Origin of the sequence: Rathayibacter sp. AY1D1 (assembly GCF_002932635.1) — a bacterium.
GTDB lineage: Bacteria > Actinomycetota > Actinomycetes > Actinomycetales > Microbacteriaceae > Rathayibacter.
Map to the genome: position 1 here is coordinate 1 of NZ_PSVY01000018.1, position 56,506 is coordinate 56,506.

The window sequence follows — 56,506 nt, forward strand, 5'->3', positions numbered from 1 at the left end:
CGTCCCGCCTGTCCCGCCCGCTCCGCCGGTCCTGCCCGCCGCCTCCGAGACCCCCGAGGAGGCGGTGCTGACGGCGCTCAAGCGCTGGCGCGAGGACGCCATCGCCCGCGAGGCACCCGGGATCGGCCAGCTGACCGAGACCCACCTTCGGCTCGTCGCCCGATCGCGCAAGAGCGAGGCGGACGAGCTCAGGGCGACCTTCGCGCCCGTCGTGCGCCAGTTCGCCGACGACATCGCAGCCGTGGTGGCCCGCACGCTCGCGAGCCGCACCGAGGAGGCGCCCTCCGCTGGACCGGTCGACTCCCCGGCACCGGCGTCGCCCCCGGCGACGGAGCCGTCGGCGCCCGTCCCGCTCGCGACCACCGCCCCGCCCCGTCGCCCGCCATCGACCCCGCCTCGTTCGCGCCCTACGCCTACGGCGGCTCCGAGGGCGTGCCGACTCCGCTGCGCGTCACTCCCGGGCCGGAAGGGTCCCTCCGCGCCGTCTGGTCGGACGCCGATGCGAGAGCGACCGCGGTGTTCCGCGTCGTCTCGGCCGACGAGCACGCCCCCTACTCACCGGACGACGGTCACCTCGTCGCGGCGACGGTCGAGACCGACGCCCTGGACGAGCGGCCGTTCACCACCGCGGTGCGGCACTACCAGGTGTGGCGGAACGTCGGTCGCGATGTGCGCGACGCCGTCCTCGCGCAGCCTTCGCTGCACGCCTTCGGCGCCGTGGTCGCACCGGTCGTCGATGTCGACGTGCAGGAGGACGAGGGTCGCGTGATCGGCCGCTGGAGGGCTCACGGCGGCACTACGCGCGTGCAGGTGTTCCGGGTGCCCCGATCCCGCGGCGCTCTGACCGTGGGCGATCCGAGCTTCAGGATTCTCGTCGACGAGGCGAACCTCGGCGGCTTCGTCGACAGAAACGCCGTGCGCGGGGAGAAGTACCTCTACCAGGTCTTCGCGGAGGCGGTGATCGACGGGGTCCCGCGCCTCTCCGCCCCCACGGCGGTGCCGATCGACATCCCCAACGTCCACGAGCCCGTCCTCGATCTCGCCTTCGAGCTGCACGACGACGCCGACGCTCCGTTCTTCGACCTGTCGTGGACGGTCCCGCCGGGGGGCGACGTCGTCATCTACCGCACGACGGCGCCGCCGAGCGCCGGGATCGAGCGCGAGATCGTGCCGGAGACGGTCCTCCCGCAGGCCAACCTCTCGACCGAGAGCCGGCTGGCGCATCCGATCACGACGGACGGCACCCGGGCCTCGATGCGCGACGTGCCGTGGCCGCGCGGCTGGACGCGGGCGTACTTCACGATCGTCGTGCTCATGGACGGCCAGGCGTTCGTCGGTCGGACCGTGCGAGGGGTCCGTGTGCCGCCGGTGGCGCAGCTCCGGATCGTCGAGCGCGTCCAGAACCAGAGGATCACCTTCGAGTGGCCCGACGGCGCGGACGTCGTGATGGCCTACCGCTCGCCCGTCGGCCTTGACTCCGCACTCGCCGTCCAGGGAGAGCCGAGGGAGATCTCGAAGTCGGAGTACTTCGATCGCGGATCGCTGGAGTACCGCACCGGCGGGCTCGATCCGCTCGGCTGCGAGCTCCACCTCGTGGCCGTGGCCTTCGACGGGGGCAAGCGCGTGCTCAGCACGGCGCGGAGCGTCGTCTATCCGGGCCTGCTCCGTCTGTCGTACCGCTGCGTGGTGAAGCGGACTCTCATGGGCCGCTACTCCGCGACGGTCACCCTCACCTCCGAGCGGGCTCTCGAGAGCTCGCCGCCGTTCGTGCTGGTGCACAATCCCGAGCGGTTCCCCCTGACCGTCGGCGACGGGACGCCACTGGCCGTCGTGCCCGACGTCGACGACGTCGTCGCACCGACCCGTCGTTTCGTGCCCGCGGCGATGGCCCCCGGCTCCGAGCAGCCCGGCTGGCGCACCGATCCCGCGGCGTGGCAGCAGGACGTGCCGCACCCGACCGGCTACCTCCGCCTGTTCGTCGACCTCCCGAGCGCGGTCCTGCGACGCGTGGCTCTGCTCGACCCGCCCATCGAGACCCTGCGGGTGCAGAGCCTCAAGGAGAAGGTCGGCGGCTTCCAGAACAGGGCGCGCGGTGGCTGAGCAGGGCGGGGCCGGCGGTCCGCGGTGGAGCCAGGCGACGTACACGCTCGACCAGGGCTGGCGGGTCCAGCTGCAGGCGGGCGAGCCGACGCAGGCCGAGATCGGCTTCGTCACAGCCTCCGCCGTCACGAGCTTCGGATCGCACGTCAGGCTCTCGGACTTCCCTGCGGCGGCGGAGCTCGAGGCCCGGCCGCTGCGCCTGATGCACCTCGCGTCGGTCGACGGCTCTGCGGTCTACCTCCAGTCCTCGGAGGCGGGAGCCGACAGCACGGGGCGCCCCGACAACGTCTACAACCACGTCGTGTTCGACAGGCGGCCGCACGAGCCGGAGCCTCCGCTGCGGCCCGTCGAGCTCTGGCGGTCGCCGGACCTCCTGACGCCCTTCTCGCACCTCGAGGTCGCTGCCGCGCGACTGCGGGCGGCGGGGATGCCGCAGCGCGGCGCGGTCGTCACCCTCGACTCCGTCGTCTCGTTCGTGTGCGACCCGAGCACCTGGCGCGCCGGCGTCCTCTCGGTCCTGATGGACGCCTCCGTCGCCGCGCTGCGCGGAGGGCCCCCGGTGGTGCTCATCGCGGACTCGCAGGACACCGGAGCGCTGTGGCTGGGGTCGGTTCAGCGTCTCATGGCGCCCTCGACGGCCCGCACCCTCTCCTGGTCCCTCTACGAGCGCGCAAGCAGTCTCGGAGCGGCGTGGGCGAGGGGCGTGCACATCGCCGTCGTACCGCGGATCGACGTCGGCGAGCGCTCGGCGTTCGCGGGCGCCGTCGTGATCGACGAGGCCGAGATACCGGCGGTCGGCCAGGCGGGCGGTGAACCCCATGTCACGGCGGCGGGCAGCGAGGTCGCTGCCTCGAACTGGTCGGGAGCAGCGCAGATGGTCCTCGTCGACGACGAGGTCGCGCGCCGAGTGCTCGTCGTCCTCGACGAAGCGGTGCTGCGGGTGGGCGACCGGGGTCTCGCGCCGGAGTGGCCGCTGGCCATGGCGGTCGTGCTCCTCGGCGACGAGACGATGGATGCGCGCGACGAGGCCTCGCGGGTGCTGCTGGACGCCTCGCCCGACGGCATCCGCCAAGACCTCGACCTCTACGAGAGGACCGTCGCGGTCGTCTCCTCGTCGATCGGCTCGACCACATGGGGCGTCTGGCGGGAGCTGGACGCTCGCGACACGAGGTCGTCTCTCCTGATCCGGGAGCTCATGGGGTCGGCCTACCTCGAGCGCTGCGTGTCGGACGCGGAGTGGCTGCTGAGGGACGAGGGCGTCCCGCTGCCCGACCAGGCGCTCCTCGACGCCGATCGGGAGCGGCTGACGGCGCTCGCCGAGGCCGCGATCGCCGACCTCGCCCGGCCGGTGGATCCGCGTGAGCCGGTGACGTCGGCCGTGCACGCCCTGCGACTGCTCGACGTCGTCGTCCGAGCGGGCCTGCTCGGCGCTGACGTCGGCCGGACGGGACCGGCGACGGCGACCCTCCTGCGCACGGTCGCCGAGCTCCTCGTGGGCGAGCGCGGGATCGCCGTCGCTGCCCGGGCGGGCGTGATGAGCCTCCCCCTGCGCGAACGGCTGATCGTCGAGCTCGAGGCCGTGCCGGTCCAGCGGGAGCCCGTTCCCGGGGGCGCCGCTCCTGAGGAGGTCCTGCGGTGGCTGGCCGGCGACGGACAGCTTCTGCCGTCGATCAGGGAGCGGATGAGCGGGCCCCTCACGGCTCTTCCGCCGGTGCAGCTGTCCCTCGCGATGCTGCTCCTGCGCGAGGGCGTGCCGGTCTCTGGGCTGACGGCGACCGTCGCTTACTCGCTCCTGTCCGAGCACGCGGTCTGGGAGCAGATCCCGGCCGTCGACCGCCGCGCACTCGTCCGGGCGGCCGCGCTCCCGGGCGCGGTGCTGCCCACCGAGTTCGCTGCGCTCGAGGAGGAGTTCGGCGGGCAGTTCCCCGAGGAGTTCGTCGCCGCCGCCCTCGCCTCGGCGCCGATGGGTGATGCGCTCAGCGGGCTGGCCAGGCGGGTGCAGGTTTCGCGACCGGGGCTGCCCTCGGCGCGGTTCGCGCTCGTCCGCCTCGCGATGTCGCAGTCGGCGACGGGGGAGCTCGTGCCCGCCCAGCACGTCCTCGAGCTGAGGGACGCGGTCGTCGCCATGCGCGCCGCCGCCGCGCCGGCCCCGGTGGCGGTCGACGTCGGTCCGCGCTACCTGGCCGCCGTCGTGTCCGTGCTCGGCGAGGTGCCCTTCAGCCGGGAGTGGCGGCCGTCTCTCGAGCGGGTGCTCCGCACCGAGGCGGCGTCAGGCGACGCACGGCGAGCCGCGGCCGCCGCCACGACGCTCTCCTTCCTCGCCGCTGAGGATCCGGCGGACCATCTGGACGCCGAAATCGCCCTCATCCGCACGTTCAGCGACGCCTCGGAGGGTGCGGAGGAGCGCCTGCGGACGCGACTCGAGAGCGGGGCGCAGGCGCCCAGGCACGCTCTCGGACTCGCGAGGCTCGCCTTCGTGACGTCGGACGACTTCCCCGACCCGTCGTTCGTCGACCCCCGAGCGCATGCCCTCGCGGCGCTGACCGTGTCCGACGGGGCCGGCCGCACGATCCGACTGCTCGATCGGCCGCTCCGCGAGCTGGCCGCCCAGGGCGACCTCGATCCGGGGGCGGTGACCGCCGTCCTCGTCGACCAGCTCAGGGCGGTCGTCACCGTCCGCGGCGCGGTGGGCGGCGACAAGCTCCTGACCGCGATCGAGCGCTCCGCCAAGGTCTGGCAGCGCGAACTGAAGGGTCCGCGTCCCCGCGGATCGTTCCGCGACGGACTCGCCTCCTTCCTGACCGACCGAAAGGAACGCTGATGCCCAGCTACATGATCACGGGCGGAGCCGTCGTCACTCTGAGCGACAGGCCCCTCACCGTGCGCCTCCAGATGCAGGCGGGGTCGGCGCGTCTGGACGCGGTCGTCGCGGGCGGGCCGCTGACGACCGCCGTCCGTCCGAGGCCGGACCTGCTCATCGTGCCGAGGGTGACAGAGCGCACGATGATCCGCCTCGTGCCGATCGGCAGCGAGCTCTTCCCCGCCGGTGCGGTCGCCAATGTGAGCGTCGGGATCGACGACGCGCGGTCCTCCGACCCGGAGAGGGCGGTCGTGCCTCCCCTCGACCTCGCCGGCCTCGCCGAGCGCGAGGTTGTCATCCTCGAGCCGGGCGGCGACGGGGTGCAGGTGCGCGGCGCCGGGATCTCCGAGCGCCGGTACCGGCTGAGCGGAGTCGCGGCGGAGGCGCAGGTCGCGACCGTCGGGATCCTGGGGGCGCAGGAGGTGTCGCCCACGAGCGCCCTGCACGTGGTGGTCGCGCTCGACGGCTCGGCGTCCTTCCGCCGTTTCGCCGAGGACGCGACCGCCGCCGATCCGTCCACGGCGGAGGCGGTCGTCGCCGTCCTCGACGGTGTCGCCTCCGTGCTCTCGACCGAGAGGAGGCGCGGAGCGGCGGTGGTCGGCGCGTCCGTCGCCTTCCGTGCCGTCCCGCCCGACGAGCCGGCCGAGCGCGCGGTGATCTCGGCACTCCGGGAGGCGCCGCGCTCGAGCGGAGTGCGGTCGGGTGCCCCAGCGCTGAGCGGCTTCGCGGAAGGGAACACGGTCACCTACGTCGTCACCGACGCGGTCCCCGCCGACATCGGCGCCTTCGAGGCCGCCGACGAGATCGACGGCGAGGCCCGACACCTCGTGGTCATCGGATCGCGGTCGGCCTGGCAGCTGCAGACACCGCCGTCGACGCCGCACACCTTCATCGAGACCGATCCCGCGGGCCGGAGCCTGGCCGAGGCGTTCCGGAGCGATGCGGAACTGCTCCGCCGCCTGGTGCGCTCCCTGCTCGCCGGCTGCTTCGCTCCCGGCACGGAGCCCTACGCGAGGGTCGGCCGATGACGAAGTGCCCAAGCTGCTTCTCGCTGATCGGCGACGCCTCCTTCGCCTGGATCTGCACGACGGGCCGCTGCGCCCAGACGCTCGATCCCGACGCCACCCGCTACGCGCACGAGGACGTCATGACGGGGACGCGCTATGCGCTCGTCCGCCCGGCGGACGCCCGCAACTGGAGCCCGCCCACCGGGCTCGAGTGCCCCGAGTGCCGCGAGCCCCTCTCTGACGCCTGCCCGAGCTGCCACTGCCCCCTGCCGAGTGGGTACCGCAGCGGGCACGCGACCTGCATCGCGATGAACGGAGCGCGCGCCACCGGCAAGAGCCTCTACATCGCCGTGGTCGTCAAGCAGCTCGCAGAGATGGCGCAGCGGCTCGGAACTGTGCTCCAGGCCGCGAACGACGAGACGCGCCGCACCTACTCGCGGGTGTACGAGGCCCCCCTCTTCGAGGAGCGGGGCCTGATGGCTCCGACCCCTCGGTCGCAGAGCGCCGACTCGTACCAGAGGACGCCCCTCATCTACAGCCTTGGAACGATCCGCGGGGTGCGGCGCTTCATCGTCCTGCGGGACGTCGCGGGCGAGGAGATGGAGGAGCCGCCCGCGCGCGCGGGCCATCTGGCGTTCCTGGCCAACGCGGACGGCATCTTCTTCATGTTCGACCCGCTGGCGGTCCCGTCGGTGCGCGACAAACTCGTCGACGTGATCCCCGCTCAGCGCGGGTCCGGCGTGAATCCGCTCACCGTTTTGAACAACCTGATCACCCTGACGGGCGGCCGGCTCAGCCGTCTCGCCGTGGTCCTCTCGAAGTTCGACGCCGTCCAGCGCCTGAGCGAGGTCGAGGACGTGGCCTGGTCGTCGGTGATGTCCAACGCGGGATCCGCGATGCTGCGCGAGCCCGACCACGCCGCCCCGTCCTACGACACGGTCGACGGCGGCCTGCTCCACGAAGAGGTGAAGAGCCTGCTCTACGCGATGAACGCGGGGCCGATCGTGCTGACGCTCGAGAACCCGCACGAGGGCAGCCCGATCGATCACCGCTTCTTCGCCGTCTCCGCTCTCGGCGAGTCGCCGGACGGGCAGCAACTGAACGCGAGGGGCATCGCGCCTTTCCGCTGCCTCGACCCGCTCAAGTGGACCCTCGCCCGCACCGGCGTGCTCGCCTGAGCCGCCGACCTCCGCCGCACCCGACCATCTCGACAAGGAGAACACCATGACCATCAGCCTCAGCAAGGGACAGCGCGTCTCCCTCCTCAAACGGGAGGGCGGAACGCTGACTCGGGCCCACATGGGTCTCGGCTGGGACGCCAAGACCGTCCGCGGCTTCTTCGGCCGCGAGAAGGAGCAGGAGATCGACCTCGACGCCTCCTGCCTGATCTACGACGCCTCCGGGCGGTTGATCGACCAGGTCTGGTTCCAGCAGCTCGTCAGCGCGGACGGCGCGATCCGCCACACGGGCGACAACCGCACGGGGGCCGGGGACGGCGACGACGAGAGCATCGTCGTCGACCTCCTCGCTGTGAATCCAGCGGCCCAGACGCTCGTCTTCGTCGTCAACAGCTACTCGGGCGAGAACTTCAGCCAGATCGACAACGCCTTCTGCCGGATCGTCGACGCCTCGAACGGAGTCGAGATCGCCCGCTACGCACTCTCCGGCTCCGGCAGCCACACCGCCCAGATCATGGCGAAGCTCGTCCGCGACGGCGCTGGCTGGACGATGCAGGCGATCGGCGAGCGTGCCCAGGGTCGCACGATCCGCGATCTGCTGCCGGCCGTCGCCCGGATCCTCTGACCTCACCTCCACCACCGCTCCACCACTGCACGACTCAACGAAGGAGAACCACACTCATGGCCATCAGCCTCAGCAAGGGCGGGACCATCTCGCTCACCAAGGAAGCAGGACCTCGCGGACTCACCGCGATCACCGTCGGCCTCGGGTGGGACCCGGCGCCGCAGGGCTTCGGCGGCACCACCGACCTCGACGCATCGGCGCTCCTCCTGGACGCCTCCGGTCGCGTCGTGCAGGACTCGGACTTCGTCTTCTACGGGAACCTGGTGCACTCGAGCGGAGCAGTGAGCCACCTGGGCGACAACCTCACCGGCGAGGGCGAGGGCGACGACGAGCAGATCGTCATCGACCTCCTCGGCGTCCCCGCCGGAGTCGAGTCGGTGACCTTCCTCGTGAGCATCTACGACGCCGAGAAGAAGGGTCAGACCTTCTCGTCGATCGCCAGCTCCTTCATCCGGGTCGTGAACAACGACGGCGGCACCGAGCTCGCGCGCTTCGACCTGGGCGAGGGCGCCGGGTCGACCAGCACCCTCGTCTTCGGCGAGGTCTACCGGGACGGTGCCGAGTGGAAGTTCCGTGCGCTCGGCGACACCTACGACGGAGGTTTCGAGGGCACGCTGCGCCGGTTCGGCGTCAACGTCTGACGTTCCTTTCCGCGGTCACCGGCTCTCCGGTGGCCGCGGACACTCGGCGGCCGTCGATCTGCGATCCGCCTCAGTACGACGAGATGGGAAGAACATGCTCAAGACCTTCGGATGGTCCTACGCCGTCACCCTCGGGGGAATCGCGCTCGGGTTCCTCTACGGCGGAGTGGAGGGCATGGTCCTCGTCCTCATCCTCTGTGTTCTCGAGGTGTCGCTGTCGTTCGACAACGCTGTCGTGAACGCCGGGATCCTCGACCGGATGACTGCCTTCTGGCAGCGGATCTTCCTCACCATCGGAGTGCTCATCGCCGTCTTCGGCATGCGCCTGGTCTTCCCCTTCGTGGTCGTCGCGGCGACGGCGGGGCTCGGCCCCGTGCAGGCGGTCTCTCTGGCGATGGAGCAGGGCGACCCGGAGGAGCCGGGCAGCTACGGCTACATCCTGCACGAGGCCCACCCGGCGATCGCCGCGTTCGGCGGCATGTTCCTGCTCATGCTTTTCCTGAACTTTGTCTTCGACCCGCGCGAGCGCCTCTGGATCCGATGGGTCGAAGGACCCCTCCAGAAGCTCGGCAGGGTCCAGAACATCCACGTCGTCGTCGCGCTCGCCGTCCTGGTGTCGGTGGCGGAGTTCCTCGCGCCCGATCCCGCTGTGGTCCTCGTGTCCGGAGCGATCGGAACAGGCGCCTTCCTGCTCGTGAACGCCCTCGGCAAGGTCTTCGAGGAGCAGGTCGACGACATGCCGGAGCCGGGGACGACGAGCGCGACGGCGAAGGTGGCCGGAAAGGCGGCCTTCTTCCTGTTCCTCTATCTCGAGGTACTCGACGCGAGCTTCTCGTTCGACGGCGTGATCGGGGCCTTCGCGATCACCTCCGACCCGATCCTGATCGCGATCGGACTCGGCGTCGGCGCGATGTACATCCGCTCGCTCACGATCCATTTCGTGCACCGGGGGACTCTGCGCGAATTCGTCTTTCTCGAGCACGGCGCACTCTGGGCGGTGGGCGCGCTCGCCGTCATCATGCTGCTGACGGTCTCGATCGAGATCCCCGAACTCGTCACGGGCCTCATCGGCGTCGTCTTCATCAGTGCAGGATGGCTGAGCAGCATCGTGGTCAACCGTCGTGTCGCAGCCACGGAGGCCCACTCCGCAGAGGTGCGAGAGGCGGTCTGAACCCATGTACCTGCAGCACTTCGATTCGCTCTCCTCCGACCAGCTCGACCAGCTGTTCGAAGTCCGGCCCGGCCCGATCCCGCTCGACTCCGTCACGGGAGAGCTCGGCCAGGCCCTCGGGGCGACGCTCTACCTGCCCGGTGACCGCCCCTGCCTGGTCGACGACGTCCTGTCACGGCGCCGCAACGGTGCGCAGTGTCTGGTCATGGACCTCGAGGACGCCGTCCGACCCGAGTGCCGACCGGAGGCGGAGGCGGCGGTCATCGCCGCGCTCGCCCGCCTCTCGGCCGAGGCAGCCGACGAGCCGGGGTCCGAGCGTGCCCTTCCCGCGGTGTTCGTGCGTGTCGCCGACGCCGACGGGATGCTCCGTATCGCACAGGCGCTCGGCCGCGCCGGATGCGCCGACTTGACGGGTTTCGTGCTGCCGAAGTTCGAGGCGGGTGAGAGCGGCGAGGCCGCGTTCGCCGCCGTCGCCGGAGCCGAGGAGGCCGCCGAGAAGCGCTTCTTCGTGATGCCGGTGATCGAGGCCGTATCGGTCGCTCACCGCGAGACGCGATCCGCTCAGCTGCTGGCGATCCGGCGACTGCTGGACGAGCACCGGGAGTCGGTCCTCTGCGTGCGCATCGGAGCGACCGATCTCGCGTCGGCCTTCGGGTTGCGCCGAGACGGCGAGTCGACGATCTACGACGTCCGAGTCGTCGCCGACGCCATCGGCGACATCGTCAACGTGTTCGCCAGGGAGCGGCCGTGGGCTTACCCGGTGTCGGGCGCTGTGTGGGAGCACTTCAGCAAGCGCAGCCGTCTGCAGAAGCCGCGGCTGCGGGAGTCGCCGTTCCTCGAGCGCGACGCCCCCCAGTACCGGCGCGCGCTGCTCGACAAGTGCCTCGACGGCCTCATCAATGAGATCGAGCTCGACAAGATCAACGGCCTCTCGGGCAAGACGGTGATCCACCCGTCGCACGTCTCCGTGGTCCACGCGCTGAGCGCCGTGAGGCACGAGGAGTTCTGCGACGCCGTCGCCGTCTCGGCTGCGAGAGATCGCGGAGGCGTGCTCCGCAGCGCGGCGGAAAACAAGATGAACGAGGTGCGGCCGCACACCGCCTGGGCCGACCGGGTGCTGCTGAGGGCCGCAGCCTTCGGCGTGCTGAGGCCGGATCTAGGCTTTGTCGACCTGATGATGCAGCTCGATCGGATCAGCCGGTGACCGCAGCGGGCACCTCCTCGGTGCCGCTGGCCGTTGCGTTGCGCGACAACCCCCTCCGCAGGCAGCTCCTCGTGAGCTCGCTGCTGGGCAAGCACGTTCCCGTCGCGCCGTCAGTGGTCCGCGGTGCGGCGCAACGGCTCACCGAGCTGGTCGAGGACGCGGTCCGAGCGGCCGGCCTCGAGCCATCGGAGGCGGTCGTGCTCGGCTTCGCCGAGACGGCGACCGGCCTCTCCGCAGCGGTCGCCGATGCTCTCGGCGCCCGTTGGGACGCCCACTCGACGAGGTATCTCCTCCCCGGCGACGTCGCCGACGGTGCCTTCGAGGAGGTGCACTCGCACGCGCCCGGTCACCACCTCCTGGCGGGGGCTCTGCCACCGGGGCAGATCGGCGCACTCATCCTCGTCGACGACGAGGTCACCTCGGGCCGCACCGTCCTCGCGCTCGCGCGGCTGCTCCTCGAGGAGCACCCTGCGCCGCTCGTGGTCGTGGCCGCGCTGCACGACTCGCGGTCCGCCGAGCGCCGGGCTGCCTGGGATGAAGAGGCAGCCTTGCTCGCCGCCCCTGTGAGGCTGGTCGCGATCCACGAGGTGCCGGAGGACTTCGTCCCCTCGGCGCTCGAGGGGCTCGTCGGCAGCGGCGCGGCCGCCCCCGTTGTCCTCGCCTCGCCGGCAGCGGCGATCAGGAGGATCCGCGCGGAGGTGCTGCCCACGCGCTCCGCCCGGGGATCCGGGCGTGAGGACCGTCGGCGTCTGCGCGAGGCGGTTGCTGAGCTGGGCGACCGCGTCCTGCAGAGCGAGGGACTCGCCGAGCTCGGCGCGGAGGACGAGATCCTCGTCCTCGGCACCGAGGAGTTCCTCCGTGCACCGCAGCTCCTCGCGGAGCACCTCGAGGGCAGGACCGCCGCCCGCGTCCTCACGAGCTCGACGACCCGCTCGCCGGGCCTCGTCCTCAATCACCCCGCGTACGGACTGCGCTCGGGCATCGCCGTGCGGATGGACGTGGCCGGCGAGAGCGCCGCGCTGCGGTTCGCCTACAACCTCGCCCGAGACCCGAGAGGACTCCGCGTCGTCGTCGTCTGCCACGACGAGTCCGTCTCGCCCGACGGCGACGCCCCGGACGCCCTCCCCGCGAGCCTCGCCCGGTCGTCCCGCGTGATCGACGTGCTGATGGCCCCCGCCGACGAGGCGACAGCCGGGCCGCCGCCCCTTACCGGTCCGGACTTCTCGTCCTACCGGGCAGACGACGTCGTGTGGCTGCTGACCGACCTCTCCGATCGCGCTCTCGAACGGCCGCGGGAGGAGCGAGAGGACCTCATTCAGACAGGCCGGCGGCACTACTCCGAGTCGCTGCCGATCGAGTACGAGCCCACTGCCCGCTACCTCGAGGCCTACGAGCACGCGCTCACCCGAGGGGCGGGCGCCGTGGCCGAGGGGGTCGCCGCGCTCGGCGTCGAGATCGAGCGGCGGCACGGCCCGCACCCCGTCCTTGTGTCGCTCGCGCGGGCCGGGGTACCGATCGGCGTGCTGCTGCGCCGCTGGTTCCTGGCGAGGGGCAATGAGGTGCCGCACTTCGCGATCTCGGTCATCCGCGACCGGGGGATCGATGCGGTCGCGTTCGATCACGTGATCGCTACGGCTGCTCCCGAGTCGATCGTCTTCATCGACGGCTGGACCGGGAAGGGCGTGATCGCCTCGACGCTGCGGGCCGCCCTGGCGTCGCACCGGTTCCCGCCCGGCGGCCGGGTCGCACCCTCGCTCGCGGTGCTGAGCGACCCGCTCGGCGTCGCGGACATCCGGGCGACCCGCGACGACATGCTCGTGCCCTCGGCCTGCTTGAACTCCACGGTGTCGGGACTTGTCTCGCGCACGGTCCTGAACGACGAGCTCATCCGTCCGGGCATGTTCCACGGCGCGAAGTTCTACCGGCACCTCGCCGCGGTCGACCGCTCCGAGCAGTTCCTGGAGGTGGTGCAGGCGCGTTTCCCCGCTGTCCCGCCCTCGCCCGCGACGTCGGAGCCGACGGCGCTGGGAAGCGCCGACGCCGAGATCGAGCGGCTGCTCCGGCGCCACGGCGTCCGGGACCGCAACCTGCTGAAGCCGGGCATCGGCGAGACGACGCGCGTGCTCCTGCGCAGGGTCCCCCGACAGGTGGTCGTGCGGTCCGACGCCGCCGACTCCGTCGAGCACCTCCTGGTCCTCGCCGCCGACCGCGGTGTCGAGGTCGTCGTCGACGAGGCCATGCCGTTCGCCGCCGTCGGCATCATCGCGCGGGCGGAGTCGCCGTGATCGCCGCATTCCTCGACCTCGACCGCACCCTCATCCACTCGGCGACCGCCGCGGAAGGCGTCATCGACGCGCTCGCGGTCGTCGAGCGGATCGACGGCCGGGCCTCCGCTTACGCACCGCCGACCCTCGCCCGCGATCTGATCGATCTCGCCTCCCTGGCGGCAGTGGTGCCGACGACGACGCGCTCGGTGGCGCAGCTTGCGAGGGTGACACTGTTCGACTCGGTGCCGACCCGCTTCCGGATCGCCGCCAACGGAGGGGTCCTCCTCGAGGACGGCTCGCCGGTCGAGGCCTGGTCGCGCCGGGTCCTGGACGCCGTCGCGGCCGGCGGGACGAGCGTCTCCCTGGTCAGGGAGCGCACGGCCGCACTCGTGCCCACCGCGACCGTCCGCATCGTCGACGGCGTCTTCGTCTATGCGGTCCTCGCCGCGGCGGACCAGGCGGAGGCCGCCCGCGGGCGGCTCCTCGCTTTCGCCGAGGACATCGAGTGGCGGTGCAGCAGGCAGGGGAGAAAGGTCTATCTGGTACCCCACGCGGTCGAGAAGTCGACGGCGATGTCCGAGGTCGCCCGCCGGCTCGGAGCGGACCTGATCCTCGCTGCCGGGGATGCGGAGCTCGATCGACTCATGCTGGGTGCCGCTGACCACGCGGTCGTCCCGGCACACGCCGATGTCCTGCGCCCGCCGGGCGTCGTCGCGACGCTCTCCTCCGGCCCGCACGCATCCACGGAGATCGTCCGTCGGCTGCGGGATCTCGCCGAGCGGCACAGGCGGCGTGCTTCGGCCTTCGACCAAGACAAGGAGACACGATGGATATCGGCGTCTGGCTGAACTTCCTCGCGCAGAGCACCGCGCTGCTGATCGGGTGCTATGTGATCGTTGCGGTCGTCACGGGCCTCGCACTCGCCTTCCCCGCGGGCGTTCCGCGATGGGCAGCGGTCACGATCAGCGTGCTGGTCCCGCTGGTCGGACCTCTCGTGCTCATGGTCGTCGTCGCGGTCCGACGGACCCGGCGACCCCTGCGGACGGGCACGCAGGCGACGCCCCCCGCGCCGGTCACGGCCGAACCGGCAATCTCCGCCCCGTTCGGGATGAACGACACGTTCGATCCGTTCGGCGCCTCCGGCCCCGATGTCTCCGGAGTCGCTGCCACTGGTCGCGGTGCATCACCGTTCGGCACCGCGCCGCCGCCGAGCACGCCGTCTCCCTGGACGGGTGCTTCGGGCGCGTCGGCGTCGCCGTTCGGGGTCCCGAGCCACGACGCCGTGGCCGGTGCTGCCCCTGCGCAGACCGCGTCTGCGTCGATCGCCACTGCGCGCGCGCGACTGGCCTCGCGGACCGCGGCCGTGCGCGCGACGCACCGCCCCCTCACTGTCCTCAGGCTCGTGCTGCTGGCAGTACTGGTCCTCGCGGTGTCCGGCACCGGATCTCTGCTGCTCGTGGGGTGGTTCACCTTCGACTCCCGGATCGTGCCGCCTCTCAGCGTGTCCGCCTGGGGGACCGGGCTCGACGTCGCCGTGATCGCTACTGCGGCAGTGCTCGTGGTCGTCCTCGTCCGGGCGTGGTGGCGGCCGTCGCGGGCGGCGGCGGTCGCGGCCGCTCTGGTGGGCGGTTGCTGGACCTTCGCGTCGGGCTCGGTCCTCGCCCTCGCCGCGCCTGTCACCGAGCTTCTCGGCGACATCGGGGCGATCTCGTACGACCTCGGCGACCTGCTCGGATCGTTCGGCCTGACGGGGAGCGCCGGCGTGGTGGAGCTCCCGGAGGGAATAGACCTGAGTGCGGTCGGCATCGTGGGGCGCACGGTCGACCTCCGGGCGGTCGACCTCGCCGCTCCGATCCCAGCGGCGACGCTCGAGCTCGGACCTGGCTGGTTCATCGCCCTGGCGGTCGGGCTCGTCGTGATGCTGTGGTCGATCGTCGAGGTCGTCGTCGCCGACAGGGGCGTCCGCAACGCGTGAGCGCGGCGGTCATCCTGCTGGAGGGAGCGCCGAGAGGCTTCGGCGACCCGAGGCGGCGTCCGCCGCCCCCTCACGAGCGGAAGCGGCCGCCTCGCCGGAGCGGTGGAGGGGTGGAGGCGGGGCGGAAGGGCTCGAAGGTCGGCCCTGTCGACCGGTCGAATCAGGGCGAGAGAGCGCCCGCCCGAAGCACGGGTCGCGGACGAGGACTCCGGTCGGCGGTCTCCGAGCCCGGCCAGGCTGGCGATGGTCTTCCTGCGGTCCCGGTGAAGCTTCCGCCAGCTGACCGAGTGGCGGGGGTGATCTGACCGAGCGCTGTCAGATCGGGAAGACCCTCCTCCTCGAGTCGGGCACTCACCAGTGCCTTGTCCTCGCCGACGGTCGACCCGATGACGGCGTTCGCTCGGACGACACGTTCGGAAGAGAAAGATTCTCGGCGAGAGCAACGTCGGTGGAGTCCAGTCTGGCCTGAAGCTCGGGCGGCGTTTCTCGGTGCACCGTGCCCAAGAACGGTGTCGGTGGCTTTCGAAGTGCGGCGGTACAGCGGTGTGTCCTCGACGGGAACGCCCTCACGAAGTCGCAGCCGTCCTCCTGCAGTCCTCGCTCGACGAGGGCGCCCATCTGCGAGTCGTCCTCGACGACGAGGATCCGGGGCATCAATGCGCGCCGGAGGTGCCGAGCAGCGAACCGATCAGGAACGTCGCCGCGAGAGCGAGAGCGCCGCCGGCGACGATGCGTTTCATCGGCCTCAGCGCCGGACTGCCGCCGACCCGGGCGCTGAGGAACCCGGTCGCGGCGAGGGCGATCAGCACCACGGCGAACGTCACGGGAACCCTCAGCTCCGGCGGCGGGAGCAGGATCGCCAGCAGCGGCAGCACGGACTGATCCTTCGGCTTCGGCCGCGCCCAGTACGTCACCGGCGAGCTCGCTACGCCCGGCAGCGAATGAGCGGGCGCGAGGTCCACGGAGGACCATCGGAACGGTCGGTATCGCCTCCGCGGCGTCGCGCCTCAGCTGTGCGTCGTGTTCGCCCGGATCTCCTCGACGGACAGCTCCGGTGCGCCGCCTTCCGCCGCCGCCGGGTCCATCCAGACGAAGTCCCAGTGGTGGCCGTCGAGGTCGTCGAAGCTCTTGGAGTACATGAACCCGTGGTCCTGCTCGCCGGCCGGGGTCGCGCCCGCGGCGAGGGCCCTGCCGTGGAGGGTGTCGACCTCCTCCCTGCTGTCGGCGCTGAGGGCGAGCTGCACCTCGGTCGAGGTGGTGGCGTCGATGATCGGCTTGCTGGTGAACTCGGCGAAGAACTCCCGCGTGAGCAGCATCGCCGTGATCGTGTCGCTGATCACCACGCTGACGGCGTTCTCGTCGCTGAAGCCCTCGTTGATCGAGTAGCCGAGCGACTCGTAGAAGGCCCTCGCCCGGGCGAGATCGGCGACGGCCAGGTTGACGAAGAGCATGGTGGGCATCGGTGCACCGTTCCTGTCGGGACGCCGGTGGCGCGCCGCCGCCGGTCGTGACTGCATGATGATGACCGGCCGGCGGCGGTGTCAAGGAAGCGCTGCCGAGACGGCGGTGGATGCCCGGTGCGGGGCGACCGGAGGAGGATGCGGCGCACGGATGCCGCGGATCTGCTGGACTGGCCTCGAGCACCGCAGCACGAGCAGGAGGGAGCGGAGATGATCCGGACCCTCGTTCCCACCGTCCTCGCGGCCGCCCTCCTCGCGGCCGGCTGGACCGCGATCGGACCCTCGCATCCGGTCTTCGCCGCGGTCGCGCAGGTGGTCCTCACCAGCTGGGCGGCCCTGACTTTCGGTGCGCGCACGCGTCCGCTCGAGCAGTCCTGGTTCGACGTGGGTCGCCGCGAGCCGGCGCTGCTGCGAGCGCTCGGGGTCGGCGTCTTCGGCCGGCTGCTCGACGTCGTCGGGTGGAACCGCCTCGTCACCCGCGAGCGCGGCTTCGACGGCACGCGCGCGGGACTGACCGCTCTCGATCAGCACACCCGCCGCTCCGAGGCGGTGCACCTCGCGTGCACGGCCGTCGGAGTCGCGCTCGCCCTCGCCGCGACGGTCACGGGTGCGACGGGCGGCGCGGCCTGGCTGCTCGGGTCGACGATCGCCGTCCAGCTCTACCCCGCGCTGCTGCAGCGGCTGGTGCGAGCGCGCATCCAGCGGGCGGGGCGGGCGGCGCGCGGTGCACTTCACGTCGCGGACTCGGGAGACAGCGCCCCCGGCGGCGGACCGACCACGGCTCCCGAAGGGCGGTGATCACGGGGTCCCCGACGCGCCGCGATCGTCACCGGGATCGGCCAGGGGATGGCGGCGCGCGAGGACATCGCGAGCCACGTCGGGCGGATCGCGCCGGTCGTCCTCCGCCGCCGTCAGCAGGAGAGCGAGGGCCGTGTCGGCGGGGACCCGCTGCGCTGCGCTGATGAAGCCGACGGCCTGCAGCACGGCGATCGTCCCCGGCGTGAGCGGGGCGCGGGATGCCGCCCAGCGACGGACCTCGGCGTCGTCCGTGTCCCCGGTCAGAGCGTCGGCCAGGGGGCGTGGAGGGAGGGCATGGGCGGGCCGGTCAGTGTCCGAAGCCGTGCTCGAGCTCGACGTCGAAGGTGATGTCGTCCTCGCTCGGCTGCACGGGGAACACTCCCGTGAGCGCCCTGGTGCGTTCGCGGATGCGGGCGACCTCGGCCGTGTTGTCCGGCTCGGGGAGATCGGAGGGAGTGGTCTCGGCGACCAGGGCGGCGCCGGCGTTGAGCAGGAACACCGCCTGCACGGTGCCGCCGTCGGCGCCGATGCCGGTGTACTCCACGCGGTCCGCCGTGCTGCTGGCGGCGAGGGCGACGCCGTACTCGACCAGAGCGTCCGCCGCGTCGTCTCCCACGAGGATCGTCTTGTTCGCGAAGAGGAGCTGCTTCATGCCCCCAGCGTGCGCAGCGCCGAGGCCGACGGGGGAGAGACTTGACAGCTCCTGGGGCGGTCGACAGACGCGACCGCGGCACCCGGTGACGCCCGGTCGCGCCGGTCCCGATCTGCTTCGTGCCGTCCAGGGGCGAAGCCGCTCGCACGGCTCCGCCCGTGCGAGCCGAGGCGGTCGCGCCCGTCGTCGTCGACGTCGCCGAGACGGCATCCGTGGCGTCGGCCGTCCTCTGAGCGACTGCAGATGAGCGCCTTCAGGCCGATCGCTCGGCGGTCAGGCCGACGAGCGACCCTCGGGACGCGAGGAGTCGGGCTCGGGCAGGACGAGCAGCCCTGGCGGGGCGTAGGAGTTCCCGAGGAGCAGTCGCACCCACTCCGCGCTGATCACGGGTGGTCGCCCGCCGTGGTACGTGAACCGCAGCGCGATGGCCGGATGCAGCCAGAGCGACGTCTTGCCGCTGCCGGCGCTGACGGAGGAAGAGGTCTTCCGTTGACGGACGGCCCGCTCACTCCAGGTCGGCCTGTGCCGACGGCCGGCAGGCCTTCGGCGCGAGTCAGCTCCGGAGGGGAGAGCCTGCTGCGTCGAAGCGGTAGCCGCCGAAGGCGCCGCTGAGCAGCGGGCGCGCCGTCGCGATCGCGGCCTGGACCCGGGGGAGGGCGAGGGAGGCCCGATGCGCCTCGGCGCTCTCCCACAGCTCGACGACGAAGACGGTGTCGGGCTGCTCGTCGTCGACCCCGACCTCGTAGAGCAGGCAGCCGGCGTCGACGAGGTCGTCGTTGTGCTCGGTGAGGACGGCGACGAGCTCGTCGCGTCTGCCGGGGACGGCCCCGAGGGTGCCGACGTTCACGAAGGTCATGCCGCGAGGGTACCGCCGAGGACACCGGCGGCGGGTGGCCGTCTCGCCGGTCGGAGTGCGGTCGGGACGTCACGCTGGACGGAGTCGCCGTGATCCCGCCTGCGAACCGCAGACCGGTCGCGCTCGGCCCGACGCCACGCCCGCTCGGGAGGATCGCGTCGCGAGAGAGGATCCCCGGTGGTCTCCGCGATCCCCGTCGGGTCCCACCGGCCAGGCGTGAGCGTGCTCGGACCGACGGAGTGCGCCCGATCAGCCGGCGGGCCTGCTGAACAGGTTGACGACGTTCCCGTCCGGGTCGCGGACGAGGGCGGAGCGGTTGCCCCACGGCATGGGGCTCGGCGGGAGCACCACGTCCTCGCTCCGGGGTGCGAGCTCGGCGAAGGCGCGGTCGACGTCGGCCACCTCGAACTCGAGCAGGACGGAGCGGTTCGACGCGGGGACGACGGCGCCGTCGAGCATCGCGACCGTCGAGGTGCGGGCGATCGCGAGGGTCGCACCCGCTCCCGTGAACTGCGCGAAGACCGGCGCCGGGCGCTCGGCCGGTCGGCCGACGACCTGCTCGTAGAAGGCGACGAGGCCGTCGAGGTCGTCGGTGACGATGCGGAGGGAGGTGAACGACATGGGGCTCCTTCAGGGCCGGGATGAGGCGATGGCACCAGGCTCGCCGGTCGTCGCGACACCGTCCTGTCGGTGTTTCCGAAGATCGTCCACGACTCCGCGAGGTCCGCGGCGGCCGTCCCCGGAGCGGGTCAGTCGTCGACGACGGACCGCAGCCGTCCGTACTGGAGCGCGAGGTCCTCGGCTCGCAGGGTGCGCTGCGGAGGCCGCTCGTCGGTCACCTCGACCGACAGCATCCGGTCGCCGCGGAACGCCCTGACCCCTTCCCGCAGCCGGCACCACGCGATCAGGTACCAGTGCTCCTCCTTCCCGATCGAGCCGAGCGGTTCGACGTCGCGGACCGACTCCGCGCCGCTGCTGTCGCGGTAGCGCAGCCGGACGACACGATCCGCTCGGAGGGCCGTCGCGAACTCCGCCGGGACGACCGCCTCCTCCTCGCTCTCGAGGAAGTGCACCCGGGAGGCGACCGCGCCGGCGCGGGCGGCCACGTCGTCCGGCAGGACCGCGAGCGTCTTCCGGGCAGCGGTCCTGGCTGCCTGCCGGAACGGACTGCGCTGCAGCGCGCTGAGGCCGATCAGCACGACGACGGCCTCCTCCACCGTGAATCCGGCCGGCCCGAGGGTCGCGGACGCGTCGATGACGTAGCCGCCCGTGCGGCCGGGCTCCGCCCAGATCGGCAGACCCGCCTGCTGCAGCGCGGACAGGTCCCGCTCGATGGTCCGCACCGACACCTCGAACCGCTCGGCGAGACGGCGCGCGCTCCGCGGCCGGGGCGAGACCGCCCGCAGCTCCTCGACGAGCCCGTACAGACGATCGGTGCGGTTCACCCGACCATCATCCGCCCGGGCCTTCGGGGTGGCGTCCGTCGCCGGACTCACTGCGGAGAGATCTCCGCGGCAGCGGCCGCCGCGGGGCGCCTGCGGGAGGAGCCGTCCTGACGGTGGGCCGCCCCTGGGAGTCGCCCGTCTACTCCGCGAGCGCGCGCAGGTGCACCGCCGCCCAGGAGCGGAACGGCGTCCACGTCTCGGAGATCTCGTCGATCGACCGGTCGTCGCCGTAGCGCTTCGCGACTTCGTCGCTCAGCCTGCCCTCGTTGCGCGGCAGGACGTCGGGGAAGTTCGCGCCGCGGATCACGACGAGCTCGGCCGAGAACGGCCCCATCCCCAGGATGCTCTGCACCTGGACGAAGGCCTCGGCCGGCTGGAGCGAGCGCAGGTGGGAGCCGGAGAGCTGTCCGTCGAGGGCGGCCTCGGCGATCGCCTGCAGGTACTCCGCCTTGCGGTCGGGCAGGTCGAGGGACGCCGCACGCAGGACGGCCGGGGACGGGAAGGCTCCGTCATCACCGAGCTGCTGCGCGAGACGCGTCCTGACCGCCGCCGCCTGCCGGATCTGCAGCCGACGCGACAGGACCGTCCAGACCGCCGCCTCGTAGGGCGAGAAGAAGCCGCACGGCCGGAACCCGGGGAGCCGAGCCTGCGCGTCCGCGATGACCTCGTCGCGCGCCGCGACGTCGGGCCAGCTGCGCCCGTCGATGTCGATGGACAGCAGCCGACGAACCTGCTCGGTCGCGGCGTCCAGGTCGCCCGGGCCCTCGGCCACGATGCGGGCGGACGGCCCGTCCTGGGTGACCGCGACGTCCACTCGCTGCCAGTCGGCATCGCAGAGGAGGGCGGAGCGGATGCCCGCGGCCTGCGGCTGCGACGCGAGCCGGTTCGGGGTGAAGCCCTTCCAGAACCGCTGGGTGGTGGCCAACGACCAGGGCCCGAGGATCTCGTGAACGGTCTCGAGTCGAGTCACGGTCGGGCCTCGGGGCGCTGAGCGGCGGCAGGACCGTCGGTCCCGGAGGGGGTGGACGAGCCGTCGGGCGGTTCATCGGCGGGTGCCGCATCGGTCGACCGTTCTCCGAAGAGGAAGGCCTCGCCGTCGGAGTAATGGCTGTTCACGCTCAAGTGCTCGGCGAAGCGCTCGTCCCCGAACGCCGCTGTCAGGTCGTCGGCCGAGCGCCACTGCACGTACTCGATGATCCGATCGCTCCGGAGGTCGCGGAAGAAGCTCGTCGAGACGAAGCCCTCGAGCGTTCTGATGTGACCGCGCGTCTCGCTCTCGTTGTACTCGGCCATCCATGCCTGCTTGCCCGCGACGGGCGCCAGTCGGATGATCTCGTGGGCCGCCGTCGGGGCAGCGCGCACCGGATCGACGGGAGTCGCGTCGTCCGGGCTCGCCGTCGCCGAGGTGGTGAACCGGTAGATCCCCTCGTCCACGCGCCACGACGATTCAGTGCGGCTCAGTTCCGCCGCGAAATCCTCGGCGTCGTGGCGGCTGCGCCAGAAGAGCCGACCTAAGAGGAGATCGGTGCCGGGGGAGGAGGGCGGGCCGAGCACGCGGCCCTGCGCCAGCCGGATCGCTCCGCCGTACCCCGTCCTCGGACGTGCGAGCGCTGCCGGCGAGGTGGCCGGATCGGACCGTTCCGACGCCGCGCCGCTCGGCTGCGCTTCTGCGCTGACCACGACGACGAAGGGGGACGCGTCACCGTCGACGGTGGTGCTTCGTGAGGACACTGACATGGGAGGACCTCCGGGCTTCGAGGACGCCGGAGGTTTTCAGCCCCGGATCGACACCGCCGGTGAGACGGGTCGACCACTCCGATGAGAATCGGTCAGGCGATGACGGTACACCACTTCCCTCCCGCCGCCCCGATCCCGGACGCCCGATTCGCATCCCTCGGGTGAAGCGGTCGGTCCCGCTCGGCGGTGACGGGGACAGCCGCCCGACCGGCGACCGCGGCTCAGTACTGCGCCTGCTCGTGCACCTCGACCGAGCCGTAGAGGGGGGCGCGTCGGGCGTACCGCACGGCGTCGTCCCGGGTCGGGCAGTCGAGCAGGTAGTAGCCGACGAGGGCTGACCGCTCCTCCGCTCGGGACGGGGCCGGAGTGCCGCCTTCTCTTCGCGCCGCGGTCAGATCCGTCTCGACGGAGACGTCCCCGGAGGCGTCGGCGAAGCGTCCGGAGTCGACGAGGACGCCGTCCGCCTTCAGCGACGCGTCGTAGTCCGCCCAGGCCGCGTAGTCCTCGGGCGCATCGCCCCCGGCGTAGCTGCCGTCCGACCGCATCACGAGCATGATCTTCATCGCGCCTCCTGGTTCATCCGACCACCGTTCCCCCGGCGGCCGCCTCCGCGGTCGGATCGCCCCCGGGAACCGGCACGCCGAGCCTCCGACCATTCTGGGTCGAGGTGACCGTGCAGGGAAGGGATCGCTACGGAGCGGGATCGTCCGCGTCGAGGGCCTGCTGGAGGAGCCGGAGCGCCTTCGGCCCGACTCCGTGGAGGGTTGCGAGACGGTCGAGGCCCACCCGCCTCACGTCGTCCACATCGTGCACGCCCGCGTCCTCGAGCGCACGGGTGGCCGGGGCGCCGACGGCGGGAAGCGGTCGCGGATCCATACGTCCGACACTACGAACCGGACGACCGTGCCGACAGCCGATCATTCGGCGACTTCTGGCGGCGGGTGATTCCGGCGGCTGTCGTCACGGCAGCAGCGGCGGCGAAGGCGACCGTCGTGCCCTCGTGGTCGTGGTCCCGGGTGGATGGAGGGCCCTCCCGGGCGAGGTCGTCCGCTCAGGCCGCGGGAGTCGGACGCGGAGGCGCCGTACTGCCGCGTTCGACGATCTCAGGGCCGAGGAGGCGCACGACGTACGCCTCCTCGGTGTCGGTCGCGCCTTCGATCCGGCGGACGAGCTGACGCACCGCCATGCTCCCGAGCCGGTCGGGTGCGCTCTCCACGAAGGAGTAGGGGAGCGAGAAGGTGCGCGCGAACTCCTCCGAGAACCGGCCGAGCACCGAGACGTCCTCCGGGCTCCTCGTGCTCCGCGCTCCCAGAACGCTCGGAAGTGCCGCTGCGGCCGCCTCGTTGTTGACGAGCAGGCCCGTCGCCCGCGGGTGCGCGTCGAGCAGATCTCCGAGCGCCCGGCCGACGTCCGGCTGGGTGGAGGGCGCGAACGACGTGTGCAGTCGGATGCCGTGGGCGTCGGCGGCCTCGAGAGCGGCGTCCTGCAGGCGCCAGACGTAGGCGCCGCCGCGATCGACGACGTGCTGGGGCGGGGACACGAGCACGAGCTCCCGATGCCCGAGGGCGTGGAAGTGCTCGATCATCGCGCGACCGGTCTCCTCGAAGTCGAGGTCGAAGACGTCGACGCCGGAGCAGTCCCTCGGCAGGCCGACGAGGGCGCCCGGCTGCCGGGCGTTGCGCAGGATGTCCAGCCGCGGATCGTCCACGGCGACGTTGAGCAGGACGATCCCGTCGACCATGCGGGAGTCGCTGATGCGTCGCAGGGCGCTCGTGCCGTCGGCGTCGGTGACCAGCAGGATGTCGTATCCGAGCTCGCGGGCCATGTTCGAGACGCCGAGGGTGTACTGCAGCATCGCGGGGGCGAACTCGTCCTCGAGGAACTGCGCCAGCAGGCCGATGACCCGGGTCTGCGAGGTCGCCAGCGATCGCGCGCCCGCGTTGGGCGTGAACTCCAGGCGACGAGCCGCAGCGAGCACTCGTCGGCGCACTTCGGCCGAGATCGGGCGGTTGCCCGAGAACGCGTAGGACGCGGTGCTGCGGGAGACGCCCGCTTCGCGGGCGACGTCTGCGATGGTGGCCACTGTCGTTCTCCTCGGAGGCTGTCGGACGGCGAGGACCGGTCGGACTGCTGCCGGCTCTCCGCTCAGGTGCAGGAGAGCACGCGGCGGTCGCACCTCATGCTCCTGCATCCAGGGGTCGCTGCCGGTCCGGGTGGGGGGCGCCCCAGCTGCGCCCAGCCTGCCGTGGCATGCCCCGCACACGCTCGAGGCGCCCCGTACGGATACGGGGCGCCTCGAGGTCCGGGTCAGTTCAGGGTGAACTGGACGGTGGTGGTGTTCCCGGCGACGTCGTGGACGACCATGGTGTTGGCACCCTTGACCGCGCCGAAGACGCCCGGCTTGATGAAGTTCACGTCGGACCACGCGTTGTCGGTGAGATCCTTCACGCGACCGTTGATGACCGCCCTGTCGATCCTGCCCGCGTCGTACAGCTTGAAGCTCACCTGGTCGTAGACGCCCTTCTCACCGGTGGTGAAGGAGGGCTCGGTCTTGACCGTGGCCGTCGGCGCCGTGCTGTCCAGCGTCACCGCGAAGGTCTTCGTGGGCGCGATGTTGCCCGCGAGATCCTCCGCGTTGTACTTGACGGTGTAGTTCCCGTCGGGCAGCTGCACCGTGGCCGAGTGCGATCCGGTCCTCGCTCCACCGGCGACCGGGGACTGCGTGCTCGTGACGAGCTTGCCGTCCTTGTAGATGTTGGCCACGATGCGCTTCAGTCCGCGGTCGTCCGTCGCGTCGACCTGGACGGCCAGTGCGGAGAAGGGGCCCGCCGTGGTGGGCGACCCCAGCGTGACCGCCGGCTTGGTCGTGTCGGCGACGGCGACCGGCGTGAGCGTCCAGAACCGGTCGGCGGTCTGGGCGTCGGTCGCGGTGCTGGTGGTGGCTCCGTCGGTTCCGAGCACGATGGTCCCGTTCCGGTTGTTCCCCGAGGAGTCCTGGAGCGCGGCTCCGGACGCCTCGTCGAACGCGTACTGCGCGACGGTGCCCGCCGCCGCCCGGCCGCCGGCCAGAGCGGCCACGTCGGCCGCGGACAGCGCCCGGTCGTAGACGGCGAAGTCGTCGATCGCGCCGTCGTAGGCCGGGTCCCCGTACTGCGACTTGCCCAGGTAGTTCCGGTTGGTGTTCCCGAGAGCCGACGGCTTCACCGTCATGTTCGGGTTCGTGGCGACGACCGTGCCGTTGAGGTACATCGTGCCCTGCGTGCCCGAGACGGTGACGACCACGTTCGACCACTGGTTGAGCGGGAAGTTCTGACCGCCGTAGGTCAGTCGCTGCTCGCCCCCGGCGCCGGTGTTCGTGATGGCGAACCGCGGTCCGGCGCCCCCGGCGTTGAGGGTGAGGAACATGTTGACGTTCTGGCCCGTGCCGAAGTCGAAGACGCGGGAGTAGTTCGTCAGCGACGCCGGCTTGATCCAGGTCGAGACCGACCAGTCGCCGGTGAGTCCGCTGACGATTCCGCTGGGGAGCGACCCGTACGACGCCGTCTTGCAGAAGTCCAGTGCCGTGCCGAACCTGCCCGGCTGGCGGGCTCCGCTGACCTGGCAGTTGGAGGTCGGTGCGCCGTCGGACCACTGGATGACCGCAGCGCCCGCGTCCTTGCTCAGGTTGAGGACCCCGAGCGTCTTGCCCGTCGCGTAGTTCGCGAGGCGGACCTTCCCCTTCCCGTCGGGGATGAGCTGCCAGAGCTGCTCGTCTCCGCCGTTCGCGTCGGCGATCACCGCGGCTGCTCCGTTGGACGTCGCGGCGCCGGCGATGGTCAGGGCGCGTCCGCTGGGCGTGTGGATGACGCGGTAGAGGCCCTGGCCCGCTGCCGTGATCCTCCACGCTTGTCCGGTCGAGGTCGCGGAGTCGGCCTGGACGACCGGCGTCCCGTTCGCGGTCGCGCCGCCCTGCGTGGCGAGCTGCAGACCGGAGTTCGCGTTGCCCACGGTGTAGTCGCCCGCCAGGCTGGTCGGGCTCTTCTCCGGGGTGACGATCACCTGGTAGCCGTAGGTCGGGTTCATCACGATGGGCACCGTGATCGATCCGTCGCTGGCGACCTCGTAGGTCGTGTTCGAGATGGTGACCGGGCCGTCGGTCTTCACCGTGCGGCCGTAGGAGGCGGTGAAGTCCACCTGGACGTCGACCTTCGAGCCGAGCGACAGCTCGTCGAGCCCGTTGACCTTGATGGACGTGGCTCCGGTGTTGCCGCCGGCGATGACGCGCACTTCGTCGCCCTCGTCGCTGACGGAGGCGGCGCCGTCGAGCGGGCTCTCGTTCGACGGCGGCGTGGTGGTCACCATCTGGCCGCTCATCTGGGCGTACCAGGTGTAGAGCCAGTACGCGCCGTTGGGGTCGCCGTTCCGTCCGGTGAGGAGGTCGCCCAGGGCGCCCGACTGGTTCCAGAACGGGAGCTCGGCGCGGGTGATCCCGTAGCGCTCGAGCTTCGCGATGTAGCCGACCAGCGGGCCGGACAGGCCGACCTCGGCGGGTGCCGCGTACTCGGTGATGTCGATGGGCGGCTCGGGGAGGTCGAGGTCGTCGAGGATGGCCCGGACCTTCTCGACGTCGCCCTTGATCTTCGAGGAGCGGATCAGCTCGTGCCACTCGAGGACGTCCGGGAGGGTGTCGGTCGCCTTCGCGTGCTCGTAGAACGCGCGCATGTTCGTGATGTTGTCGGAGTAGGCGGGGCCCTGGATCGGCATCTCGGGGTCGAGGGTGCGGATCAGACGGTAGGTCTCGGTCCAGAGATCGAAGAAGGAGCCGTTCGACGCCTGCCAGGTGATATCGGGCTCGTTCCAGATGGCATAGGCGACGATATTCGTCTTGCCGGACGCCTGGGTGTCCTGGACCATCTTCTCGACGGCCGGGAGCCAGGAGGCCTTGTCGTATCGATAGGGCCAGCCGGGCAGGTAGTCCACCAGGCGGACGACGACGCCCGCACCGGCCGCCTTCGCGGTGTCGGCGACCGACAGAGCGTCACCGGTCGGCTGCTGGGTGCCCCCCTCGGGCTTCTGCACGAAGGTGTGCGGCTTGATGGGGAGGATCTTGTCGAGGGACGGGACGCCGGCGCTCGCCAGTCCGTACAGGGACCCGCTGGCCATGTGAGTGACGGGACGGAAGGGCTGGTCGGCTTCTACGACGAGCGTGGCTGCGGCTCCGGGTGCCGCTTCCGCGGGAGCGCCCACGGCGAGGACGCTCCCCGCTGCGACGACCGCGGCTGAGACGACTGCTGCGAGGACACGACGCCCGCGGATCCGACGGCGCTGTCGCCGGTCGGCATCCGTGGGAGGCGTCTCGCGTAGAGCGATGGATCTGTTCATCTGCTGTATCTCCATTGATCGAGCGATTGGTCGAACCTGTCCGCACAGTGCTGCATAGATCATCGAACCGGTTCGATGTGGATTAAAGCATTAACTGGCCGAGGCCTCAATACCTCTGAGCTCTTCGAGCCTTTCGCGCCTGATGCGACATGATGCGTTCGTATCTTTCCGACACCTCTGCACCAGAAGTTGCGAAAGCTTATGAGGACCGTCGAGTGACGCAGGAAAGAGCTGTCGACGGCGTCTCGTCCTGGGCGCGTCTCACGGGGAGGACCGTGCGGGAGCGGATCCCGGCTGGGCCGCATCGTCCAAGGTCTCGGCCCGGACCGTTCACCGGGGCGGGGTCGAGGGAGAAGCCCCTCCGCCGCGACGAGCGGCAGAGCAGCGACCCTCAAGCGGTTCGGACCTCTACCGTTGCACCCGTGCCCCTCCTTCTCGCCGGCCAGCTGTCGTGAGAGCGCTCGTCGCCTGGCTCGAGCACCGCCAGATCCCGCTCTACCTCGCCGCGATCGCCGCCGGCGCCGCTCTCGGACTGCTGCTGCCCGCCGCGCACCACCTCGAGGTCGCGATCGAACCGGTGCTCGCGCTGCTGCTGTTCGCCACGTTCCTCGGGGTCCCGTTCGCCGCGATCGGACGGTCTCTGCGCGACGGCCGCTTCCTCGCCGCGGTCGGGGTGCTGAACTTCGTCGTCGTGCCGCTCGTCGCCTACGGGCTGTCCCGATTCGTCGCCGACACTCCGGTGCTGCTGTTCGGGGTCCTCCTGGTGCTCCTGACGCCGTGCATCGACTACGTGATCGTGTTCGCCGGGCTCGCCGGAGGGGCGTCCGACCGGCTGCTCGCCGCCGCACCGCTGCTGATGCTCGCGCAGATCCTCCTCCTCCCCGTGTATCTGCTGCTCTTCATCGGTCCTGCGGGGGTGGCGGTGGTCGACGCCGGTCCGTTCGCGCGGGCGTTCCTGCTGCTGATCGTGGTGCCGTTGTCTGCGGCCGGGCTGGTGCAGGCCCTGGCGCGCCGACACAGAGCCGGCCGAATCGTCGAGTTCACGATGCTCGGGCTCATGGTGCCGCTCATGACGGCCACGCTCTTCACCGTCGTCGCCTCCCAGGCCGGCGCCGTGGGCGCCTCGGCCGGCCGGCTTCTCGTCCTCGTCCCGCTCTACGCGGGATTCCTCGTGGTCATGACCGCTCTGGGGCTGGGTGCTGGACGCGTCTTCCGGCTCGACGTGCCCGCGACGCGCGCCCTCGTGTACAGCGGCGCGACCCGCAACTCGCTCGTCGTGCTGCCCCTCGCACTCGCGCTCCCGGCACCGCTGTCGCTCGCGCCCGTCGTCGTCGTCACGCAGACTCTCGTGGAACTCGTCGGCATGGTCGTCCTCGTCCGACTGCTCCCTCGGCTCGCCCGAGACCGAGCAGCGCGGGCCGGCCCGGTCTGAGGCGGACTCACCAGCGCCCGAGACGACTCGGGCCTGCAGAAGGGCCGCCCGGGGAGTCGCCCGGGAGGTGCTCGCCGGTCAGTCCTTCTCCGGTCTGCCCGCAGTCCCCGCGTCAGCGGGCTCATCGGCCGGGGCGACAGGAGCTGCGGACTCGACCGCGGTGGGCTGGACCTCGGCTGATCTCGCATTCCTGGCGGCGAGGCGCTTCTTCTGGGACTTGCCGGTGCTGAACGGGCTCACCCACAGCCAGGAGAAGCGCCGCAGCGACTGGAAGATGAACAGCGACGCCCAGAGGGAGAACACCGTCAGGGCGACCGGGAAGACCGTCGCCGGAAGGGGCGGGACATTCGTCTCGCCGAGCAGGGGGACGAATGCGACGACGACCGCGATCACGAAGAGGTGCAGGAGATAGATCTGGAAGCTCTGCTGCCCCATGGTGACGAAGATCTTCAGTGCGCGGACCTTGACGAGGTACTGGGAGCCGGCGATGCCCGCGATGATCGCGACCGAACTGGCGATCAGGATGACACCCGGAATGCGGTTGGCGTCGAAGGCGACGATCACCGCGATGATGCCGAGGTAGGCCACCGCGAGCGCGAGCGCCTGCCAGAGCTTCACGCGAGCGGCGAAGCGGTAGAACGTGCGGGGGATGAACATCGCCACGAGGAAGAAGATGAAGTTCTGGAGCACCCGGTCCCAGCCGATGTTGTCGGTGTCGAGCAGGCCGGTGGTCGTCGCCGCGACGGCCAGCAGCCCGGCCACCGAGAGCTGGATCCATCGGGGCACCTTGCGGATCAGCCAGGCGAGGATGCTGAAGATCGCGAGAGCCCAGATGAACCAGTAGCTGCTCGACGGCAGGATGGGGAGCACCAGCACGTTGAGCGGGTCCGTCGGCGAGGTCGCCTCCGACCGTGAGAACGGGACGATGAGGTAGAAGACGACCCGGATGAACGACCACAGCAGGTAGAGGTACACCAGCGCGAGCACTCGGCGGCGCCACAGTTCGGCGAACGTCCACGTCAGCATCCGGGCGGCCGTGAGGCCCGCGATGAAGAAGAACACGGGCATGGGGAAGTAGAGGAGCACGGTCCGGAGCTTCGGGACGTACCCCGCGAGGTCGAAGAATCCGAGGAACAACGACGAGTGGTAGAGCACGACGAGGCTGATCGCGACGCCCTTGGCGAAGTCGATCCACTCCCGCGACTCGGGGCGCTTCACCACGGCGCCGGTCGCACTCGACCCGGTCATCCGCCGCTCCTCGCGTGGGCGCACACTGCGCGATCACTGTTCACCGATTGCTGCGGATCCATTGCGCCCCCAAGATGTCGAATTCGAACCGGATGCGAATGAGCCCCCGGTTCATTCCCCGTACGAGTCCTGAGAGTACGGGAAAGTTTCCGATCACGGACGAGTCGATGGAGTATCGAGGCGGCAAGGGAAGTCCGGACGCCTCGCCGCCGCCTGTCCGCGGAGATCGCCCGTCCGATCCCGGAGTCGCTCGGTCGATCGGGACGGGCGGCGGAGGATCGCAGACGAATGGACCGTCGAGAGACCCGCAGACGGCGCTTTCGTCCAGCCCCGGGGGTCGCGGACCCGAAGAACGAGACGAAACCGGCGTGCGGCCAGGACACCTCGACCTCTCCGGCATACTCCATGACGTGAACGACGCCACCACCGCCCCCAGTCTCGACGGCCGCGAGTTCGTGATGACCTCCTCGACCAACAGTGCGGTCGACCCGGAGTCGCCGTCGCGGTTCCACTACTCCGAGCGCGACGGAGTGGTCTGGGGCGACTACGTCGGCGACACCGTGACCTTCGGCCGGTTCGTGGGCACGCGCACCGGCGACGCCCTGCAGGTCTCGTTCGTGCACCAGCTGATCGACGGCGGGACCGTGGTCAGCGGCACCGGCGGCAGCCGCGTCGAGCTCGACGGGGAGGGCCTGCTGCGGCTCGTCGAGGAGTTCGAGATCGACGGCGACGACCACGTCAGCATCTGCGTCGAGGTCTGACGCTCAACGCGCCGCGTCGCGGCCGTTCCCCGCGGTGGTGAACCGCGTCATGCCGAGCCGGTTCGTCGATCCGGAGCGGTCGGGGATGTCGGAGGGCAGCAGGTAGGCCTTGCGCACCACCTCGTCGAGCACGACGACCGAGACCACCGACTTCACCTCGGGCCGGGCCGCGACCACGCCGGTGACGAAGTCGTGCACGCCGCCGATGTCGAGCGAGCGGACCAGGAGCATCGCGTCGTGCTCGCCGGTCGTGATGCAGCAGTACTCCACGTCGGGCATCTGGAGGATGCCCTCGCGGAACCGGTGCCACGACTGCGGATGCACCGTCACGAACACCAGGGCGCAGACGTCGAGCCCCACCTTTCCCGGATCGACCAGGGCCGAGAATCCGGTGATGACGCCGGATGCGGTCAGCTGCTCGACCCGGTTGTAGACGCTCGCCCGCGAGACGTTCACCCGCTCGGCCAGGGCGGACATCGAGATGCGCCCGTTCTCGCGCAGGACGGCGAGGATGCGCAGATTGAGGTCGTCGAGCCCGCCCGCGCTTTGTCCAGCGACCGCACCGGCGGCCGGATCGGTGATCGACATAATCCACTCCTTCGTCGCTGCGGGCGGCAGTTCGTCCACGATAGCGGCCCTCTGGAAACGGAGTGCGTCGCGATGTGCCATCGTTTCGCAACACGTCCAGCCGAACCCTCGCCAGGAGGCCTCCATGGTTGTCCGCTCCACCCGCACCCCGCGCTCCGCCCCGACGCGAGTGGTGATCGCCGCTGCGGCGGTCTCCCTCGCCCTTCTGGTGGCGGGCTGCTCCTCGGGCCGCGTCGACACCGCCGACGGCAGCAGCGCGACGCTCACCATCAACAAGGCGTTCGACCTCAAGACCGCCGACCCGGGCCGCATGTACGAGCCGACCGGCCAGATGGTCGACAAGGCGCTCTACGAGACCCTCCTCACCTTCGAGGGCGGCGACGTCTCGCAGGTCGTCGACGGCCTCGCGAGCCTCGAGCAGTCCGACGACGCGAAGACCTTCACCCTCACCCTGAACGGCGAGCACACCTTCTCGGACGGCACCGCGATGACCGCCGACGACGTGGTGTTCTCGCTGCAGCGCGTGATCGGCCTCAAGGGCAACCCCTCGTTCCTCCTCGACGGCGTCACCGTCACGAAGAAGGACGACACGACGGTGGTGCTGACCACCGAGAACCCCACGCCCGCCCTGCCGGCGATCCTGGCGAACCCGGCGCTCGGCATCCTGAACTCGAAGGTCGTGAAGGAGAACGGCGGCACCACCGACGAGACCGACACCGCCGAGACGTTCCTCAACACCACCTCCGCCGGCTCCGGCCCGTACGTGCTCGACACGCTCGACCTCGCCTCGCAGGTCGTGCTGACCGCGAACGAGAACTACGACGGCGACGCCCCGGGCTACGGCCGCGTGGTCATCCAGAACGTCGAGGGTGCGACCCAGAAGATCAACGTCGAGGGCGGCAGCGCCGATGTGGCGCTGGACCTCTCGGGCACTCAGGCGGAGGCGCTCGGCGACTCGGTCGCGGTGACCAGCGACCCGTCGGCGAACGTGATCTTCCTGCTGCTCAACCAGAACCCGAGCGTCTCGGCGATCACGTCGAACCCCGACTTCGTGAAGGCCGTGAAGGAGGCCGTCGACTACGACGACCTCGTCTCGATCGCCGGCAACGGCACCGCCCAGGCGTCCGGCGTCATCCCGAGCATGCTGCTCGGCGCCCTGCCCGAGAGCGGCGCGCTCACCCAGGACCTCGACGCCGCGAAGGCGGACCTCGCGAAGAGCGGCTACGCCGGCGAGTCCGTGACGCTCAACTTCCCGAGCGACATCAGCCTGAACGGCATCGACTTCCCGACCATCGCGCAGCGCATCCAGTCGCAGCTGAAGGACGCCGGCATCACCGTCGAGCTCGCCCCGGCCCCCGTCGCCACCGAGCTCGACGCCTACCGCAACGGCACCGAGACCATGGGCCTCTGGTACTGGGGCCCGGACTACCCGGACCCGAGCGACTACCTCGTCTTCACCCCGGGCGACGTCGTGGGCCTCCGCTCCGGCTGGACCGACGGTGCGGCCCCCGCGATCTCGGCGCTGGCCGACGCCGCGGCCACCGGCGGCAGCGACGACGAGCGCCAGTCGCGCTTCGAGGAGCTGCAGACCGCGCTGAACGCCGACGGCCCCTTCATCCCGCTGCTCCAGCCCGGCAACAACATCGCCGCGGCGAAGGACGTCTCGGGTGTCGTCTACAACGCGGTGTGGACCATCGACATCGCGGCCCTCACCGCGCAGTAGCCCGTGTCCACCACCACGACGGCCGTCCGGACCCCGCGTCAGCGCGGGGGCCGGGCGGCCCACCCGTTCCTCCGCTACGCGCTCCGCCGCGTGCTCACCTCGCTGCTGCTGGTGGTGGGCGTGACCCTCGTCACCTTCATCCTGACCAACCTCGTGCCGGGCGACCCCGTGGCGGCCGCTCTCGGCCAGCGCGCTGCGGAGGATCCGGAGATCGTCGCGCAGTTCCGCGCCCAGTACGGTCTCGACCAGCCGCTCGTCGTGCAGTACTTCACCTATCTCGGCAACCTGCTGCACGGCGACCTCGGCGTCTCCACCACCACGCACAACCCGGTGGTCGCCGACCTGGCGAAGGCGCTGCCGGCCACCCTCGAGATCGCCTTCGGCGCCATCGTGCTCAGCGTGATCGTCGGCGTGCTGTTCGGCACCGTCGCCGCCTACCGGCGCGGCAGGGCCTCCGACCACGTTCTGCGCGTCGTGTCGCTGGCCGGCCTCAGCGTGCCGACCTTCTGGCTCGCGCTGGTCCTCTACTACGTCCTCTACTTCCAGCTCCGGATCGCGCCGGGATCCGGCCGGCTGAGCAGCGACTTCACCACGCCGCCGACGGTGACGGGCCTCTACACGGTCGACGCCCTGCTCGCCGGCCAGCTCGACACCTTCCTCGACGCGGCGTCGCACCTCTTCCTCCCCGTCCTCGTCCTGACGCTCTACACGGTGGGCCTGCTGACCCGGTTCGTGCGCACCGCGGTGCTCGAGATCCTCGACCAGGACTACGTGCGGGCCGCCCGCGCGAAGGGGCTGCCGAACCGCGCGGTCACCTTCTCCTACGTGCTGCGCGGGGCGAGCATCCCGATCCTCACCGTCGTGGGCCTCGCCTTCGGCAGCCTGCTCAGCGGCACCGTGCTCGTCGAGGCGGTCTTCGGCTGGCCCGGGATCGGCTCCTACGCCTACCAGGCCGCGTCGCACCTCGACCTGCGCGGCATCATGGGCGTCGGCCTGCTCATCGGCGTGATGTACCTGCTCGTGAACCTGATCGTCGACCTGCTGTACGGCGTGCTCGACCCGAGAGTGAGGCTGGCCTCGTGACGGATCCGCGAACCACCCGGTCCGACCCGCGCGACGGCGCTCCGGCCGGTCCGCGCGACGGCGTCGGTGCCGGAGTGCTCGACCCGGTCGCCGCCCCCGGCCTCCGCCTGCGCCGCCCCCGCCTGCGCCTGGGCCGCTGGTCGGCGCCGCTCGGACTCCTCGGCGCCGCCGTCGGCGTGCTCTGGATCCTCATCGCCGTGCTCGCCCCCGTCATCGCCCCGCACGATCCGCTCGCGCAGGACCTGCCCCTCCTCCAGGCGCCCGGCGAGGGCACGCTGATGGGGACCGATGCGCTCGGCCGGGACGTGTTCTCGCGGGTGATCTGGGGTGCCCGGGTCACGATCCCGCTCGCCCTGCTGCTCGTCGTGATGTCGGTGCTGATCGGCGCGATCGTCGGATCCGTCGCCGGATTCCTCGGCCGTGCGGTCGACGAGGTCGCGATGCGCATCACCGACCTCGTGATGGCGTTCCCCACGGTCATCCTGGCGATGGTGATCGCGGCCGCGCTCGGAGCGTCGCTCCTGAACGCGGTGCTCGCGGCGCTGATCGTGTCGTGGCCGTCCTACGCCCGGCTGACCCGCGGTCTCGTCCTCGGCCTCCGCTCGTCGAACTACGTCGTGTCCGGCCAGCTGCTCGGCTTCTCGCCGCTGCGCTCCCTCGTCCGCGACATCGCGCCCAACATCGTCGGCCCGGTGCTCGTCCTGGCGAGCCTCGACATCGGCACGGCCATCCTCCTGTTGTCGGGCCTGTCGTTCCTCGGGCTCGGTGCGAAGCCGCCGACCGCGGAGTGGGGCTCGATGGTGTCGGACGCCATCCAGAACTTCGACGCGTGGTGGATCGGGGTCTTCCCGGGCCTGGCCATCCTCACCGTCGTCATCGCGTTCAACTTCGTCGGCGACGCCCTGCGCGACGCCCTGGACCCGCGGTCGCAGACGATCCGCGGAGGAGGCGCCACGCTGTGAGCGACGCACTGACCATCAGCGGGCTGCGCATCCGCACCCGCAGCCACGCCATCGTGGACGGCATCGATCTGGCGCTGCGCCGCGGCGGCATCCACGGTCTCGCCGGCGAGTCGGGCTCGGGCAAGACCATGACCGCCCTGGCGGTGCTCGGACTGCTGCCCGGAGCGATGACGGCCAGCGGGAGCATCCGCCTCGCCGACGACACCGGCGACGGCACGACGGAGCTCGTCGGCGCGTCCCGGCAGGTGCTCGGCGCGGTGCGCGGACGCCGGGTCGCCATGGTCTTCCAGGACCCGTCGACGAGCCTGCACCCGCAGCTCACCGTGGGACGCCAGCTCACCGACCACCTGCGCCACCACCTCGGTCTCGGCAAGGAGGCCGCGTGGTCCAGGGCCGAGGCCCTGCTCGAGCGGGTGCGGGTGCCGGACGCCCGGGCCTCCCTCGGGCGCTACCCCCACCAGTTCTCCGGTGGTCAGCGGCAGCGCATCGCGATCGCGGTGGCGCTCGCGTGCGAGCCCTCCGTGCTGCTGGCCGACGAGCCGACGACCGCGCTCGACGTGACCGTGCAGGCCGGAGTGCTGCAGCTGCTGCGGGAGCTGGTCGACGACGGCGGGCTGAGCATCCTGCTCGTCACCCATGACCTCGGCGTGATGAGCGCCGTGGCCGACGAGGTGACGGTGATGCGCCAGGGGCTCGTCGTGGAGTCGGCTCCGCGCGAGCGGCTGTTCACCGCACCCGAGGACGAGTACACGCGGGCGCTGCTCGCGGCTCTGCCCGGCTCGAGCTTCGAGGAGAGCCCGGAGGAGCTGGTCGCCGAGCTCGTCGAGGGGCACGAGAGGGCCGCCGCCGCGGACGATCCGGGCGCGGCCGCGGCAGGCGACGTCGAGAGCGGTGCGCGATGAGCGCGGGAGTGGTTCTCGAGGCCGACGGCATCGTCGTCGAGTACGGGCGGAGACCGCCGCTGCGTGCCGTCGACGGGGTCGGCTTCCGGGTGGCGGCCGGCGAGGTCGTGGCGCTGGTCGGCGAGAGCGGCTGCGGCAAATCGAGCCTCGCGCGCGCCGTCGTCGGCATCGAGAAGCGCCGCGGTGGCGACGTGCGCCTGAACGGCGTCGACGTGCCCGCGCTCGGACTCCGTCGGCGCAGTCCGGCGATGACCGGCGTGCAGATGGTCTTCCAGGATCCGAACTCCTCGCTCAACCCCCGTCGCCGCATCGGCGAGCAGATCGGCGACGGCGTCCGGGCGGCTCTCGCCCGGGGAGCCGAGGGCTCGGACCCGGCCGACTGGCTGCGCCGCGTCGGGCTCGACCCGGCGATGGCGAGCCGGTTCCCGCACGAGTTCTCCGGCGGCCAGAAGCAGCGCATCGCCATCGCGCGGGCCCTCGCGGCGCGGCCGCGGATGCTCGTGGCCGACGAGCCGATCTCGGCCCTCGACGCCTCGACTCAGACGAGCGTCGCCGCGCTGATGCGCTCGCTCAGCGTCGAGGCCGGCGCGGGCATGCTGTTCATCTCGCACGACCTCTCGGTGGTCCGGCGCATCGCCGACCGGGTGCTCGTGATGTACCGCGGCCGGGTCGTGGAGTCGGGGGACACCGAGACGGTGTGGCAGAGCCCGCTGCACCCGTACACGCGAGCGCTGCTCGCGGCGATCCCGCTGCCGGACGGCCTGGGGCGGCTGCCGCTGGCTCCCCTCGAAGCCGACCGGGCGGCCTGGCTCGAGGAGCTGCCCGACGCGCTGGAGCGGACGGGCGCGTGAGCGCGGTGGAGGAGGCCCGGGCCGAGGAGTCCGCTCTCTGGAGCATGCCGAGGGCCGTGAACCGCAGCCCGCTCCCCGGGGACGGCGCGTTCATGACCGCCGGCTGGGCCGATCCGGGGCCGGTGATCGACCCCGACGAGCCGGTGCTCGCCTACACCGCGGAGCGCCGGTCGCGACTGGCGCAGGCGCTGCCCGCCGAGCTGCTGATCATCCCCGCCGGCCTGCCGCGGGTGCGCTCGAACGACAGCGACCACCGCTTCCGCCCGGGCACCGACCACGTGTGGCTGACGGGCAACGGAGTCGCCGAGAGCGTGCTCGTCGTCGACACGACGGGAGGGGAGGCCGGCTCGATCCTGTACCTGCGTGCTCCCTCCGGCCGCGACGGCGACGAGTTCTGGCAGAACGACGCGCTCGGCGACCTCTGGGTCGGTCCGCGGCCGTCGCTCGCCGAGACGCAGGCGGCACTGGGCATCGAGACCCGGCCGCTGGCCGACTTCACCCGCGACGTGGAGCGGGCTGCGCGGCGGGCCCGGCGCATCCGGGTCCTGCCCACCCTCGACGAGAGCGTCGACGAGCTGGTGCGGAGCATCTGCGGGCCGGAGCTCGGACCGCACCTCGTGCTCAAGTCGACGCTCGACGAGCTGCGCCTGATCAAGAACGACTGGGAGATCGGACGGCTGCAGCTCGCCGTCGACGGCACGGCGCGGGGATTCGACGACTGCCTCGAGGCGTGGCCGGTCGCCCGCGCGATGCCCCGCGGCGAGCGCTACCTCGAGGGCACCTTCGCCCGCCGCGCCCTGGTCGAGGGCCAGGGGCCGGCCTACGGATCGGTCGTCGCCTCGGGAGCGCACGCCACGACCCTGCACTACACGCGGAACACCGGGCCCCTCGCCGACGGCGACCTCGTCCTGATGGACATGGGCGTCGAGCTGCCCTCGCTCTACGCCGCCGACATCACCCGCACCTTCCCGGTCAGCGGGGAGTTCACCCCGCTGCAGCGGGACGTGTACTCGATCGTGCTGCGCGCGCAGCAGGCCGGCATCGACTCCCTGCGCGCGGGAGTGCGCTTCCAGGACTACCAGGACGCGTGCGGGCGAGCCCTCACCGAGGGGCTGATCGACCTCGGCCTGATCCGCTGCTCCGTCGACGAGGCCGTGGCCCCGTCCGCGTCGTACCACCGCCGGTGGAGCATCTCCCGCGCCGGGCACATGCTCGGGATGGACGTGCACGACTGCAACCACGCTCCGCACGAGACGTACCTCGGCGGAGTGCTCGCGGCCGGCCACACGCTCACCGTGGAACCGGGCCTCTACTTCCAGCCGGGCGACCTGACGGTCCCCGCCGAGCTGCGGGGGCTGGGCATCCGGATCGAGGACGACCTCGTAGTCACGGAGACGTCGTCGATCCTGCTCTCGGCGGCGATGCCGCGCACGCCCGACGCGGTGGAGGAGTGGATGGCGAGGTTGGCGGGCTGAGAGATCGGGCCCTCGACGCGATCGGCCGACGCGGCCTACGGGAGCTGCGGGGGCGCGATCAGTTCGAGGAATCCGCCGAGGGCACCTTCGAGGTAGATGATGCGCGTGCCGGCTCGGGCGCCAGCGGTCATCCGGTGAGGTGTCCCGACCGGTCTCCAGCCGTGTCCAGCGCAGAGTTCGAGGACACGATCGAGGTCCGAGACCGTGAGAGCGATGTGCACCGTGCCGACCTGCGCGGGCGAGCCGGCGGACTCGAGCTGTCGGGGCGGGTCGTACTGCAGCAGCTCCACCCGGTGGGGGCCGAGTGTCACCGTCGCTGCGCGGATCACGGCTCCACGGACGCCGGTGGTCGCCGCCGTGACGTCCACGTCGAGCATGAAGGTGCGCTCGAGCACGAACCCGAGACCGGAGCACCACAGCACCAGCGCGTCGTCGAGGTCGGCCACGGTGAGACCGGAGTGAGCGACGTCGGAGACGAGCGGTGATGCCATGACATCAGTATCGAACTCCGACATGCCTGCCTGAGGATGTGCGGCGCTCCTCACCCTCCCTGGGTGAGGCCGGTGATCAGGTTGATGGCGACGGCGACGACGAAGGTGCCGAAGAAGTAGGACAGCAGGGCGTGGGCCAGGGCGTTCCGGCGTGAGGGGGTGGAGGACTGGGTGATGCTGCTCGCGCTGTAGGCCATCCCGATCGAGAACGCGGTGTAGGCGAAGTCGCTGTAGGACGGGTCCTCGTCCTGGTCGAAGTCGAAGCGGTGGCGGTCGTCGAGGTAGTACATGCGTGCGTATTTGAAGGCGTAGACGGTGTTGACGAGCGCCCAGGCCGCGACGACCCCGACGACCGCGAGGATCGCGGCCGCGGATCCGACGGGGTCCTTCTGCTGGCTGCGGAGGAGTGCGACGACCACGAGGACGAGGCTGAAGAAGGTGGCGGCGATGATGAGCGAGTCGACCAGCTTCCGGGACCGGTCCTCGTGGCGGGCGAGGTCGCGGGTGCGTTCCGGGCCGGCCGGCCACGCCGTCGACCAGGCCCAGACGAGGAACACCGCCGCGGCAATCGCCCAGCCGAGCAGAGGCGACAGATCGGGGACCGCAGTGGACCCTGAGCGCTCGGGCCGGAGATCCTTCAGACGGGCACGATCGGCCCCAGCACATTGAGCGCGACGACGGCCACCAGCTGGACGACGCCCGCGGTGACCAGTCGACCACCGAGGTGCGACGTGTCAGCGGGCCGCTCGGTCACCGAGCCGATCCGTACTGCTCCCGACGTCGTCCGGCACGTGAGTCAGGATGTCGCCCACCTGGCAGCCGAGGACCTCGCAGATGGCGTCGAGTGCTGAGGAACTCACACCATCCTCCTGCGAAGAGGGGGCGGTGTCAGCCGGAGAGGGCAGTGCCCGAGATCGGGTGGGTCAGTCGTCGTCGCTATCGGGCGCGGGTGCCTGATCGGTGCTGGTGCTCGAGGTGGAGTCGGACCAGACTGCTTGTGCGCCGGAGTCGCCGATGCGGATGACGTCGATGGTCGCTCCGACGGAGATGGCGATCGCTGCGACGGCGAGCACGATTCCGACGAGGGGGCGGCGGGTGGTGGCGGCTCGGTCCTCGGTTCGTCGCGTGCGGCGGAACCAGAGCCACTGGACCAGGGCGACGAGGAACAGGCCGGCAGCCCAGGGGAGCAGGTGGTCGCCGAGCTCGGTGTGCTTCTCGAGGATCGCGGACGGCTCCGTCTGTCGTTCGAGCGCTTCACCGGCCTGCGTGGTGAGCGGGACGGCGATCAGCGCGGCGAGGGCGATGATCGGGGTGAGGATCCCGAACTTGCGGCGGGCGGCCGGCCAGAGGCTGCCGAGGATGAGCATCAGTGCGGCGAGGGGGAGCAGAACCACGACGGCGTGCACGAGGAGCGGGTGGAGGGGGAGGCCGTTGATCTGCCAGTCGTTCATCGGGGGCGCCTTCGGTCGAGAGGGGGGCTGTCCTCGTGACGCTAACGCGCCCCGCCCTGCGCGCTCTGCCGTTGGACGTGTTCGTGTGAGCCCTCGAACGATCACTCGCCCGTCCTCCGAGCCGACTCCCCGCTTCACCGCCGATATGCGAGGAGCCGACCGAGCGGAGTCAGGACGGGTGCCGGCTCGCCGGTGCGATCAGGCGGCGGAGCCGGTCGGTCACGAGAAGGGCACCGGCGGCGTCGATGGTGAGGACGTCGACGTCGAAGCGGTCGGTGACGGTGTCGAGCGTCCCGACGCCGCCGGCGAGGATCGCGGTCGCGAGGACGTCGGCGGTGACGATGTCCTCGGCGATCACGGACACCTGCACGAAGGGGACGTCACCGGGCTCGGCAGGTCGGCGCCAGACGTGCTCTCCGCGTTCGGCGGTCCCGGAGGTGGCGATCGCGCGGCGACCGTCGCCGAGGGGGACGATGCAGAGCAGCGCCTGCCGGTCGCCGGGATCCACGATCCCGATCGTCCAGCTGTCGGCGGGCGAGGTGAGGACGTCTCCCCCGACATCGAGGAGCCATTCGCCGTCGCCGAGCAGCCGGGCCGCGTGCGCCATGGTGGTCGCTTTGACGGTTCCGGCGAGGTCGATGACCCCGTCGGGCCGGTGCGGGGTGAAGGCGCCGTCCGTCGCCGTTCGCCAGTGCAGCGATTCGGTGTAGGCGGTCCGCATCTGCTCGGACGCGGCCGTCAGCGCGAGCTCGCCGCGGGCGATCCGGGACGCCTCCGACTCCGGCCGGTACAGGCTGAAGCGGGCGTCGGCGTCGGCGAAGACGGCTTCGACGTCGCCGACCGGGGTGTCGTCGGCGGCGCGCAGGCTGACGACGGTGCCCATCGTCGTGAACGTGTGCACGGTCAGAGTCCGGCCTGGTCGATCGCCGATTGCAGGGAGGTGAGGTACCCGTCGCTGGTGTAGGTCGCTCCGCTGACCGCCTGCACGTTCGCGGACTGGGCGGCGAGGACTTCTTGACGCAGGATCGGCGCGGCCCGGTGCGAGATCGACACGGACCGGCCGTCCTTGTCCGTGAGGTGCACGGCCGTGACGTCGGTGATCTGCCCGCCGGCGACGGTGATCGCGACCTGCACAGCGCCGAAGCGAGTCGGAACAGATGAGCCGGTCCACGTGCCGTCGGCCGAGGCGGACGGGCTAGCAGTGGCCGTCGAGCTCGTACCGGCCGACGGGTCGGTGGGCGCGCCGGCGGAGGGCGTCGTCGAGGCGGGGGCGCCGGCCGGGGTCGGCGTGGTCACCGCGGGAGCCGCTCCTTCCGCGGCTGTGGTGTCGCTCGTCCCGGTGGCGAGCGGGGACCCGGTGGCGCCGGCGGATCCCATCTGCCAGCCGACGACGAGGACGGCGAGGGAGGCGAGGACGCTGGCGACTGCTGCTCGTGTTCTCACCAGTCGAACCTCTCCACGTGGATCTGCCGGTTGGGCAGGCCTGCCGCTCGCGCGTCGCGGACGACGAGGTCGGCCCAGGCGGTCGGACCGCAGACGAACAGGTCGGATTCGAGCAGGCCCGGCAGTGCCGAGGTGATCGTCACACCTCGGGCGACGGACTCGGCGGACATCCACGTCGCCAGCCCTGCGGGCCGCCGGCCGATCATCCCGAACAGCGTGCCGCGGCTGCTGCGGACCAGTGTCCGAGTCTCGTCCCAGAGGTAGGTCTGGGAGTCGTCGGTGGCGCGCAGCAGGACGGTGGCCTCGCCGGGTCGGAGGCCGCCGTGCTCGAGGAGCGCTCGGGCGGGGGTGATGCCGATGCCGGCGGCGATGATCGCGAGCCGCGGGGCGGTGCGGGCGACGTCGGTGAAGATCCCGTAGGGCCCCTCGATCGAGACCGCGGTCCCGGGGCGCAGTCGTGCGAGACGGTCGGTCCCGGCTCCGAGTGCGCGGACGGTGATCCGAGCGCGGGTGTCGGTCGGGACGGCGGAGAAGGAGATCGGGTGCGCATGCCACCAGGTGCCGCGGCTCCAGAACCGCCAGATCGCGTACTGCCCGCCGATCACGCCGAGGCGGGAGAGGTCGCGGCCGGAGAGGTGGAGCGAGAAGACGCCGGGGGCGATCGTCTCGACGGCCTCGACCTGGATCCGGTGCCGCAGGGTGGCGAGTACGGGCACCGCGAACCGGAACCTGGCGATCGCTCCGAACGCCAGGACGTAGAGGGCGAGCCAGTAGACGCGCTGCGGGGTGCTCCCGGCGAGGACCTGGCCGGCGGAGAGCTGGTGGGGGACGGCGACGAGGACGGCCGCCTAGCTGAGGAGGTGGATCGCGTGCCACGCCTCGTAGGCGAAGCGGCGGCGCACGGCGACGAGGGAGGTGACGACGACGAGAACCAGCAGGGTGCTGCCGAGGAGCGCCTGGAGCATGTCGGCGCCGGAGTACAGGGTGAGCGTCTCGTTCCACAGCGTCAGCCCGTCGGTGAGGGCGTAGCCGACGGTGAGCAGGGCACCGTGCCCGAGGATCAGGTACAGGGCGGGCTTGCCGAGGCGACGGTGCAGCGCCATCGCGGTGTCCTGGCCGAAGGTGCGGTCGATCCAGGGGATCCGGGCGGCGAGGACGAGCATGACCAGGATCAGGTCGGTGCCGACGAGGCCGGCGACGATCCCTGCGGCCGTGAGAGCTCCGGCGATATCGGTGGCCTCCGCGGGCCCGCCGGCTGCGAGGTAGAGCGCGATGGCGAGGGCGACCGAGACCCAGCCGGCGGTGACGAGCGCGTCCGCGGAACGCAGGCGCCGACGCAGGGATCGCTCGCGGTCGGCCTGCGACCGCCGCAGCGTGGTCGGCGCGTGGGGTGCGGGTGCGTTGGTCGGTCGGATCGTGGTGCTCACGGCGGCGCCCTCCGGTCGGTGTCGCATGCGCCGACCTCGGGTTTCCGGGGGCGCGCTCCTACCGTCGCGGGGGAGTCTTGGTGTCGACTATGAGGGATGCGTGCCGATTCCCCGCGGGGGTCCGATTCGTGTTCGAGGTCTCACATGTCAGCGCTCGGGCAGCACGATCGTCACCCGCACTCCGTTGGGGCGGCGGTTCTCGATGGTGACCGATCCGTCGGCTGTGTCGACGAGAGCTGCGACGAGGGCGAGCCCGAGCCCGCTGCCGCCGTCGCGGCTGGTGCGCGCCTCGTCGGGTCGGGAGAAGCGCTCGAACGCGTGCGGCACGAACTCCTCCGGAATGCCGTGCCCGGTGTCCTCCACGCGCAGCTCGAGGGTGGAGTCGTGCTGCTGCAGGAGGAGGGTGATGCGTCCCGCAGGAGGCGTCGCGGCGATCGCGTTCGCGCCGAGGTTGTCGAGGATCCGCGAGAACGCGCTCACCGAGAGCGGGTAGGGCGCGTCGGCGCGCTCGATCGCGGTGTCGAGCTCGATGTCGGGGCCGGCGCCGCCCGTGATCGTCCTCAGCCGGTCGACGGAGTCCATCAGCTCGGTCTCCAGCTCGCTCGCCGTCGAGCGCGTCGCGGCGGGCGGTGCGGCGTCCAGGCGGGAGAGCTCCAGGAGGTTCGTCGCCAGGCGGGACAGGCGGGCGAGGGACCCCTCGGCGGCGCGGATCTCTTCTTCGAGGGCGTCCGCGTCGCCGAAGTGCCGGTGCGCGAGTTCGAGCTGGGTGATGACGACTGCCAGCGGCGTGCGGATCTCGTGGCTGGCCGCGGACACCATCTGCCGCTCCCGATCGGCGGTGTCCCGCGTCCGGGCGATGAACGCGTTCAACGTCTCCGCCAGATCCGACAGCTCATCAGTCGCCGGGCCTACGGGAAGCTCGCCGCCGTGCCGGTCGCCGAGCGACGCGGCGGTGCGGCGCATCCGCTCGACCGGACGCAGGGCGGCGCCGGTGAGCAGCCATGCGGCGAGGGCGGACAGGATCACGAGGGCCGCGGCGCTGACGAGCAGCGTCCGGTCCAGGGCCGCGACGGTCAGGTCGCTGCCGGCGCCGCTGCGAGCCGCCCACAGCTCCCACGTGCCCGCACTCGTGTCCAGGGTCCGGGAGACGATCGTGAACCGGACGTCCTCGTCGGTCATCACCGTCGAGGTGCCGTCGCTGCCGGTGCAGCGCTCCAGAACCTCGTGGACGTCGTGCGGCATCGTGTCGACGGGGACCGCCCCGCCGGGAGCGCGCGCGAAGATCAGGATCCCCTCGGCCGGAGGGTCGGGGGTCTCGGTCGGGTCCGATCCCAGATCGGCGAGATACGGGGCGAGGTCGCCCTCGGCGAGGGTCACCTCGGACGCGACGACGATGCTGCGGAACTGCCCGTGCAGCACGAGGGTGATCACGCCGACCCCGATCAGCGCGACGAGGAGGCTGCCGAGGGTGATCCGGGAGCGGATCGACAGGGAGCGCAGCAGCCTCACTCGGCGCGCTCCAGCCGGTATCCGGCGCCGCGGACGGTCGTGATCCGGAGGCCTGTGTCGGCGAGGGCGAGCTTCTTGCGGAGGTAGCTGACGTACTGATCCACGAGGGTCGGCTCGAACGTCTCCGTGGACCCCCACACTTCGGCGAGGATCTCCGTCCGGGTCAGTACCTCGTCCTGATGCACGGCGAAGAAGCGCAGCAGCGTGAGCTCCTTGACACTCAGCGCGAAGGGACGCTCTCGGACCGTCGCGCGCACGGACAGGGCATCCAGGCGCAGCGCTCCGATCTGGACCACTGGCTGCGGGCCGCTGGCTCGGCGCCGGATCTGTGCTCGGATCCGGGCGCTCAGCTCGCCGAAGTGGAACGGCTTCGTGACGTAGTCGTCGGCGCCCGAGTCCAATCCAAAGATCCGGTCCTCGACGGCGTCCCGCGCCGTGATCAGCACGACCGGGACGGTGCTGCCCGACTCGCGCATCCGACGGCAGACCTCGAACCCGGTCATCCCCGGCAGCATGACGTCGACGACGGCGACGTCGACATCTCCCGCCGTGAAGGCGATCAGCGCATCGACACCGTTGTCGACGAGTTGCACGTCGTAGCCGTCCTCCCGCAGTCCTCGCTCGACGAGGGCGCCCATCTGCGGGTCGTCCTCGACGACGAGGATCCGGGACATCAGATCGCGCCGGAAGTCCCGAGCAGCGACCCGATCAGGAAGGTCGCGGCGAGGGCCAGAGCGCCGCCGACGACGATGCGGATCATCGGGCGCAGCGCCGGGCTGCCGCCGACCCGCGCGCTGATGTAGCCGGTCGCGGCGAGGGCGATCAGCACCACGGCGAAGGTCACCGGAACCCTCCAGTCCGGCGGAGGGAGCAGGATCGCCAGCAGCGGCAGCACGGCTCCCAGGAGGAACGCCAGCGCCGAGGCGCCGGCGGCGGCGAGCGGGCTGGCGACCGCTTCCTCGTTCAATCCGAGCTCCGCTTCCAGATGTGCGGTCAGAGCGTCGTTCTCGGTCAGCTCGCGGGCGACCTGATGCGCTGTCTCCGGGGTCAGGCCACGCGCTCGATAGAGCCAGGCGAGTTCTTCCAGCTCCCCGTCGGGATCCTCGGCCAGCTCGACCCGCTCCTTCGCGATCAGTGCGCGCTGGCTGTCGCTCTGGCTGCTCACCGACACGTACTCGCCGAGCGCCATCGATACCGCGCCGCCGACCAGACCCGCGACACCGGCCGTCAGGATCGGAGCCGTCGCCGTCGTCGCGCCCGCGACACCCACGACCAGAGCGGCGACCGACACGATGCCGTCGTTCGCGCCCAGCACGCCCGCTCGCAACCAGTTCAGCCGACCTGAGATCGCGCTGTCGTGCGGTTCCGCGCGGGGCGAGGAGGGCGGAGGCGTGGACGGGGTCGACATGAGGGCCATGCAAGCACCCGCCCCGCGGGAGCGCTAGCCAGGAGAGCCTGCCCAATCCCGTCGGTGCTGCACCGGCTGAGAAGAGACGCAGGGGAGAGGCAGAGCCCAGCGCTGGCCGGGAGTTAACCCATGCAGTCAGGGTGACACGGACCCCCGTCATTCGCACTCGGACAGAGTCATCGATGGTGCAGAGCCCCAGTCGAAGCGGCGATCTGCACACCTCGGTGGGCGAGGAGATGCGGACGGTGCCGGCGGGCTGACCGCTGTCAGCCGGTCTGCTGCGGGCCAGCAGGAAGCCCAACGGCTCCTAGGCTGACCCGATGAGTTCCCCGGCACCGACCCGCCCATTCGTGGGTGTAGCGCGCATCGCCGTCGGTGCAGCCGCGGTCGCGGTGATCCTCCACACCTACGCGCTGAGCATCGTGGCCGGCGAGTCGAATCCGTTCGACTACTTCGGCTACTTCACGAACCAGACCAGCCTCCTCGCGAGCGCGGTGCTGATCGTCGCCGGATCGGTCGCGCTCGCCCGCCGTCCGACGCCGGTGTGGCTGAGCTACGTCCGCGGCGCGGCGACGGCCTACTCGATCGTCGTCGCCGTGATCTACAACACCCTCGTACCCGGTACCGGGACGGCTCCGCCCTGGGTCAGCGCCGTCCTGCACGTGGTGCTCCCCGCGCTCGTCCTCCTCGACTGGATCGTCGTCGCCGACCGCGGACCGCTCTCCTGGCGCCGGCTGTGGGTGGTCCTGCCCTACCCGATCGTCTGGGTCGTCGTCGTGCTCGTCCGCGGAGCGACCGACGGGTGGGTGCCGTACGGCTTCCTGCTCCCCGAGAACGGAGTGCCGTCGCTGGTCCTGCACGTCGTCGGGCTGACTTGCGCGGTGCTCCTTGCGGGCGCGCTCGTCTGGGCGCTGAGTCGACGCCGCAGATCGGCCGGTTGATGTCCTGTCCTCCGTCGCCGTGGATCATGAGGCGTGCTGGTTCCCGACGTCGGGCGCGTCACCTCTCGTGCGTCGCGGCTCGGCCGCGGCGGGCTCTGATCACGCGCGACACGAGATCGATGACCAGCAACCCCGACATCAGTTCAGTCTCGCGAACCCGAGCGCCTTGTGCGCGTCCCGTATGGGGATCGTCGAGCGATCACCTGAACGCCGATTCGTGGACCGACGCACGCCGCATCGCGACGGCGGGACGATAGAACCCCTGGGAGCCGCCGTCTCTCACCATTCGTCGCCCAGCTTGCGGAGCCGGTTGTCCTCCGGCAGGGTCCGGCGCGAGAAGTCGTGCAGAACGTCGGACGACGCCGTTTCCTGTCCGTCGCGTTCAGCTCGTCGGATGGCCGCGAGGACGACGCATGTCACAGCCGCGATCAACGCCGCAGCAGTCGTCAACGTCATCCATGTCGGCTGAACGGTCGAACCGTCCGAGCACAGCGGGTTCCAGAGGAACCCCTCTCCGGTCAGGCTGCCTCCGCCGCGGGTCCGGCACGTCTCGCTCGGGTCCCACATGTAGATGGAGGCAACCGCTCCCATGACGGCTGCGAGACCGCCGAAGACCAAGGCGAGAACGACGGGCGTCGCTGCACTCGGTCGCGGGGGCTCTCCAACGGTCATCGGGACATCATGCACTGCACTCCACGGGATCGATCAAGAACCGGAACAACAGAGGCGGCTGCGAGCGCCCCGCAGGGAGGTCATCGCGCAGCGACAGAGGACTTCAGCACTTCACCGACACGCAGAATCTCGTCCGAAGGGAAGCGGAACGGGTTGAGGGAGAGCAGGTCATCCGCCGTCATCCCCGCTCTTCCCTTTCTCGTGAGGTTGGGGCGACCGGATGGAGTGGCCGCAGTTCCCTCAGGGGCCACAGCGCATTGCTCGTGGCCGGGCTCGTGGATGAGCCCAGAGAGCGCGGACGCCCTTTCGTCGTCGCGGGAGCGACGATCGCGGCTGCAGCCGTTCTCTGCGCTCCCGTGTACGACGCCGGTCTAGCCGTCCTCCGGACCGAGGGGGACGTGCCGACAGCTGCTCTCGGTGCGCCCGCCCGACGCGATGATCCCGAACAGCTGTCGAGCCAGCTCGGAACGACGCCGCAAGCGCGCATCAGCTACGGGCAGCGGTAGGTCTTCGCGAAGTCGGTTGCCGTGAACTGCCTTCCCTCGGTCATGGAGTTCAGTGACGGGCAGATGTCGTTGTTGTGCGCCGCCGCTACGAAGGGGGTCGCTGCTTGTGGGACGCAGCCGTAGTCCTGGTCGGGCTGGTCGAGGATGCGCAGCTGACCCGTCTCCCCGGCGGCGAGGTGAAGATCGGACCAGGAGCAGGACCAGGTGAGTGAGGCTCCGGTGTCGTTGGTGATGCTGACGTAGTGGGAAGGGCCATGCACCCCGAACAGCAGATCACCTACCCACAGAACCGCGGCCGCCACGACGGCTAGAGCGCCCAGCGCGATCGACAGTCTCACCAACCGTCGTTGGCGGGGTGGCGTCTGCCGGTCCGGCGAGGATCTACTCGGGTCCCAGCTGTCCAGACCTTCAACCACGGCGTCTCCCCTCAATGGGCGAGAAACGGCCTCGACCGCTGCCCAGCTCGAGACCGCCCACGGGAGAAGAGTAGGCGTGATGCAGCTCTCACCACGAGGAGCAACCGGCTCGCGACCGAGAGCGTCCGCAAGGCGATCGTTCACAGACGCATTGCGGGACTGGCGATGTTCGTTCGTGAAGTTTGAGACGAAACGGTGCTCTGAGGGCATTCACTACTGAGGGGGTGATGTCGGGTGGTCGGTGCTGCTGAGGCGACGCTGGTGGATCGTCTTCGCGGCGGTGACCCGTCGGCGCTGGACGTTCTCTTCCGGATGCACGGCCGCGCGGTCTACCGCGCCGCGGGAAGCTTCCTCACGGACGCCGGCCATGCGGAGGACGTCGTGCAGGAGAGCTTCTTCCTGCTCTGGAAGCGCCGCTCGAGCGTGCGCATCGTGGGGGAGTCGGTGCTGCCCTGGCTGCTGGTCACGGTACGCAACCTCAGCTTCTCGACCAATCGCCGCGAGCAGCGCCGACGCCACCTGCCCCTTTCCGACGACTCCGCCTCTCGCGGCGTCGACGCGGAGGCGAGCGACCGGCTGCTGGACGTGCGACGTCTGGTCGAGCAGATGAGCGCGACGGACCGCGCGATCTGGACGGCGTGCATCGAGGACGACCTCAGCTACAGCGATGCCGCTCGCTCCCTCGGCCTGTCCCGCGGGACTGTCCGCAACCGCCTCTCGCGGGTGCGGACATCACTGGCGAGAACCCTGACGGAACGGACAGAAGACCATGGACGATCCTGACCTGAGCGACGAGCAGCTCGAGCGCATCAGCGCACGCCTCGCGCACCGCATCCGCCGCCGCCGACGTCTTCGCCAGGCCGCGGCGGTGACGCTCGCCGGCATCGCCGGCGCCGTCCTCAGCGCGGCAGTCCTCACGGCGGTGACGACCGAGCGCGGCACTCCGGTCGCAGCGCCCGTCACCTGCTGGGAACCGGACGGGCAGGGCGTTGCCCTGTCGGGCGAGATCCAGACACCCGCAGAACACTTCACTGCGTCGCTCGCCGCGGCGTGCGCTGCGCTCGCGGGCACCAACGGAGACGGAACGGACGCCGCCCTGTTTTCCCTCGCAGGAACCCAGGTGTGCCAGGAGGGCGGCCGAATCGACATCTTCACGGGACTGACCACCACAGTCGACTGCACCAACCCGCCCACGACCCGGACCGGAGTCGACCAGTGACCTTCAGACGCACGAGAACCCTCGCCCTCAGTACCCTCTGCCTCTCCGCGGCGCTCCTCGCCAGTGGATGCGCGACGAGCGCCAGCAGCCCCGGGTCGCCGTCGACGGCGCAGCTGCCGGGTGAACTGCTCAGCGCCGAAGACGCGACCAAGCCCGTCTACGAGACCACCGCTGTCATCGGCGATCAAGGATCAGGCGGATGGCTGCTCGATCACCCCGTCAGCCTTCGCATCACCGGCACCGACGGCCGGTCGCAGCTCAGCGTCGACGGTCCCTGCAACACGCTCACCTACGACCTCCAGTCCGCCGGCCTGCAGACCTCCGTATGGGTGGTCACCGGAGGCCCCGCGACGACGTACGTCGGCTGCCTCGACGCCGCCGACGAACGAGAGCAGTGGCTCATGGACGTGCTGGGCGCCGAGGACGTCAGCCTCACCCAGACCTCCACGACGATGCGCATCCGCTCCGGCCCCGTCACCATCGACGCCACCGCCAGCACGACCCCCATCTCCACCGAGACGCCTGCCGAACCAACAGAGATGACGGAGTCCCTGACACCCACCGTCCCGACGGAGGGCCCACCGGGCACCCCCATCGCCACCGCCGCCTCTGAGGGGCCGATCATCGACGTCCAGCAGCTGACGAACCCGGCGCTCGACCTGGCTAACGGCACCGGAGTCCAGCTCTCGACGCTCAGTGCGGAGGAGAAGAAGCAGTACCCGATCTACGCGGTCGGAACCACGTACGAGGAGCTCGCCGCTTATGACCCCGCTCTCGCGGACCACTACTGGGTCGCACAGGACGAGCCGGTCTGGGCGCTGACCGTGCACGCGCCCGCGGAGAGAACAGACGTGCCCTATGGCTTCGACCTCCATCGGGTGGACGTCTTCACCGCCGTCTACGACGGGATCAGCGGAGAGCTCCTGACGTCACAGGGCGATGTCGACCTCGCGTCTCTCGGTGCGCCCGGCGAGCTGATCACCGCCGGATAGATCCTTAGTTACCGTCCGTATGGGAATCCCCAAACGGGACGCCAGAGGCGATGCGGATGAGGCGAAGCGCGCGATTGCTTGGTGGCGCGCTCGCTACGCTCACGTGATGGTCGGCCTCTCGCAGTGGCGCCGGCGAGCTGACGCTCGCCGTTCGCGCCGCGCCCGGTTCCGGGTTCTGCTCGCTGAGGTCTGTGGTGAGTGCTCGCACCCCTGGGTGGAGCACCTCGCGGACGCCGGCCTGGTCGGCAGCCCCGTGTGCTCGGAGTGCGTCTACGAGCTCGAGCATGGGTTCAGTAGCGGACCGATTTGTCACCGACCGGTTCCGATCGATGTGTTGAGTCGCGCTGATGCCGATGCGGCGGCGGCAGGGCAGGGCGGCAGTGATCAATTGGTCGGAGGAGGCCAGATTCGGGTCGCAAAAGAAGACCTTGACGCCTCATGTCAGCGTCCGGCGAGAGTGGTCAGCAGGTCCTGGATGCTCGTCTTCTCGACAACCGGGTCGGGGCTGCCGGCGCGGACGGAGGAGAGAACGGGGTCGATCTGCTGGTCGACGTAGGTCCACGTCTGGCAGTTCGCGGCGCTCAGTGCGGGCTCCGCGTCGTCCCAGGCGGTCTCAAGGTCGGTGGCGCGGGCTTTCGCGCCGGCCTGATCGCCGCTGGTGACGAGGGCGAGGGTGTCGGCGGTGATCGTCTGGAAGTTCTGCACGTCGGCGGAGGGGAAGTCGGTCTGAACGGATGCCTTCGCGTCAGCTGCGGACAGCGTTCCCGACGCATCGCAGGCCGGGGCTGGGCCTTCCGGTGCCGGACTGGTGTGCGGCTGGCTGTTGGTCAAGGCGAGCAGCCCGACGACGGCGACGGCGAGGACCGCGAAGGCGACGAGTGAACGGCGTTCGCGGGCGACTGGCGTGGTGTAGTGCTCGGATGCGCCCTTGTCGACATCGGCCTTGCTGAGGGAGAGGTAGACGACGGTGGCGAGGATCGCGAGCAGGAAGATGATGCTGGTGACGAAGGTGCCGAGCCCGAGGCCCTGCTCGTCGGGGGACAGGCCGAGCCAGTCGCCGATATTGGCGCCGAGGGGGCGGGTGAGGATGTAGGCGATCCAGAACGCGAGGACCGGGTTCGCGCCGTAGCGCCAGAGGCCGGTGACGATCGCGAGCAGCGTGAGGGGCAGGAGGATCGAGACGCCAGGGCCCCAGCCGGTGAGCTCGAGAGTCCAGTCGCCGAGGGCGGTGCCGAGCGCGAAGGTGACCAGGACGGTGACCCAATAGAACGCCTCCCGCGGGGTGGTGTCGATGCTGTGGATCGAGAGGGTGCGCTCCTTCGAATACCAGACGCCGAACACGATCACGAGCAGCAGCGAGAAGACGAGGGAGCTGGCCCAGAGAGGCACTCCGAGCTGGTCGGTGAGGATGTCGGTGAGCAGGGTGCCGGTGACGCTCATCACCACGACAGTCAGCCAGTACGCGGCGGGCACGTAGCGTCGCAGCCGCATCTGCACGGCGAGCACGACCGCGGTGACGATGATGAAGATCACAGCCGTCGCGATGAGGCCGACGCCGAGGACCATGTTGATCCAGTCGGCGAAGCTCTCACCGACCGTGGTGCAGAGGATCTTGATTATCCAGAACCAGATCGTGACCTCGGGGACCTTGCTGAGCAGCCGCCGGCCGCGGGACGGTGCTGCCGTCGTTGAGATGTCCATGCCCGCAGAGTCCCAGCCGGGACGTGGGCGGCGGCTCGGGATGCGCCGTGCTGCGTTGTGTTTGCTCACAACGACCCGAAGCTCCGCGGTTCGACCAGGTCGGTACCGAGCCGATGGGCTCAGGTTCTGTGCTTTCACAACGGATGCGGGGGAATCCTCCGCACCCGGAGCCCGCGCATTCGTAGCGTGGACTCCTCCGGCGTGCTGCGCGCCGAGCGAGGAGGACGGAACTGATGCCGAACAGCGGACCCCTGGCCGATGGTGCGATCGCCTATCGGGCGGCGCGACGCTGGCCGCTGATCTCGGCGGGCCTCGCGGTGCTGCTCACGGGACTTCTGGCCGCGCTGATCTTCTACCGGGAGCACGACAAGCCGTTCGGGTTCGACACCGCCTGGATGAACGAGATCATCGAGCACCGGTCGACGTTCTGGTTGGTGCCGTCGCTGGTGATGAACAGCCTCGGCGGCGGGATCGTCGGCACGATCGTGATTCCGCTCGTCGTGTTCGTGGGGCTGCTGGTCTGGCGGGGTCGGTGGGCGGCGACGTACTTCGCGATCGCCGCGCCGCTGAGCGGGCTGCTGGTGCAGATCCTCAAGAACGCTGTCGGTCGTCCGCGGCCGCTGGAGATCCTCGTGAACGCCGACTTCGGCTCGTTCCCCTCCGGCCACAGCGCGAACGCCGCCACGACCGCGATGGTCCTCGCGATCGTCTTCCCGCTGTGGTGGGTCCGCATCGCCGGAGCCCTTTACACGGTGGCGATGATGCTCAGCCGCACCTACCTCGGTGCGCACTGGATCTCCGACACCGTCGGCGGGCTGCTCCTGGGCGCCGGGGTGGCGTTGATCGTCTGGGCGCCGCTCGCGGTCAGGCTGCACACCGAACGTGCTGCATCACCGTCGTTCCGTTGGCGGCGCTTCTCCGGGCACCGTCCGACCAGATGACGGCGGAAGGCAGCGGGCAGCGCTGCCGGTGAGCGGGTCGCTGTGCGCTTGTTCAACGGACCCGGCGAAGCCCCCAGCCCCGGGTACCGCAGGCTGCCCGAGCATGGCGGCATGATGCACCTCACCGATCAGCGCCGCCCTCCGCTCCCTCGGATCCGCTCACATCTCGTCGCCGGCCGGTACGCCGCCTCGACGGTGCCCGAGGCGACGGCGCTGTTCTGGATCCTCAAGGTGCTGACGACGGGGATGGGCGAGACGGCGTCGGACTTCCTCGCGACCGCGTTCGACCCGGTGATCGTGGTCGGCGCGACCGGGCTCGCGTTCCTCGCGGCCCTCGGGCTGCAGTTCGCGGTCCGCCGGTACATCCCGTGGGTGTACTGGCTGGCCGTGCTGATGGTGAGTGTCTTCGGCACGATGGCCGCCGACGTGCTGCACGTGGTCGCCGGGGTCCCGTATCTCGTCTCCACTCTCGGGTTCGCGCTGGCTCTCGCGGCGGTCTTCGTCGTGTGGTGGCGGGTGGAGCGGACGCTGTCGATCCACTCGATCACGACGCCGCGCCGGGCCGCGTTCTACTGGCTCGCCGTCTCCGGGACCTTCGCGCTCGGCACGGCCGCGGGCGATCTGACCGCGTCGACGCTCGGGTTCGGCTACCTGCCGTCCGCGGTCCTGTTCGCGGCGGTCATCGCGGTGCCGGCGCTCGCGCACCGGTTCACGGGGCGGAACGCGGTCCTCGCGTTCTGGGCCGCCTACGTCGTCACGCGACCGCTCGGCGCCTCGGTCTGCGACTGGCTCGCGGATCCGGTCGACCGGAAGGGCCTGGGCCTGGGCACCGGCCCGGTCACGCTCGCGGCCCTCGCGGTGTTCCTGCTGCTGGTCGCGGTGATCGCGCTCCGCCGACCGCGCGCGGCCGTCACGGCGACCCCCTGAGCGCTGGGCTCAGGCGTCGCGTCCGGCGCGGTTCTGCTGCCGCCAGTAGGTGAGGGCGATGCCGGCGAGGCTGATCACGACGATGCCGACGAGGACGATGTCGATGTACTTCCCCACGAAGTCCGCGACGCCGGGGATCTGCCCGAGGAAGAAGCCGAGGAGGATCACGCCGGTGGACCAGACGGCGGCGCCGAGTGCGTTGAAGCCGACGAAGTGGCCGTAGTGCATCTTCCCGACGCCCGCGGCGACGGGGGCGAAGGTGCGCACGACCGGGACGAAGCGGGCGATGGTGACCGCCCAGCCGCCGAACCGGTCGAAGAACGACTGGGTGCGGGCGACGCTCGAGCGGCTGAAGAGGCCGCTGTCCTTGCGCTCGAAGATCCGCGGCCCGCTCGCGCGGCCGATGACGAACCCGAGCTGGTCGCCGAGGAACGCGGCGGCGGCGACCATCAGGATCACCAGCGGCACCGGCAGGGAGATCACGCCGGTCGCGACGAAGACACCGGTGAAGAAGAGCAGGGTGTCACCGGGGAGGAAGAACCCGATCAGCAGGCCCGTCTCGACGAAGGCGATCAGGCAGACCAGGGCGATCGCCCAGGGGCCGGCGCCGTCGAGGAGGGATTGGGGGTCGATCATCGGTTCTCCTTGCGAGAGGTCGGGTGGGGCTGCGTCGCGGGGATGCGGACGTCGACACCGAGGCCGTGGGGGGCGAGGTTGCGGAGTCGGAGCTCGCCGCCGGCGGCGCGGCTGAGACCGGCGACGATCGCGAGCCCGAGGCCGGCGCCGCCGTCGCGGGAGCGGGCGGCGTCGGGGCGGGTGAAACGGTCAGTCGCGACCGCGAGGAACGCGTCAGGAACGCCCGGGCCGTCGTCGTCGACGGAGAGGACGATCTCTTCGGCGCGCTCGACGAGGGTCGCGCTGACGCTGCCGCCGTCGGGCGTCGCAGTGACGGCGTTCGCGAGCAGGTTGTCCAGGATCCGGCCGAAATCGGTCGGGGAGATCGGGTACCGGGCGGCGACGATCGAGGCGGGGGCGACGAAGTCGATCGCGAGGTCCCGCTCGCGGGCGAGCATCCGGGCGCGGTCGACGCTGTCGGCTACCTCCTCCCGCAGAGCCGCCGAGGAGGCGTCGCCGGTAGCGATGCCCGCGTCGATCCTCGACAGGATCAGCAGCCCGTCCGTCAGGGACTGCAGGCGGTCGATCGAGCGGCGCGCGTCGACGACATCGGCGTAGAGAGCCGCCGGATCGTCACGGACCCGCTCAGCGAGCTCGAGCCGGGTGCGCAGCGCGGCGAGCGGGGTGCGCAGCTCGTGGCTCGCGTCGGCGACGAGCCGCCGCTCCCGGTCCGCCGACTCCCGCAGGTCCGCGATCAGCGCGTTCAGGGTCGAGGCGAGGTCGGAGAGCTCGTCGCGGGCGGGCCCGACCGGGAGCAGCTCGGTGGAGCGTCCCTGGCGCAGCCGGTCGGCGATCGCGCGCATCCTGCCGACGGGGCGCAGCGCGAGGCCGACCAGGACCCAGGACGTCACAGCGAACGCGACGAACAGGATCGCGAGGGCGATCAGGAGCGTCGTGCTGACGCCGCCGACGACGGCCTCGGCGGTGTCGCGGCTCTCCTCGATCAGCGCCTGCGACGCTCCCGAGCGGACCAGCTCGATCGTGGAGGCATCGAGGATGTGATCGAGCTGCTCGCGCACGACGACCGCGACGATCCCGAAGAACAGCATCGCGACCAGCAGGCTCGACACCGTGATCCGCACCCGGATCGACAGGGACCGCCAGCTCACGGCGTCACCCCGAGGCGATAGCCCGCACCCCGTCGGGTGAGGATCTCGACCGACGCCCCGCCCGCGGCCAGCTTGCGGCGGAGGTAGCTGATGTACTGCTCCGCGATGTTGTGGTCCACGAACTCCGCCGACCCCCACACCTCGAGCAGGATCTCCTCCCGCGGCACGAAGTCCCCGGCGCGCGCCGCGAGCGCGCGGAGGACGCCGAACTCCTTGGGGCTCAGAGGCAGGACGGCGCCGTCGACCGTCGCGGCGTGCGCGTAGGGGTCGACGCGCAGATTTCCCAGCACGACCGGTGCCCGGTTCGTGAGGTGCT

General features: G+C 71.0%; 58 protein-coding genes and 1 pseudogene (1 of these 59 cut by a window edge). 26 read left to right on the plus strand and 33 right to left on the minus strand.

From position 1 onward, the window contains the following. A partial coding sequence (locus C5C56_RS18165) for a hypothetical protein (RefSeq protein WP_219813889.1) occupies positions 1-363 on the minus strand: 363 nt, incomplete at its 3' end. Positions 364-432: 69 nt separating this feature from the next. Between C5C56_RS18165 and C5C56_RS11665 the strand changes: the two genes are divergently transcribed. The 11 genes from C5C56_RS11665 to C5C56_RS11715 all read left to right on the plus strand — a co-directional run bounded on the left by C5C56_RS11665 (position 433) and on the right by C5C56_RS11715 (position 15,028). Next, positions 433-2,100, plus strand: coding sequence for a hypothetical protein (locus C5C56_RS11665; protein WP_104319641.1), 1,668 nt, complete (start codon positions 433-435; stop codon positions 2,098-2,100). Continuing rightward, positions 2,093-4,921: a hypothetical protein gene (locus C5C56_RS11670; protein WP_104319642.1), complete on the plus strand. Its 2,829-nt coding sequence runs from the start codon at positions 2,093-2,095 to the stop codon at positions 4,919-4,921. Before C5C56_RS11665 ends, C5C56_RS11670 begins: the two co-directional genes overlap by 8 nt. Continuing rightward, a complete protein-coding gene (locus C5C56_RS11675) occupies positions 4,921-5,988 on the plus strand; it encodes a hypothetical protein (RefSeq protein ID WP_104319643.1) in 1,068 nt (355 codons plus the stop codon). Before C5C56_RS11670 ends, C5C56_RS11675 begins: the two co-directional genes overlap by 1 nt. Next, a complete protein-coding gene (locus C5C56_RS11680) occupies positions 5,985-7,145 on the plus strand; it encodes a hypothetical protein (RefSeq protein WP_104260777.1) in 1,161 nt (386 codons plus the stop codon). The genes C5C56_RS11675 and C5C56_RS11680 overlap by 4 nt, the downstream gene beginning before the upstream one ends. A gap of 46 nt (positions 7,146-7,191) precedes the next feature. Beyond that, a complete protein-coding gene (locus tag C5C56_RS11685) occupies positions 7,192-7,770 on the plus strand; it encodes a TerD family protein (protein ID WP_104260778.1) in 579 nt (192 codons plus the stop codon). A gap of 56 nt (positions 7,771-7,826) precedes the next feature. Beyond that, positions 7,827-8,411, plus strand: a complete 585-nt coding sequence (locus C5C56_RS11690; protein WP_104260779.1) for a TerD family protein — start codon at positions 7,827-7,829, stop codon at positions 8,409-8,411. 94 nt (positions 8,412-8,505) lie between these two features. Further along, positions 8,506-9,582 carry a DUF475 domain-containing protein gene (locus C5C56_RS11695; protein ID WP_104319644.1) on the plus strand — a complete coding sequence of 359 codons (1,077 nt, stop codon included), beginning with the start codon at positions 8,506-8,508 and terminating at the stop codon, positions 9,580-9,582. Between the two features lie 4 nt (positions 9,583-9,586). After that, positions 9,587-10,786, plus strand: coding sequence for an HpcH/HpaI aldolase/citrate lyase family protein (locus C5C56_RS11700; RefSeq protein WP_104319645.1), 1,200 nt, complete (start codon positions 9,587-9,589; stop codon positions 10,784-10,786). Further along, positions 10,783-13,071, plus strand: a complete 2,289-nt coding sequence (locus C5C56_RS11705; protein ID WP_104319646.1) for a phosphoribosyltransferase domain-containing protein — start codon at positions 10,783-10,785, stop codon at positions 13,069-13,071. Before C5C56_RS11700 ends, C5C56_RS11705 begins: the two co-directional genes overlap by 4 nt. Continuing rightward, entirely contained in the window at positions 13,068-13,901 is an 834-nt protein-coding gene (locus C5C56_RS11710) for a hypothetical protein (protein ID WP_104319647.1), read from the plus strand. The genes C5C56_RS11705 and C5C56_RS11710 overlap by 4 nt, the downstream gene beginning before the upstream one ends. After that, complete coding sequence (locus tag C5C56_RS11715; protein ID WP_104319648.1) at positions 13,880-15,028, plus strand: hypothetical protein; 1,149 nt, start codon at positions 13,880-13,882, stop codon at positions 15,026-15,028. Before C5C56_RS11710 ends, C5C56_RS11715 begins: the two co-directional genes overlap by 22 nt. 653 nt (positions 15,029-15,681) lie before the next feature. On the opposite strand, the pseudogene C5C56_RS11720 reads toward C5C56_RS11715, so the two are convergent. Beyond that, positions 15,682-15,906: pseudogene (locus C5C56_RS11720) on the minus strand (VIT1/CCC1 transporter family protein); the annotation flags it as partial. Positions 15,907-16,035: 129 nt separating this feature from the next. Continuing rightward, positions 16,036-16,488, minus strand: coding sequence for a VOC family protein (locus tag C5C56_RS11725; protein ID WP_104226538.1), 453 nt, complete (start codon positions 16,486-16,488; stop codon positions 16,036-16,038). Positions 16,489-16,698: 210 nt separating this feature from the next. Between C5C56_RS11725 and C5C56_RS17905 the strand changes: the two genes are divergently transcribed. After that, positions 16,699-17,286: a hypothetical protein gene (locus C5C56_RS17905; RefSeq protein WP_181137592.1), complete on the plus strand. Its 588-nt coding sequence runs from the start codon at positions 16,699-16,701 to the stop codon at positions 17,284-17,286. Here C5C56_RS17905 and C5C56_RS11735 read toward each other — a convergent pair whose 3' ends face one another. The 11 genes from C5C56_RS11735 to C5C56_RS11790 form a co-directional block, all read right to left on the minus strand. After that, positions 17,287-17,472 (minus strand): hypothetical protein, encoded by a 186-nt coding sequence (locus C5C56_RS11735; protein WP_104233977.1) that lies wholly within the window; start codon positions 17,470-17,472, stop codon positions 17,287-17,289. 121 nt (positions 17,473-17,593) lie between these two features. Beyond that, positions 17,594-17,938: a hypothetical protein gene (locus C5C56_RS11740; RefSeq protein ID WP_104319651.1), complete on the minus strand. Its 345-nt coding sequence runs from the start codon at positions 17,936-17,938 to the stop codon at positions 17,594-17,596. A 553-nt stretch (positions 17,939-18,491) separates the two neighbouring features. Further along, entirely contained in the window at positions 18,492-18,794 is a 303-nt protein-coding gene (locus C5C56_RS11745; RefSeq protein WP_104226533.1) for a putative quinol monooxygenase, read from the minus strand. 249 nt (positions 18,795-19,043) lie between these two features. Continuing rightward, positions 19,044-19,415, minus strand: coding sequence for a VOC family protein (locus C5C56_RS11750; RefSeq protein ID WP_104309649.1), 372 nt, complete (start codon positions 19,413-19,415; stop codon positions 19,044-19,046). Between the two features lie 128 nt (positions 19,416-19,543). Next, positions 19,544-20,239, minus strand: a complete 696-nt coding sequence (locus C5C56_RS11755; RefSeq protein WP_104319652.1) for a YafY family protein — start codon at positions 20,237-20,239, stop codon at positions 19,544-19,546. 139 nt (positions 20,240-20,378) lie between these two features. Next, positions 20,379-21,209 carry a DNA-3-methyladenine glycosylase gene (locus C5C56_RS11760; RefSeq protein WP_104268968.1) on the minus strand — a complete coding sequence of 277 codons (831 nt, stop codon included), beginning with the start codon at positions 21,207-21,209 and terminating at the stop codon, positions 20,379-20,381. After that, positions 21,206-21,970: a hypothetical protein gene (locus C5C56_RS17910; RefSeq protein WP_181137593.1), complete on the minus strand. Its 765-nt coding sequence runs from the start codon at positions 21,968-21,970 to the stop codon at positions 21,206-21,208. The genes C5C56_RS11760 and C5C56_RS17910 overlap by 4 nt, the downstream gene beginning before the upstream one ends. A gap of 227 nt (positions 21,971-22,197) precedes the next feature. Then, positions 22,198-22,539 carry a YciI family protein gene (locus C5C56_RS11775; RefSeq protein WP_181069173.1) on the minus strand — a complete coding sequence of 114 codons (342 nt, stop codon included), beginning with the start codon at positions 22,537-22,539 and terminating at the stop codon, positions 22,198-22,200. Positions 22,540-22,666: 127 nt separating this feature from the next. After that, a complete protein-coding gene (locus tag C5C56_RS11780) occupies positions 22,667-22,852 on the minus strand; it encodes a DNA-binding protein (protein ID WP_104223264.1) in 186 nt (61 codons plus the stop codon). A 175-nt stretch (positions 22,853-23,027) separates the two neighbouring features. Continuing rightward, a complete protein-coding gene (locus C5C56_RS11785; RefSeq protein ID WP_104260243.1) occupies positions 23,028-24,059 on the minus strand; it encodes a LacI family DNA-binding transcriptional regulator in 1,032 nt (343 codons plus the stop codon). A gap of 224 nt (positions 24,060-24,283) precedes the next feature. Then, positions 24,284-27,118, minus strand: coding sequence for a LamG-like jellyroll fold domain-containing protein (locus tag C5C56_RS11790; protein ID WP_219812193.1), 2,835 nt, complete (start codon positions 27,116-27,118; stop codon positions 24,284-24,286). Between the two features lie 670 nt (positions 27,119-27,788). Here C5C56_RS11790 and C5C56_RS11795 point away from each other — a divergent pair. Then, entirely contained in the window at positions 27,789-28,769 is a 981-nt protein-coding gene (locus C5C56_RS11795; protein WP_104288398.1) for an arsenic resistance protein, read from the plus strand. A 78-nt stretch (positions 28,770-28,847) separates the two neighbouring features. Here C5C56_RS11795 and C5C56_RS11800 read toward each other — a convergent pair whose 3' ends face one another. Beyond that, a complete protein-coding gene (locus tag C5C56_RS11800) occupies positions 28,848-30,017 on the minus strand; it encodes an acyltransferase (protein ID WP_104260246.1) in 1,170 nt (389 codons plus the stop codon). Between the two features lie 410 nt (positions 30,018-30,427). Here C5C56_RS11800 and C5C56_RS11805 point away from each other — a divergent pair, with 410 nt between their 5' ends. Beyond that, positions 30,428-30,778, plus strand: a complete 351-nt coding sequence (locus C5C56_RS11805; RefSeq protein ID WP_258060307.1) for a hypothetical protein — start codon at positions 30,428-30,430, stop codon at positions 30,776-30,778. A gap of 3 nt (positions 30,779-30,781) precedes the next feature. Here C5C56_RS11805 and C5C56_RS11810 read toward each other — a convergent pair whose 3' ends face one another. Then, complete coding sequence (locus tag C5C56_RS11810; protein ID WP_104223259.1) at positions 30,782-31,366, minus strand: Lrp/AsnC family transcriptional regulator; 585 nt, start codon at positions 31,364-31,366, stop codon at positions 30,782-30,784. 124 nt (positions 31,367-31,490) lie between these two features. On the opposite strand from C5C56_RS11810, the gene C5C56_RS11815 reads away from it, so the two are divergent. The 6 genes from C5C56_RS11815 to C5C56_RS11840 are packed head-to-tail and all read left to right on the plus strand — an operon-like array spanning position 31,491 to position 38,362. Then, the gene (locus C5C56_RS11815; protein ID WP_104223258.1) at positions 31,491-33,089 is read left to right on the plus strand and encodes an ABC transporter substrate-binding protein; all 1,599 of its coding nucleotides are present in this window, start codon (positions 31,491-31,493) and stop codon (positions 33,087-33,089) included. 3 nt (positions 33,090-33,092) lie between these two features. Next, a complete protein-coding gene (locus C5C56_RS11820; RefSeq protein WP_104226525.1) occupies positions 33,093-34,172 on the plus strand; it encodes an ABC transporter permease in 1,080 nt (359 codons plus the stop codon). Further along, positions 34,169-35,134, plus strand: a complete 966-nt coding sequence (locus C5C56_RS11825) for an ABC transporter permease (protein WP_258063303.1) — start codon at positions 34,169-34,171, stop codon at positions 35,132-35,134. Before C5C56_RS11820 ends, C5C56_RS11825 begins: the two co-directional genes overlap by 4 nt. Next, a complete protein-coding gene (locus tag C5C56_RS11830) occupies positions 35,131-36,036 on the plus strand; it encodes an ABC transporter ATP-binding protein (protein WP_104319655.1) in 906 nt (301 codons plus the stop codon). Before C5C56_RS11825 ends, C5C56_RS11830 begins: the two co-directional genes overlap by 4 nt. Then, complete coding sequence (locus tag C5C56_RS11835) at positions 36,033-36,887, plus strand: ATP-binding cassette domain-containing protein (protein WP_104319656.1); 855 nt, start codon at positions 36,033-36,035, stop codon at positions 36,885-36,887. Before C5C56_RS11830 ends, C5C56_RS11835 begins: the two co-directional genes overlap by 4 nt. Next, positions 36,884-38,362 (plus strand): aminopeptidase P family protein, encoded by a 1,479-nt coding sequence (locus C5C56_RS11840; protein WP_219813890.1) that lies wholly within the window; start codon positions 36,884-36,886, stop codon positions 38,360-38,362. The genes C5C56_RS11835 and C5C56_RS11840 overlap by 4 nt, the downstream gene beginning before the upstream one ends. A gap of 35 nt (positions 38,363-38,397) precedes the next feature. Here the strand turns inward: C5C56_RS11840 and C5C56_RS11845 are convergent, their stop codons facing one another. The 11 genes from C5C56_RS11845 to C5C56_RS11890 all read right to left on the minus strand — a co-directional run bounded on the left by C5C56_RS11845 (position 38,398) and on the right by C5C56_RS11890 (position 46,091). After that, positions 38,398-38,853 carry a VOC family protein gene (locus C5C56_RS11845; protein ID WP_181133889.1) on the minus strand — a complete coding sequence of 152 codons (456 nt, stop codon included), beginning with the start codon at positions 38,851-38,853 and terminating at the stop codon, positions 38,398-38,400. A 50-nt stretch (positions 38,854-38,903) separates the two neighbouring features. Further along, positions 38,904-39,494: a DUF1345 domain-containing protein gene (locus C5C56_RS11850; RefSeq protein ID WP_104273005.1), complete on the minus strand. Its 591-nt coding sequence runs from the start codon at positions 39,492-39,494 to the stop codon at positions 38,904-38,906. Between the two features lie 93 nt (positions 39,495-39,587). Then, positions 39,588-39,713: a helix-turn-helix transcriptional regulator gene (locus C5C56_RS18495; protein ID WP_181127398.1), complete on the minus strand. Its 126-nt coding sequence runs from the start codon at positions 39,711-39,713 to the stop codon at positions 39,588-39,590. Between the two features lie 63 nt (positions 39,714-39,776). Beyond that, positions 39,777-40,304, minus strand: a complete 528-nt coding sequence (locus C5C56_RS11860; protein WP_104226519.1) for a DUF2231 domain-containing protein — start codon at positions 40,302-40,304, stop codon at positions 39,777-39,779. A gap of 169 nt (positions 40,305-40,473) precedes the next feature. Then, on the minus strand, positions 40,474-41,205 hold the full coding sequence (locus tag C5C56_RS11865; protein WP_258065666.1) for an FAD:protein FMN transferase: 732 nt from the start codon (positions 41,203-41,205) through the stop codon (positions 40,474-40,476). A gap of 2 nt (positions 41,206-41,207) precedes the next feature. Beyond that, the gene (locus tag C5C56_RS11870) at positions 41,208-41,747 is read right to left on the minus strand and encodes an FMN-binding protein (RefSeq protein WP_258065667.1); all 540 of its coding nucleotides are present in this window, start codon (positions 41,745-41,747) and stop codon (positions 41,208-41,210) included. Further along, positions 41,744-42,463, minus strand: a complete 720-nt coding sequence (locus tag C5C56_RS18170) for a hypothetical protein (protein ID WP_219813891.1) — start codon at positions 42,461-42,463, stop codon at positions 41,744-41,746. The genes C5C56_RS11870 and C5C56_RS18170 overlap by 4 nt, the downstream gene beginning before the upstream one ends. A gap of 132 nt (positions 42,464-42,595) precedes the next feature. Beyond that, positions 42,596-43,174: a ferric reductase-like transmembrane domain-containing protein gene (locus tag C5C56_RS18175; protein ID WP_219813892.1), complete on the minus strand. Its 579-nt coding sequence runs from the start codon at positions 43,172-43,174 to the stop codon at positions 42,596-42,598. Between the two features lie 147 nt (positions 43,175-43,321). Beyond that, positions 43,322-44,683, minus strand: coding sequence for a HAMP domain-containing sensor histidine kinase (locus C5C56_RS11880; RefSeq protein WP_104319657.1), 1,362 nt, complete (start codon positions 44,681-44,683; stop codon positions 43,322-43,324). Continuing rightward, on the minus strand, positions 44,680-45,357 hold the full coding sequence (locus C5C56_RS11885) for a response regulator transcription factor (protein WP_104319658.1): 678 nt from the start codon (positions 45,355-45,357) through the stop codon (positions 44,680-44,682). The genes C5C56_RS11880 and C5C56_RS11885 overlap by 4 nt, the downstream gene beginning before the upstream one ends. Continuing rightward, positions 45,357-46,091 carry a VIT family protein gene (locus C5C56_RS11890; protein WP_104319669.1) on the minus strand — a complete coding sequence of 245 codons (735 nt, stop codon included), beginning with the start codon at positions 46,089-46,091 and terminating at the stop codon, positions 45,357-45,359. The genes C5C56_RS11885 and C5C56_RS11890 overlap by 1 nt, the downstream gene beginning before the upstream one ends. A gap of 320 nt (positions 46,092-46,411) precedes the next feature. Between C5C56_RS11890 and C5C56_RS11895 the strand changes: the two genes are divergently transcribed. Beyond that, positions 46,412-47,032, plus strand: a complete 621-nt coding sequence (locus tag C5C56_RS11895; protein ID WP_104319659.1) for a Pr6Pr family membrane protein — start codon at positions 46,412-46,414, stop codon at positions 47,030-47,032. A gap of 279 nt (positions 47,033-47,311) precedes the next feature. On the opposite strand, the gene C5C56_RS11900 is transcribed toward C5C56_RS11895, so the two are convergent. Together C5C56_RS11900 and C5C56_RS11905 are read right to left on the minus strand one after the other, a co-directional pair. After that, positions 47,312-47,704 carry a hypothetical protein gene (locus C5C56_RS11900; RefSeq protein WP_104268940.1) on the minus strand — a complete coding sequence of 131 codons (393 nt, stop codon included), beginning with the start codon at positions 47,702-47,704 and terminating at the stop codon, positions 47,312-47,314. Positions 47,705-48,194: 490 nt separating this feature from the next. Continuing rightward, on the minus strand, positions 48,195-48,470 hold the full coding sequence (locus C5C56_RS11905; protein WP_146076568.1) for a hypothetical protein: 276 nt from the start codon (positions 48,468-48,470) through the stop codon (positions 48,195-48,197). A 417-nt stretch (positions 48,471-48,887) separates the two neighbouring features. Here C5C56_RS11905 and C5C56_RS11910 point away from each other — a divergent pair, with 417 nt between their 5' ends. The 3 genes from C5C56_RS11910 to C5C56_RS11920 are packed head-to-tail and all read left to right on the plus strand — an operon-like array spanning position 48,888 to position 50,837. After that, positions 48,888-49,409: an RNA polymerase sigma factor gene (locus C5C56_RS11910; RefSeq protein WP_146086481.1), complete on the plus strand. Its 522-nt coding sequence runs from the start codon at positions 48,888-48,890 to the stop codon at positions 49,407-49,409. Beyond that, positions 49,396-49,845, plus strand: coding sequence for a hypothetical protein (locus tag C5C56_RS11915; protein ID WP_104268938.1), 450 nt, complete (start codon positions 49,396-49,398; stop codon positions 49,843-49,845). Before C5C56_RS11910 ends, C5C56_RS11915 begins: the two co-directional genes overlap by 14 nt. Beyond that, positions 49,842-50,837 (plus strand): hypothetical protein, encoded by a 996-nt coding sequence (locus C5C56_RS11920; protein ID WP_104226510.1) that lies wholly within the window; start codon positions 49,842-49,844, stop codon positions 50,835-50,837. The genes C5C56_RS11915 and C5C56_RS11920 overlap by 4 nt, the downstream gene beginning before the upstream one ends. A 441-nt stretch (positions 50,838-51,278) precedes the next feature. Here C5C56_RS11920 and C5C56_RS11925 read toward each other — a convergent pair whose 3' ends face one another. Beyond that, entirely contained in the window at positions 51,279-52,538 is a 1,260-nt protein-coding gene (locus C5C56_RS11925) for a hypothetical protein (RefSeq protein WP_104319661.1), read from the minus strand. A gap of 233 nt (positions 52,539-52,771) precedes the next feature. On the opposite strand from C5C56_RS11925, the gene C5C56_RS11930 reads away from it, so the two are divergent. Together C5C56_RS11930 and C5C56_RS11935 are read left to right on the plus strand one after the other, a co-directional pair. Next, positions 52,772-53,479: a phosphatase PAP2 family protein gene (locus C5C56_RS11930; protein WP_181127762.1), complete on the plus strand. Its 708-nt coding sequence runs from the start codon at positions 52,772-52,774 to the stop codon at positions 53,477-53,479. 111 nt (positions 53,480-53,590) lie between these two features. Then, complete coding sequence (locus C5C56_RS11935; RefSeq protein WP_104226508.1) at positions 53,591-54,406, plus strand: hypothetical protein; 816 nt, start codon at positions 53,591-53,593, stop codon at positions 54,404-54,406. Between the two features lie 9 nt (positions 54,407-54,415). Here C5C56_RS11935 and C5C56_RS11940 read toward each other — a convergent pair whose 3' ends face one another. The 3 genes in view from C5C56_RS11940 to C5C56_RS11950 are tightly spaced (each overlapping or abutting the next) and all read right to left on the minus strand, a layout consistent with a single transcriptional unit that may run on beyond the window. Beyond that, entirely contained in the window at positions 54,416-55,042 is a 627-nt protein-coding gene (locus C5C56_RS11940) for a DedA family protein (protein WP_104267671.1), read from the minus strand. Beyond that, positions 55,039-56,190 (minus strand): HAMP domain-containing sensor histidine kinase, encoded by a 1,152-nt coding sequence (locus C5C56_RS11945; RefSeq protein WP_258059421.1) that lies wholly within the window; start codon positions 56,188-56,190, stop codon positions 55,039-55,041. Before C5C56_RS11945 ends, C5C56_RS11940 begins: the two co-directional genes overlap by 4 nt. Further along, positions 56,187-56,506, minus strand: the 3' end of a protein-coding gene (locus C5C56_RS11950; RefSeq protein WP_104223238.1) for a response regulator transcription factor. The gene runs 361 nt beyond the window's last position; 320 of the gene's 681 nt are visible here — the last part of the coding sequence; its start codon lies off the right edge, out of view; its stop codon occupies positions 56,187-56,189. The genes C5C56_RS11945 and C5C56_RS11950 overlap by 4 nt, the downstream gene beginning before the upstream one ends.

Excerpts from the sequence above, each read along its gene's own strand:
- C5C56_RS11675 (WP_104319643.1), top strand. The coding sequence starts at position 4,921 with ATGCCCAGCTACATGATCACGGGCGGAGCCGTCGTCACTCTGAGCGAC.
- C5C56_RS11680 (WP_104260777.1), top strand. The coding sequence starts at position 5,985 with ATGACGAAGTGCCCAAGCTGCTTCTCGCTGATCGGCGACGCCTCCTTC.
- C5C56_RS11685 (WP_104260778.1), top strand. The coding sequence starts at position 7,192 with ATGACCATCAGCCTCAGCAAGGGACAGCGCGTCTCCCTCCTCAAACGG.
- C5C56_RS11690 (WP_104260779.1), top strand. The coding sequence starts at position 7,827 with ATGGCCATCAGCCTCAGCAAGGGCGGGACCATCTCGCTCACCAAGGAA.
- C5C56_RS11695 (WP_104319644.1), top strand. The coding sequence starts at position 8,506 with ATGCTCAAGACCTTCGGATGGTCCTACGCCGTCACCCTCGGGGGAATC.
- C5C56_RS11700 (WP_104319645.1), top strand. The coding sequence starts at position 9,587 with ATGTACCTGCAGCACTTCGATTCGCTCTCCTCCGACCAGCTCGACCAG.
- C5C56_RS11715 (WP_104319648.1), top strand. The coding sequence starts at position 13,880 with ATGGATATCGGCGTCTGGCTGAACTTCCTCGCGCAGAGCACCGCGCTG.
- C5C56_RS11725 (WP_104226538.1), bottom strand. The coding sequence starts at position 16,488 with ATGCCCACCATGCTCTTCGTCAACCTGGCCGTCGCCGATCTCGCCCGG.
- C5C56_RS17905 (WP_181137592.1), top strand. The coding sequence starts at position 16,699 with ATGATCCGGACCCTCGTTCCCACCGTCCTCGCGGCCGCCCTCCTCGCG.
- C5C56_RS11740 (WP_104319651.1), bottom strand. The coding sequence starts at position 17,938 with ATGAAGCAGCTCCTCTTCGCGAACAAGACGATCCTCGTGGGAGACGAC.
- C5C56_RS11745 (WP_104226533.1), bottom strand. The coding sequence starts at position 18,794 with ATGACCTTCGTGAACGTCGGCACCCTCGGGGCCGTCCCCGGCAGACGC.
- C5C56_RS11750 (WP_104309649.1), bottom strand. The coding sequence starts at position 19,415 with ATGTCGTTCACCTCCCTCCGCATCGTCACCGACGACCTCGACGGCCTC.
- C5C56_RS11775 (WP_181069173.1), bottom strand. The coding sequence starts at position 22,539 with ATGAAGATCATGCTCGTGATGCGGTCGGACGGCAGCTACGCCGGGGGC.
- C5C56_RS11780 (WP_104223264.1), bottom strand. The coding sequence starts at position 22,852 with ATGGATCCGCGACCGCTTCCCGCCGTCGGCGCCCCGGCCACCCGTGCG.
- C5C56_RS11790 (WP_219812193.1), bottom strand. The coding sequence starts at position 27,118 with ATGGCCAGCGGGTCCCTGTACGGACTGGCGAGCGCCGGCGTCCCGTCC.
- C5C56_RS11800 (WP_104260246.1), bottom strand. The coding sequence starts at position 30,017 with ATGACCGGGTCGAGTGCGACCGGCGCCGTGGTGAAGCGCCCCGAGTCG.
- C5C56_RS11810 (WP_104223259.1), bottom strand. The coding sequence starts at position 31,366 with ATGTCGATCACCGATCCGGCCGCCGGTGCGGTCGCTGGACAAAGCGCG.
- C5C56_RS11815 (WP_104223258.1), top strand. The coding sequence starts at position 31,491 with ATGGTTGTCCGCTCCACCCGCACCCCGCGCTCCGCCCCGACGCGAGTG.
- C5C56_RS11835 (WP_104319656.1), top strand. The coding sequence starts at position 36,033 with ATGAGCGCGGGAGTGGTTCTCGAGGCCGACGGCATCGTCGTCGAGTAC.
- C5C56_RS11845 (WP_181133889.1), bottom strand. The coding sequence starts at position 38,853 with ATGGCATCACCGCTCGTCTCCGACGTCGCTCACTCCGGTCTCACCGTG.
- C5C56_RS11860 (WP_104226519.1), bottom strand. The coding sequence starts at position 40,304 with ATGAACGACTGGCAGATCAACGGCCTCCCCCTCCACCCGCTCCTCGTG.
- C5C56_RS11885 (WP_104319658.1), bottom strand. The coding sequence starts at position 45,357 with ATGTCCCGGATCCTCGTCGTCGAGGACGACCCGCAGATGGGCGCCCTC.
- C5C56_RS11890 (WP_104319669.1), bottom strand. The coding sequence starts at position 46,091 with ATGTCGACCCCGTCCACGCCTCCGCCCTCCTCGCCCCGCGCGGAACCG.
- C5C56_RS11895 (WP_104319659.1), top strand. The coding sequence starts at position 46,412 with ATGAGTTCCCCGGCACCGACCCGCCCATTCGTGGGTGTAGCGCGCATC.
- C5C56_RS11900 (WP_104268940.1), bottom strand. The coding sequence starts at position 47,704 with ATGACCGTTGGAGAGCCCCCGCGACCGAGTGCAGCGACGCCCGTCGTT.
- C5C56_RS11915 (WP_104268938.1), top strand. The coding sequence starts at position 49,396 with ATGGACGATCCTGACCTGAGCGACGAGCAGCTCGAGCGCATCAGCGCA.
- C5C56_RS11925 (WP_104319661.1), bottom strand. The coding sequence starts at position 52,538 with ATGGACATCTCAACGACGGCAGCACCGTCCCGCGGCCGGCGGCTGCTC.
- C5C56_RS11930 (WP_181127762.1), top strand. The coding sequence starts at position 52,772 with ATGCCGAACAGCGGACCCCTGGCCGATGGTGCGATCGCCTATCGGGCG.
- C5C56_RS11935 (WP_104226508.1), top strand. The coding sequence starts at position 53,591 with ATGATGCACCTCACCGATCAGCGCCGCCCTCCGCTCCCTCGGATCCGC.
- C5C56_RS11940 (WP_104267671.1), bottom strand. The coding sequence starts at position 55,042 with ATGATCGACCCCCAATCCCTCCTCGACGGCGCCGGCCCCTGGGCGATC.